59 protein-coding genes, 1 tRNA gene and 3 pseudogenes (1 of these 63 running past the window's edge) are annotated in these 53,840 nt (G+C 62.5%); 36 read left to right on the top strand and 27 right to left on the bottom strand.

What is annotated here, in order from left to right:
• Positions 1-89 precede the first annotated feature (89 nt).
• The 3 genes from AC1Q5P_RS09995 to AC1Q5P_RS10005 are packed head-to-tail and all read right to left on the bottom strand — an operon-like array spanning position 90 to position 2,391.
• Positions 90-1,676, bottom strand: coding sequence for an FAD-binding oxidoreductase (locus AC1Q5P_RS09995; RefSeq protein WP_052242121.1), 1,587 nt, complete (start codon positions 1,674-1,676; stop codon positions 90-92).
• Between the two features lie 17 nt (positions 1,677-1,693).
• On the bottom strand, positions 1,694-2,044 hold the full coding sequence (locus tag AC1Q5P_RS10000; RefSeq protein WP_492518845.1) for a c-type cytochrome: 351 nt from the start codon (positions 2,042-2,044) through the stop codon (positions 1,694-1,696).
• Entirely contained in the window at positions 2,041-2,391 is a 351-nt protein-coding gene (locus AC1Q5P_RS10005) for a hypothetical protein (protein ID WP_492518846.1), read from the bottom strand. The genes AC1Q5P_RS10000 and AC1Q5P_RS10005 overlap by 4 nt, the downstream gene beginning before the upstream one ends.
• Before the next feature lie 245 nt (positions 2,392-2,636).
• Between AC1Q5P_RS10005 and AC1Q5P_RS10010 the strand changes: the two genes are divergently transcribed.
• Positions 2,637-4,274, top strand: coding sequence for a sigma-54-dependent Fis family transcriptional regulator (locus AC1Q5P_RS10010; protein WP_193827750.1), 1,638 nt, complete (start codon positions 2,637-2,639; stop codon positions 4,272-4,274).
• A gap of 97 nt (positions 4,275-4,371) precedes the next feature.
• On the opposite strand, the gene AC1Q5P_RS10015 is transcribed toward AC1Q5P_RS10010, so the two are convergent.
• Genes AC1Q5P_RS10015 through AC1Q5P_RS10025 form a run of 3 tightly spaced genes read right to left on the bottom strand, consistent with a single transcriptional unit; the run spans position 4,372 to position 8,246 of the window.
• A complete protein-coding gene (locus AC1Q5P_RS10015; protein ID WP_492518847.1) occupies positions 4,372-5,241 on the bottom strand; it encodes a tyrosine-protein phosphatase in 870 nt (289 codons plus the stop codon).
• A gap of 11 nt (positions 5,242-5,252) precedes the next feature.
• Positions 5,253-6,032, bottom strand: coding sequence for an SDR family NAD(P)-dependent oxidoreductase (locus tag AC1Q5P_RS10020; protein WP_492518848.1), 780 nt, complete (start codon positions 6,030-6,032; stop codon positions 5,253-5,255).
• A 12-nt stretch (positions 6,033-6,044) separates the two neighbouring features.
• On the bottom strand, positions 6,045-8,246 hold the full coding sequence (locus AC1Q5P_RS10025; RefSeq protein ID WP_492518849.1) for a TonB-dependent receptor: 2,202 nt from the start codon (positions 8,244-8,246) through the stop codon (positions 6,045-6,047).
• Positions 8,247-8,411: 165 nt separating this feature from the next.
• Here AC1Q5P_RS10025 and AC1Q5P_RS10030 point away from each other — a divergent pair, with 165 nt between their 5' ends.
• Together AC1Q5P_RS10030 and AC1Q5P_RS10035 are read left to right on the top strand one after the other, a co-directional pair.
• Positions 8,412-9,041 carry a TetR/AcrR family transcriptional regulator gene (locus AC1Q5P_RS10030; protein ID WP_039332613.1) on the top strand — a complete coding sequence of 210 codons (630 nt, stop codon included), beginning with the start codon at positions 8,412-8,414 and terminating at the stop codon, positions 9,039-9,041.
• A gap of 73 nt (positions 9,042-9,114) precedes the next feature.
• Positions 9,115-9,285 (top strand): annotated as a pseudogene (locus AC1Q5P_RS10035) (transposase); the annotation flags it as partial.
• 191 nt (positions 9,286-9,476) lie between these two features.
• Here AC1Q5P_RS10035 and AC1Q5P_RS10040 read toward each other — a convergent pair.
• Together AC1Q5P_RS10040 and yghU are read right to left on the bottom strand one after the other, a co-directional pair.
• Positions 9,477-9,551, bottom strand: a tRNA-Gln gene (locus AC1Q5P_RS10040).
• 88 nt (positions 9,552-9,639) lie between these two features.
• A complete protein-coding gene (yghU, locus tag AC1Q5P_RS10045; RefSeq protein WP_492518850.1) occupies positions 9,640-10,506 on the bottom strand; it encodes a glutathione-dependent disulfide-bond oxidoreductase in 867 nt (288 codons plus the stop codon).
• A 90-nt stretch (positions 10,507-10,596) separates the two neighbouring features.
• Between yghU and AC1Q5P_RS10050 the strand changes: the two genes are divergently transcribed.
• Entirely contained in the window at positions 10,597-11,616 is a 1,020-nt protein-coding gene (locus AC1Q5P_RS10050; RefSeq protein ID WP_039332617.1) for a DNA topoisomerase IB, read from the top strand.
• A 3-nt stretch (positions 11,617-11,619) separates the two neighbouring features.
• On the opposite strand, the gene AC1Q5P_RS10055 is transcribed toward AC1Q5P_RS10050, so the two are convergent.
• Positions 11,620-12,978 carry a peptidylprolyl isomerase gene (locus AC1Q5P_RS10055; protein ID WP_492518851.1) on the bottom strand — a complete coding sequence of 453 codons (1,359 nt, stop codon included), beginning with the start codon at positions 12,976-12,978 and terminating at the stop codon, positions 11,620-11,622.
• 126 nt (positions 12,979-13,104) lie between these two features.
• Positions 13,105-15,384, bottom strand: coding sequence for an LPS-assembly protein LptD (locus AC1Q5P_RS10060; RefSeq protein WP_039332621.1), 2,280 nt, complete (start codon positions 15,382-15,384; stop codon positions 13,105-13,107).
• A 104-nt stretch (positions 15,385-15,488) separates the two neighbouring features.
• On the opposite strand from AC1Q5P_RS10060, the gene AC1Q5P_RS10065 reads away from it, so the two are divergent.
• From AC1Q5P_RS10065 to AC1Q5P_RS10095, 7 genes and pseudogenes are all read left to right on the top strand, one after another.
• Entirely contained in the window at positions 15,489-16,961 is a 1,473-nt protein-coding gene (locus AC1Q5P_RS10065; protein ID WP_492518852.1) for a leucyl aminopeptidase, read from the top strand.
• Positions 16,962-16,970: 9 nt separating this feature from the next.
• Positions 16,971-17,126: a DUF2256 domain-containing protein gene (locus AC1Q5P_RS10070; protein WP_082013293.1), complete on the top strand. Its 156-nt coding sequence runs from the start codon at positions 16,971-16,973 to the stop codon at positions 17,124-17,126.
• The gene (locus AC1Q5P_RS10075) at positions 17,126-17,557 is read left to right on the top strand and encodes a DNA polymerase III subunit chi (RefSeq protein WP_492518853.1); all 432 of its coding nucleotides are present in this window, start codon (positions 17,126-17,128) and stop codon (positions 17,555-17,557) included. Before AC1Q5P_RS10070 ends, AC1Q5P_RS10075 begins: the two co-directional genes overlap by 1 nt.
• A gap of 78 nt (positions 17,558-17,635) precedes the next feature.
• Positions 17,636-18,058 carry a nucleoside-diphosphate kinase gene (ndk, locus tag AC1Q5P_RS10080; protein ID WP_039332627.1) on the top strand — a complete coding sequence of 141 codons (423 nt, stop codon included), beginning with the start codon at positions 17,636-17,638 and terminating at the stop codon, positions 18,056-18,058.
• A 227-nt stretch (positions 18,059-18,285) separates the two neighbouring features.
• Positions 18,286-18,762, top strand: a pseudogene (locus AC1Q5P_RS10085) (TonB-dependent receptor plug domain-containing protein); the annotation flags it as partial.
• 441 nt (positions 18,763-19,203) lie between these two features.
• A pseudogene (locus AC1Q5P_RS10090) lies at positions 19,204-20,595 on the top strand (TonB-dependent receptor); the annotation flags it as partial.
• Between the two features lie 198 nt (positions 20,596-20,793).
• A complete protein-coding gene (locus tag AC1Q5P_RS10095) occupies positions 20,794-20,925 on the top strand; it encodes a hypothetical protein (RefSeq protein ID WP_369821004.1) in 132 nt (43 codons plus the stop codon).
• Here the strand turns inward: AC1Q5P_RS10095 and AC1Q5P_RS10100 are convergent.
• Genes AC1Q5P_RS10100 through purM form a run of 3 tightly spaced genes read right to left on the bottom strand, consistent with a single transcriptional unit; the run spans position 20,922 to position 24,113 of the window.
• A complete protein-coding gene (locus tag AC1Q5P_RS10100) occupies positions 20,922-22,064 on the bottom strand; it encodes an MFS transporter (RefSeq protein WP_062343706.1) in 1,143 nt (380 codons plus the stop codon). The genes AC1Q5P_RS10095 and AC1Q5P_RS10100 overlap by 4 nt on opposite strands.
• A gap of 8 nt (positions 22,065-22,072) precedes the next feature.
• On the bottom strand, positions 22,073-23,014 hold the full coding sequence (purN, locus tag AC1Q5P_RS10105) for a phosphoribosylglycinamide formyltransferase (RefSeq protein WP_492518854.1): 942 nt from the start codon (positions 23,012-23,014) through the stop codon (positions 22,073-22,075).
• A complete protein-coding gene (purM, locus tag AC1Q5P_RS10110) occupies positions 23,007-24,113 on the bottom strand; it encodes a phosphoribosylformylglycinamidine cyclo-ligase (protein ID WP_492477492.1) in 1,107 nt (368 codons plus the stop codon). Before purM ends, purN begins: the two co-directional genes overlap by 8 nt.
• Positions 24,114-24,225: 112 nt before the next feature.
• Here purM and AC1Q5P_RS10115 point away from each other — a divergent pair, with 112 nt between their 5' ends.
• The 4 genes from AC1Q5P_RS10115 to AC1Q5P_RS10130 are packed head-to-tail and all read left to right on the top strand — an operon-like array spanning position 24,226 to position 27,282.
• Entirely contained in the window at positions 24,226-25,515 is a 1,290-nt protein-coding gene (locus AC1Q5P_RS10115) for a heavy-metal-associated domain-containing protein (protein ID WP_492518855.1), read from the top strand.
• A 32-nt stretch (positions 25,516-25,547) separates the two neighbouring features.
• The gene (locus AC1Q5P_RS10120; protein WP_492477494.1) at positions 25,548-26,162 is read left to right on the top strand and encodes an HdaA/DnaA family protein; all 615 of its coding nucleotides are present in this window, start codon (positions 25,548-25,550) and stop codon (positions 26,160-26,162) included.
• A gap of 26 nt (positions 26,163-26,188) precedes the next feature.
• A complete protein-coding gene (epsC, locus tag AC1Q5P_RS10125) occupies positions 26,189-26,914 on the top strand; it encodes a serine O-acetyltransferase EpsC (RefSeq protein ID WP_039332639.1) in 726 nt (241 codons plus the stop codon).
• A 2-nt stretch (positions 26,915-26,916) separates the two neighbouring features.
• The gene (locus AC1Q5P_RS10130; RefSeq protein ID WP_492518856.1) at positions 26,917-27,282 is read left to right on the top strand and encodes a DUF2794 domain-containing protein; all 366 of its coding nucleotides are present in this window, start codon (positions 26,917-26,919) and stop codon (positions 27,280-27,282) included.
• On the opposite strand, the gene AC1Q5P_RS10135 is transcribed toward AC1Q5P_RS10130, so the two are convergent.
• The 9 genes from AC1Q5P_RS10135 to pyrE are packed head-to-tail and all read right to left on the bottom strand — an operon-like array spanning position 27,279 to position 33,602.
• A complete protein-coding gene (locus tag AC1Q5P_RS10135; protein ID WP_052242158.1) occupies positions 27,279-27,641 on the bottom strand; it encodes a PaaI family thioesterase in 363 nt (120 codons plus the stop codon). The genes AC1Q5P_RS10130 and AC1Q5P_RS10135 overlap by 4 nt on opposite strands.
• A 50-nt stretch (positions 27,642-27,691) precedes the next feature.
• Positions 27,692-28,195: a PaaI family thioesterase gene (locus AC1Q5P_RS10140; protein WP_082013294.1), complete on the bottom strand. Its 504-nt coding sequence runs from the start codon at positions 28,193-28,195 to the stop codon at positions 27,692-27,694.
• 53 nt (positions 28,196-28,248) lie between these two features.
• On the bottom strand, positions 28,249-28,716 hold the full coding sequence (gene ruvX / locus AC1Q5P_RS10145) for a Holliday junction resolvase RuvX (RefSeq protein WP_492518857.1): 468 nt from the start codon (positions 28,714-28,716) through the stop codon (positions 28,249-28,251).
• Entirely contained in the window at positions 28,713-29,819 is a 1,107-nt protein-coding gene (locus tag AC1Q5P_RS10150; protein WP_330217041.1) for a DUF3089 domain-containing protein, read from the bottom strand. The genes ruvX and AC1Q5P_RS10150 overlap by 4 nt, the downstream gene beginning before the upstream one ends.
• A gap of 53 nt (positions 29,820-29,872) precedes the next feature.
• Positions 29,873-30,934 (bottom strand): AI-2E family transporter, encoded by a 1,062-nt coding sequence (locus tag AC1Q5P_RS10155; RefSeq protein ID WP_193827766.1) that lies wholly within the window; start codon positions 30,932-30,934, stop codon positions 29,873-29,875.
• A 5-nt stretch (positions 30,935-30,939) separates the two neighbouring features.
• Positions 30,940-31,851 carry a signal peptidase I gene (gene lepB, locus AC1Q5P_RS10160; RefSeq protein ID WP_492518858.1) on the bottom strand — a complete coding sequence of 304 codons (912 nt, stop codon included), beginning with the start codon at positions 31,849-31,851 and terminating at the stop codon, positions 30,940-30,942.
• Positions 31,848-32,267: a holo-ACP synthase gene (gene acpS / locus AC1Q5P_RS10165; protein ID WP_039332649.1), complete on the bottom strand. Its 420-nt coding sequence runs from the start codon at positions 32,265-32,267 to the stop codon at positions 31,848-31,850. Before acpS ends, lepB begins: the two co-directional genes overlap by 4 nt.
• A gap of 10 nt (positions 32,268-32,277) precedes the next feature.
• Positions 32,278-33,021 carry a pyridoxine 5'-phosphate synthase gene (locus AC1Q5P_RS10170; protein WP_039332650.1) on the bottom strand — a complete coding sequence of 248 codons (744 nt, stop codon included), beginning with the start codon at positions 33,019-33,021 and terminating at the stop codon, positions 32,278-32,280.
• A complete protein-coding gene (pyrE, locus tag AC1Q5P_RS10175) occupies positions 33,018-33,602 on the bottom strand; it encodes an orotate phosphoribosyltransferase (RefSeq protein WP_492518859.1) in 585 nt (194 codons plus the stop codon). The genes AC1Q5P_RS10170 and pyrE overlap by 4 nt, the downstream gene beginning before the upstream one ends.
• A 269-nt stretch (positions 33,603-33,871) precedes the next feature.
• On the opposite strand from pyrE, the gene coxB reads away from it, so the two are divergent.
• The 16 genes from coxB (at position 33,872) to AC1Q5P_RS10255 (ending at position 46,044) form a co-directional block, all read left to right on the top strand.
• Entirely contained in the window at positions 33,872-34,870 is a 999-nt protein-coding gene (gene coxB, locus AC1Q5P_RS10180) for a cytochrome c oxidase subunit II (RefSeq protein WP_492518860.1), read from the top strand.
• A 30-nt stretch (positions 34,871-34,900) separates the two neighbouring features.
• Positions 34,901-36,592, top strand: coding sequence for a cytochrome c oxidase subunit I (ctaD, locus tag AC1Q5P_RS10185; RefSeq protein ID WP_492518861.1), 1,692 nt, complete (start codon positions 34,901-34,903; stop codon positions 36,590-36,592).
• A 154-nt stretch (positions 36,593-36,746) separates the two neighbouring features.
• Positions 36,747-37,673: a heme o synthase gene (locus AC1Q5P_RS10190; protein ID WP_039332654.1), complete on the top strand. Its 927-nt coding sequence runs from the start codon at positions 36,747-36,749 to the stop codon at positions 37,671-37,673.
• Positions 37,673-37,837 carry a cytochrome c oxidase system small membrane protein gene (locus AC1Q5P_RS10195; RefSeq protein WP_169745704.1) on the top strand — a complete coding sequence of 55 codons (165 nt, stop codon included), beginning with the start codon at positions 37,673-37,675 and terminating at the stop codon, positions 37,835-37,837. The genes AC1Q5P_RS10190 and AC1Q5P_RS10195 overlap by 1 nt, the downstream gene beginning before the upstream one ends.
• A 1-nt stretch (position 37,838) precedes the next feature.
• Positions 37,839-38,480: a cytochrome c oxidase assembly protein gene (locus AC1Q5P_RS10200; protein ID WP_492518862.1), complete on the top strand. Its 642-nt coding sequence runs from the start codon at positions 37,839-37,841 to the stop codon at positions 38,478-38,480.
• A gap of 82 nt (positions 38,481-38,562) precedes the next feature.
• Positions 38,563-39,384 carry a cytochrome c oxidase subunit 3 gene (locus AC1Q5P_RS10205; protein ID WP_492518863.1) on the top strand — a complete coding sequence of 274 codons (822 nt, stop codon included), beginning with the start codon at positions 38,563-38,565 and terminating at the stop codon, positions 39,382-39,384.
• Positions 39,384-39,755: a DUF983 domain-containing protein gene (locus AC1Q5P_RS10210; protein ID WP_082013295.1), complete on the top strand. Its 372-nt coding sequence runs from the start codon at positions 39,384-39,386 to the stop codon at positions 39,753-39,755. The genes AC1Q5P_RS10205 and AC1Q5P_RS10210 overlap by 1 nt, the downstream gene beginning before the upstream one ends.
• Complete coding sequence (locus AC1Q5P_RS10215) at positions 39,755-40,348, top strand: SURF1 family protein (RefSeq protein WP_492518864.1); 594 nt, start codon at positions 39,755-39,757, stop codon at positions 40,346-40,348. The genes AC1Q5P_RS10210 and AC1Q5P_RS10215 overlap by 1 nt, the downstream gene beginning before the upstream one ends.
• 59 nt (positions 40,349-40,407) lie before the next feature.
• Positions 40,408-41,814, top strand: coding sequence for a threonine synthase (gene thrC, locus AC1Q5P_RS10220; protein ID WP_492518865.1), 1,407 nt, complete (start codon positions 40,408-40,410; stop codon positions 41,812-41,814).
• Positions 41,807-42,691, top strand: coding sequence for a class I SAM-dependent methyltransferase (locus AC1Q5P_RS10225; RefSeq protein WP_492518866.1), 885 nt, complete (start codon positions 41,807-41,809; stop codon positions 42,689-42,691). The genes thrC and AC1Q5P_RS10225 overlap by 8 nt, the downstream gene beginning before the upstream one ends.
• A gap of 54 nt (positions 42,692-42,745) precedes the next feature.
• Entirely contained in the window at positions 42,746-43,120 is a 375-nt protein-coding gene (locus tag AC1Q5P_RS10230) for a dihydroneopterin aldolase (protein WP_492518867.1), read from the top strand.
• Positions 43,117-43,878 carry an SDR family oxidoreductase gene (locus AC1Q5P_RS10235; RefSeq protein WP_492518868.1) on the top strand — a complete coding sequence of 254 codons (762 nt, stop codon included), beginning with the start codon at positions 43,117-43,119 and terminating at the stop codon, positions 43,876-43,878. Before AC1Q5P_RS10230 ends, AC1Q5P_RS10235 begins: the two co-directional genes overlap by 4 nt.
• On the top strand, positions 43,875-44,879 hold the full coding sequence (gene moaA, locus AC1Q5P_RS10240) for a GTP 3',8-cyclase MoaA (RefSeq protein ID WP_492518869.1): 1,005 nt from the start codon (positions 43,875-43,877) through the stop codon (positions 44,877-44,879). The genes AC1Q5P_RS10235 and moaA overlap by 4 nt, the downstream gene beginning before the upstream one ends.
• 3 nt (positions 44,880-44,882) lie before the next feature.
• On the top strand, positions 44,883-45,119 hold the full coding sequence (locus AC1Q5P_RS10245) for a MoaD/ThiS family protein (RefSeq protein ID WP_039332670.1): 237 nt from the start codon (positions 44,883-44,885) through the stop codon (positions 45,117-45,119).
• Positions 45,112-45,558, top strand: a complete 447-nt coding sequence (locus AC1Q5P_RS10250; RefSeq protein WP_193827778.1) for a molybdenum cofactor biosynthesis protein MoaE — start codon at positions 45,112-45,114, stop codon at positions 45,556-45,558. The genes AC1Q5P_RS10245 and AC1Q5P_RS10250 overlap by 8 nt, the downstream gene beginning before the upstream one ends.
• 63 nt (positions 45,559-45,621) lie before the next feature.
• The gene (locus AC1Q5P_RS10255) at positions 45,622-46,044 is read left to right on the top strand and encodes a hypothetical protein (protein WP_039332672.1); all 423 of its coding nucleotides are present in this window, start codon (positions 45,622-45,624) and stop codon (positions 46,042-46,044) included.
• 51 nt (positions 46,045-46,095) lie between these two features.
• On the opposite strand, the gene AC1Q5P_RS10260 is transcribed toward AC1Q5P_RS10255, so the two are convergent.
• The gene (locus tag AC1Q5P_RS10260; protein ID WP_156135728.1) at positions 46,096-46,668 is read right to left on the bottom strand and encodes a hypothetical protein; all 573 of its coding nucleotides are present in this window, start codon (positions 46,666-46,668) and stop codon (positions 46,096-46,098) included.
• A gap of 269 nt (positions 46,669-46,937) precedes the next feature.
• Between AC1Q5P_RS10260 and rplU the strand changes: the two genes are divergently transcribed.
• The 3 genes from rplU (at position 46,938) to AC1Q5P_RS10275 (ending at position 48,436) form a co-directional block, all read left to right on the top strand.
• On the top strand, positions 46,938-47,234 hold the full coding sequence (rplU, locus tag AC1Q5P_RS10265; protein ID WP_011444588.1) for a 50S ribosomal protein L21: 297 nt from the start codon (positions 46,938-46,940) through the stop codon (positions 47,232-47,234).
• Positions 47,235-47,262: 28 nt separating this feature from the next.
• Positions 47,263-47,532: a 50S ribosomal protein L27 gene (rpmA, locus tag AC1Q5P_RS10270; RefSeq protein WP_492518870.1), complete on the top strand. Its 270-nt coding sequence runs from the start codon at positions 47,263-47,265 to the stop codon at positions 47,530-47,532.
• Positions 47,533-47,764: 232 nt separating this feature from the next.
• The gene (locus AC1Q5P_RS10275) at positions 47,765-48,436 is read left to right on the top strand and encodes a GNAT family N-acetyltransferase (RefSeq protein ID WP_492518871.1); all 672 of its coding nucleotides are present in this window, start codon (positions 47,765-47,767) and stop codon (positions 48,434-48,436) included.
• Positions 48,437-48,489: 53 nt separating this feature from the next.
• Here AC1Q5P_RS10275 and istB read toward each other — a convergent pair whose 3' ends face one another.
• The 3 genes from istB to AC1Q5P_RS10290 all read right to left on the bottom strand — a co-directional run bounded on the left by istB (position 48,490) and on the right by AC1Q5P_RS10290 (position 51,781).
• Entirely contained in the window at positions 48,490-49,218 is a 729-nt protein-coding gene (istB, locus tag AC1Q5P_RS10280; RefSeq protein ID WP_492518930.1) for an IS21-like element helper ATPase IstB, read from the bottom strand.
• Positions 49,205-50,716 (bottom strand): IS21 family transposase, encoded by a 1,512-nt coding sequence (istA, locus tag AC1Q5P_RS10285; protein WP_492518872.1) that lies wholly within the window; start codon positions 50,714-50,716, stop codon positions 49,205-49,207. The genes istB and istA overlap by 14 nt, the downstream gene beginning before the upstream one ends.
• 180 nt (positions 50,717-50,896) lie before the next feature.
• On the bottom strand, positions 50,897-51,781 hold the full coding sequence (locus AC1Q5P_RS10290) for a metal-dependent hydrolase (RefSeq protein WP_492518931.1): 885 nt from the start codon (positions 51,779-51,781) through the stop codon (positions 50,897-50,899).
• 37 nt (positions 51,782-51,818) lie between these two features.
• Between AC1Q5P_RS10290 and AC1Q5P_RS10295 the strand changes: the two genes are divergently transcribed.
• A complete protein-coding gene (locus tag AC1Q5P_RS10295; protein ID WP_039332680.1) occupies positions 51,819-52,406 on the top strand; it encodes a TetR/AcrR family transcriptional regulator in 588 nt (195 codons plus the stop codon).
• Here AC1Q5P_RS10295 and ygfZ read toward each other — a convergent pair.
• Positions 52,390-53,124, bottom strand: coding sequence for a CAF17-like 4Fe-4S cluster assembly/insertion protein YgfZ (ygfZ, locus tag AC1Q5P_RS10300; RefSeq protein WP_193827782.1), 735 nt, complete (start codon positions 53,122-53,124; stop codon positions 52,390-52,392). The genes AC1Q5P_RS10295 and ygfZ overlap by 17 nt on opposite strands.
• 39 nt (positions 53,125-53,163) lie before the next feature.
• On the opposite strand from ygfZ, the gene pyrC reads away from it, so the two are divergent.
• A protein-coding gene (gene pyrC / locus AC1Q5P_RS10305; protein WP_492518873.1) for a dihydroorotase crosses the window boundary here: on the top strand, positions 53,164-53,840 show its 5' portion. 364 nt of this gene lie beyond the right edge of the window; only the first 677 of its 1,041 coding nucleotides appear in the window; the start codon lies at positions 53,164-53,166; its stop codon lies beyond the right edge, outside the window.

Genomic DNA, 53,840 nt, shown 5'->3' on the forward strand with positions numbered 1-53,840 from the left:
GGCTACGCCCGGCCTCCGCTTCCCCCCACACGTCATCTACGATGTCGCTGACCCTTCAACTGCGATGTCGCTGTGCAGCTCGGATCTGCTCAAATCCTGATGCCGGATTTGCCAGGCGCAAGGATTCCGTTAGGATCGAGCGCCCTCTTCAACGTCTGGTCGACCTTGCGCTTGACCGGGCCGAACAGGTCGGCCGCCTGGTCCATGAAGGCCGTGTTGACGCGATAGACCGCATAGCCGCGCTTGCCGAATTCGCTGAGCAGTTTGGCGAAGCATTCATGCGCTCGGGCCATCTCGTCCGGATCCGAGCGGTTGTAGAGCACGTCGATCACATGGTGCATGTCCCGCATCCCGACGATATATTCGGCCACGTAATCAAGCCCGTATTCGCCAAGGATCTGCTTGGCGAGGCGGGTCTGTTCAACAGTTTCACTACCTTTCGCTGCAGTTACGGGGGCAAACCACATCGAGCCGCCGCCGCCGCGCCAACGATACAGGCCGAACTCCTGCAAGGTCATGTCGCCGCGCATCAACTTTGCGCGATAATCGAAGGGCTGGGTGCCGGCGGCCTGCTCTTCCGTGATGATCGTGCCCTTGCCGCTGGCTTTGATTGCGCCAGTGATGATCTGCCAGTTGACCTCGACCTGTTCCTTGGTGCCGTAAAGCGCCGCATAGACGTTCCACGCGCCGAGGCCCTCCTTTGCCTTGATCTCCTCGAGCACGCTGTCGGGCGTCACACCGTCGCCGTCGTAATACTTGCTGCGCGGCATGATCGCGGCGGCTTCCCACATGACATTTGCAAAAACCATCGCATTGGGAATGACGTTGGCGATGCGCAGGGGCCGCAGCGTTTCCACGATATCGTGGATATCCTCGTCCTTGTCGTAGCGGATGCAGAACGGTTTGTAGACCGGAGGCTTTGGCATCAGCCACATGCCCATCTTGGTGACGATACCGTAGTTGGACTGCGTGAAGATGCCGTCGAGGTAGGGGCCGTAACCCCACTTGAAGACCTGCCAGGCGCTTGTGCCCTCGACCCCGCCCATGCCGGTGCGCAGGACGTCGCCGTTGGCCAGAACAACCTCCATTCCGCACTGCATCATGAAGTGTTCGCCATAGGGCGTGTAGCCGACACCGCGGTCAACCGTATTGCCGAGAGGTCCGGCGATCGCGGAGGGAGCCGGGCAAGACAGCCACAAAGGTATGTCGTTTTCCTCGAGGTAATCCTTGAGTTGCTGGTAGGTCACCCCGGGTTCGACCAGCGCAGTGCACAGCACGGGATCCACATCGAGAATGCGGTTCATGTGCTTGAGGTCGAGCACAACCTGGCCGGCGCTTTGGGGCGCGGCCGAACCGTAGCCGAAGTTGCGCCCGGTCGAGATCGTCCAGATCGGCACCTTGAATTCGTTGCAGACCTTAAGGATCTGCTGGATCTCCGAAACTTCGCGGGCATAGAGCACTGCGGACGGACGATGCAGGTCCTCGCTCTCGGCAATCATGACCTTGGTGTAGGGCGCGATGTGGTCGGCATCGGTGATGACATTCTGTGGGCCGAGAATCGCAACGAACTTCGTGATGGCGGCGTGCATGTCGGCGGCACTGACGCCAGCGGGCAGCACGGCGGGATCTGCGGGTGCCGCTGGTTGCGCGACAGGAGCAGGCTTCTTGCTTGGCATCTATCTCTCCTTTGCTCTCAGTGCTTTGCCGCAGGCTTTGGCAGCCTCGAGGTGGAGACAAAGCGCGCGATGTCGCTGAGTGAGGCATCATCTATTGCCGAATGCGGGAATGCCGGCATCGCCAGCATGCCATTGCGCACTACGCTGACGACGTATTCCTGGGGTAGCGCGCGGCCGCGCAGTTCGGGGCCAACCCCCGTTGTGTGGCAGCGGGCGCAGGTTTGCTCCCACAGGACCAGTGGCGATGCCCATTGACCAGACTGTCCGTTGCGGGCGGGCGCTGGAGGAGCGGCATCTGCCGGAAGGGCAAGGGCGACCACGAGTGCCGCGCCGAACGTGGCACATTTGGACAGGATGCTCAGGTTCATGCGACTCCTCCTGCGGGAAGGACGACCGGACGCAGCGTTGCGCGGCGGTCAATTAAGGCGATGTTGAACAGAGCTTCATCCGCACCATCCAGGAAGAGAGCCAACTTGCGCCCTACGCTGGTGGCCAACGCGATGCGGATCTGGCCAAGACGTTGAAAGTAGTCACCAGCTAGTACCGTCGCACTCCCCTGCCAGCCGGCGGGTATGGCAGAACGCTGGGACGCGATAGCTAGGGGGCCGGACCAAGCTATGGTGGAGGCCGCTAACGGTGCTGCTGTTGCGACCCCTGCCAGTGTGCTGACGGAAATAAAGGTTCTGCGGCTTATCGCAGGCAAGGCATCGGACATGCAGTTCTCCTCTCTGTTGCCACGGGGCTGGCATCGCCGTTGAGCGCTTCTGTTGCCTATCCATCGCAATGGCCGTGCCAAGTCTGCGCTCGTCATTTCGACGCGGGCGCATCATGCTGAATTCACGAGTATATCGGTTCTTCGGGACGGCTACTGTCGCCGAGACAGGGCGAAAACTTGATGGGCAAAATGTCTGATTTCGAACAGCGCTTGTGAATCATTGTTTGAAATAATACGGTTGCTGCATGTCCGACGACCTTTTCAACCAGCTACACTTCGATCATGCGCAAGGTCATATCTGGCTCGCCGGGCGGCGAATGATGATGATCCATGCCCGCGCGTTCGGTCTCCTGCGGCACGAAGTCATCGAGGCTGTAGGTCTCGACAAGGCGCGCGGTGTGTTCACGCGGCAGGGGTACAACAGCGGCGCAATGGATGCCGAGATCGCAGCCAAGGTGAGGCCTGATGCCACGATTGAGCAGATGTTCGCCGTCGGGCCGGAACTGCACATGCTTGAAGGCATGGTCCGCACCGATCCGGTCAGCGTGAAGGTGGACACGGCGACGGGCACTTTCGCAGCGGAATACATCTGGCGCGGCTCGACCGAGTGTGAGGCGCACCTCGAACTGTTCGGGCGCGGAGCCTATCCCGCTGGATGGTCTCAGATCGGCTATGCCAGCGGATATGCCAGCGTTTTTCTCGGTCGCCCCATCCTGTTCCGCGAGGTTGAATGCGTGGCCATGGGGCACGAGTGCTGCCGCATTGTCGGCCGTCCTGCTGATGAGTGGCAGGACGGGGACGGCGATGTGCGCTACATGCGGGGGTCGCAATTGGGCGAGGTCTCGCCAGCACACTTGCCGCGCGGGAAACCAATCCTCGGGAGGCAGATTGTTGGCGCCTCCGCGGGATTCAACGTTGCCTTCGACCTGCTGGGCCATGTGGCCGATACCGATGCCGTCGTGCTGTTTTCTGGCGAAAGCGGGGTGGGCAAGGAAATCTTTGCACGTAATCTTCACGCGATGGGACGGCGTGCGGCAGGCCCGTTCATTGCCGTAAACTGCGCAGCTATTCCCGAAAATCTTCTCGAGGCCGAACTGTTCGGGGTTGAGAGGGGTGCATTTACAGGTGCAAACGTATCTAGGCCGGGACGCTTCGAACGGGCTAGTGGCGGCACCCTCTTTCTCGACGAGATCGGGACTCTTTCGCTCGCAGCCCAAGGCAAGCTGTTGCGAGCCATTCAAGAAGGCGAATTCGAACGCGTTGGGGGCACGAAGCTGCAAGAGTCCGACGTGCGTCTGGTCGCCGCGACCAACTCTGATCTGAGAGCCGCGGTGGAGGCAGGGACCTTTCGCGCGGATCTGTTCTATCGCCTTAACGTGTTTCCGATTAGGATTCCGCCACTGCGGGAGCGGCGCGCGGACCTGCCCCTGCTGATGGAACACTTCCTCGCGCTCTATGCTGAGCGGCATGGACGACGGGTAACTGGCTTCGAGGAGTCGGCGATTGCAGCCATGCTCGGCTATGATTGGCCCGGCAACATTCGCGAGTTGGAGAACGTGATCGAGCGAGGGGTGATCATGGCACGCGACGGCGAGCCCCTGCGCCAGCATCATCTGTTCAGCGGCGGAGAAATCCTTGGTCCACCTGTGTGGAGGCCTCAGGGCGGAAGTCTGCAGCCCCCTGGCTCTGACCCAGGAGCGGCTGCTGCGCTCGTCGATGCCGGGCTTGATCTTGCGACTGTCGAGAAGCAGATGATCGAAAGGGCCTTGGCCAACGCTTCAGGCAACAGGACGCGGGCGGCAAGGCAACTAGGCATTACAAGGTCGCAACTCATATACAGGCTATCTGCGGGTCGTGCGCGGGATGAAAGGAATTCGAACTGAGCGAATGTTGACTACGATATTTCTTCCAATATTGCGCCATTGGTTCACGGACTGACCGAACAGGTTTTCACTGGGCCGATTGAGCTCCCTTTTGTGTTCAGGACGAAAGAAATTTCTCTCTTAGTCCTTGGATTTCTTCTTCCGATAATCCAAGGCCATCACGCGCATATTTGTCAAATGATCCATAGGTTCTGTCGACTTCGAAGAATGCTGCCTCGATGTATTTGGCTTTCACTGTCAGTACAGGCTCGAGGTATGCGGGCGGTATATTGCTTTGTGAAGCTGCGACGGCTGACAGGGTTGATGCATTCTTCGCTGCAAGCCGTTCGTTGCTGAGAAGGTAATCCTGCAAAACAGTTTCGCGTGTTGCGCCTAGCAATGTCAGGATGATGGCAGTCGCCCACCCTGTGCGGTCCTTCCCGGCGGTGCAGTGAAAGATCACAGGCCTTTTCGATGATAGGATGAGCCGTATCAGGCCGGCGTAGGACTGCCGCGCGCTGGGGAGGGTAACGAACTCACGGTTTGCTGCCACAAGGAGCGCCTCTCCTTGTCCTTGCGCGATTTGCGTCATGGCAAGGCGCATGTCTCCGCCCAGTGATTCCGTGCTGTCGGCCGCGACATCGAGGACAACGTAGTCGACGCCCGGCGGCACTCGATCCGGTTCCCTTTGCCTCTCGGTCGCAGTCCTGAGGTCAACCACCGCAGCGGGATGCAAGGCGTCAAGTGCTGCAAGATCGGCATCACCAAGGAGATTGATCTGATCCGAACGATAGGCAATGCCTGTCCTGACTTTACCGCCGTTCTCCGTTTCGTAGCCTCCTATGTCGCGAAAGTTGGGCGCGCCGGCCAGTCGCAGCGAGGGGGCCGCCTGCTTGGCATGGGCCTGCAATGCCGGCGGCATTGGCGCGGGCGAACAACCAGAAATGAAGAGCCCGAGGGCGAATGCATTTGCCAGTCGCATTGTCATCTCCCTCTCCCTCATCCGCGTTGGGACGAGATATTGCCACCATCCACGACGAGTTCTGTCGCCGTGATGTAACTAGCCTCGGACGAAAGCAGAAAGCGTATGGCTCTTGCAACCTCTGCGGGCTGGCCAAGCCTCTCAAGCAGGACGCGCTTTTCGAAAAACCCTTGAGGCAGCGCGTCGATGACCGGCTTCGTCATTGGTGTCACGATCTGGCCCGGCGAAACCGCGTTGATGCGGATACCGTCGCGCGCGAGACGATCAGCCAGCGACCGTACCAGCGAAAGCATTCCTCCCTTTGCGGCTGTGTAGACCGGGTTGACCGCGTTTCCCAAGGTTGCATTGATCGAGCTGACGGCGACCACTGCCGAACCGGCCTGTCCAGCCATGTCCTCGCGCAGCTCCTTCACCAGAAACGCTAGGGCTCGAAGGTGAATCGCGATACCGCTATCCCAGCTTTGCGGGGTAAGTCCATCGATCGAATCCGTGTCGACGGTTCCTGCGGAATGGACCAGAGCTCCGATTGGTCCGAGTGCCTCGCGTGTGGCCGTGAGAGCAGGACCGAACGCTGCGAGCTCACGCAGGTCGACGGCAAAACCCAGAGTCCTCACTCCGAATACCAAAGCAATTCGTTCGGCTGCGCGGATTGCGGCGTCGCCATTGATGTCCCACAGCGCCACGGGCCGTCCGACAGCAGCCAGCGCCTCGGCAGTCGCAAGACCGATCCCAGATGCGCCGCCGGTAACGATCACCGGTGTGGAAAGGTAAGCGACAGCTGGCTCAAGGTTCTTCATCAGGGTCATCCGTCAGTACTCAAAGCGAAGTTCGAGGCCGTAGCTGCGTGGATCGCCAAAGAAGGCTGCGGGAAGTCCAGCGGAAAAATGGGCGACATAGTACTTGGTGTCAGTGAGATTGCGCCCGAAGGCAGCCAGCTGCCACTTGCCCACCCCGATCGGAATGTCACTGAGGGCAACCCTCGCGCTAAGCAGGCCGTAATCCCCGATGATGTAGCGAGAGTCGGTGGTCGAGGAAAACTTGTCGCTCTGCATGTAGTAGTCGACGCTGGCGCTTGGTACGCCAAGGGGTGTTGATGAAAGCACCCACTCCGCGCCCACTGTGAGGGTGTGGCGCGGGGCCTCCACGAAATTGAAGCGGCCTGCGATATTGGCGCCGGTGATCTGATCCCTGACCTCGCGATAACCTGCATCGAGATATGCATAGTTGGCACTTAAGGTGAATGCGCTCGCGGGTTTCGCCGTAAGGTCCAGCTCCAATCCCTGGATGCGCGCCCGCCCGGCATTGAAGATGTCGGTCACAGCCGGATTGGCCGGGTCCGATTGGATGTTGACCTGGATATCGCGGTAGTTTGCACGGAACAGCGCGATGTTGGCGCGCAGGCGATTGTCGAGCCAACTCGACTTCACGCCGAACTCGAAGCTGTCCAACCTTTCCGGTCCATATCCCACCGCAAAACGGCTAATCGTGCTCGCGCGCAAGTTGTACCCGCCGGATTTGTATCCGCGAGACCACTTGGCATAAAGATTGAGATCCGTGTTGGCCTGGTAGCCGAGGATGACGCTTGGACTGTAGTCGCTGAAAGTGTTGCTACCCCGGCCTTGAGGACGAGTAACGATAGTGCCGTTCAGTGCTACGCTGCGCTGGTCCAAGGTTGCTTCGCGTTCGTCCTGCGACCAACGCAGCCCTCCCGTAAGATAGAGCCCCTCGATAGCGGCTGGACGCCAGGTCGCCTGGCCGTAGAGCGCCCAGGCGCGGTTGTGAACTGTCGCGGTGCGCAGGGAAGTCGGACGACCGGTCGGCACAGTGCTGTCAAAGCTAAATGCCTTCTCGTCGAAGAAGTATGCGCCAAGCGTGTATTCGAGCTGGTTGTCTAGCGCTGATCCCACCGCCTGCAGTTCCTCGCTCCACTGCCGCTGTTTTTGGTCGAATGCGGTGACGAAGACCGGGAAAGGGCCGAGTGCTCCGGTCAGGTAATTCTGGTTGGTGGAGTTGGCGAGCTTGCGATAACCAGTGATGGACTTCAACGTCAGCGCTTCCGACACCGCCCAGCTTGCCGTGAGGCCATGGCCCTGTGCGGACACGTCGTTTGCCAGCAATCCCCGGACTGCGGATGACCCATAGGTTGGTCTGGTCGCAAGCGCGGGATGAAAGGGTGCCAGGACCATGTAGGCCGGCGTATCGGCGATGTCCGACCGGTCGTAGGCATAGCGCAGCTCGATGTCTGGGCTCGGTTGCCACAGCGCCGTTGCGCGATAGGCCTGGCGCATCTGATCGCCGAAGCGGGAGACTCCCGTGCCGAGGTTCCGCACGAACCCGTCCTTCTCGCTGTACAGGTAGGCAAGCTCAACTGCGATGCTGTCGCCCAGTGGCACATTAACACTCGTGCGCGAACGGAACTGGTCATAGTTCCCGAGCGCAAGCGTCTGGCGCGCATGGAACTCGCCGAGTGCCGGCTTGCGGGTGATGTAGTTGATTGCCCCACCTGTAGCATTGCGCCCGTAAAGTGAGCCCTGCGGCCCGCGCAGCACTTCTATACGCTCGACCTCGGCGATTTCCGCCGCGAGCCCCTGTCCGCGCGCAACATAGATTCCGTCGAGATAAACCGCGACGCTGGGGTCAACCGTGATCTGGTCATCGTTGTTACCCACACCTCTCACGAACACGCGGGCCGTCGTGGCGCTGTTGGGATGGGGCGTGACTTGAAGCGCTGGCACCTGCGAACGTAGATCGGTCAGATCCAGGATACCCTTTCGCTCAAGATCGGCCGACGTGAGCGCAACGATCGACAAAGGCGTCTTTTGCAAGGACTCGGCGCGCTTCTGCGCAGTCACCACTATTTCGGCGATGCCGCCATCTGTGGCGGATTCACTCGCTTGTCCGGCCGCGTCTTGCGCGAGTGACGGCGACGACCCGAGCGTCATCGACAATGCGACGGCACTCGCCAAGTTTTCCAATCCCTTCATGATTCTCTCCCGCACTTCCACGGCCATGCCCGCGGTTATCTACATCACGGTAGATTTTCTACCTACCAGACGGTAGAATAGCAAGGTGCTTTATGCGATGGAGCACTGCGTGGCTTGGGCTTGGCTATGAGAGCGACTATGACAGCTCTCAGGTCGGGCGGTTTGGCCGGCCATTCAATTGAGGGGATACGATTGTCCAACGCCTCCAGACCCGTTGCCCGGCAGGCACGCGGAGACGCAACGCGCAGTGCGATACTGAGCGCTGCCGAGCAGGTGTTTGCGGAGGTTGGATATGCGGCCGCCCGCCTAGAAGATGTCGCGCAAGTCGTCGGCATTCGTCGGCCATCAATCGTCTACTACTTCCCTGGCAAGCAGCAGCTCTATGATGAGGTCGAGGCGGACATCTTCACTGCCATGCACCAATTCGTGACCGAGCGGATGCAGGGTGCGAACACGCCGCTGGATCGCTTGCTTGGGCTGTTCGACGCCTGGCTCGACTTCCTTGTCCACCGCCCGACGGCAGCGCGTATCATCCAACGCGTGGTGGCCGATCCCACGCCACGAGGCGAGGATCCGGTGCAGTTCTCCGACACCGCCCTGCGAGACTTGGAAGGGATCCTCGCATCAGGCGTGGCGGAAGGCAGTTTTCGTGAAGTCCCGGCGGTGCACATCCTAAACAGCGTTGCGGCTGGGGCGCTGTTCTATGTTTGCAATGCCAATCAGTTGGGCACCGGGAGACGCTACGACCCAGCGGACCCTGCAACTCTGGCTTCATTCCGCGCGGTTGTTCACCAGCAAGCCGTTGCGGTCGTCCTCAAGTAGCGGTCGAAACGGACTTGGGATTTCATTGAGCAAGAGATTGTTGCGCAAATCCATGTAATGGAAGCCTTTGGCTGCCCACGAGGGGCGCAAGGCCTCGATCGCCCGCGTGCACGGCACAACCTGACAGCGGTGCCGCGCCCACATCATGAAGAACGCGTTGGCTTACGTGCCCAAGGGCCAAAATACTGTCGTTGCTGCCATACCTCAGGTCTTCCTCCAGCCCCATCAAAGCTGCGCTGCAGAAAGAATGCAGCGCTTCCGAAGTGGATCGCTATCGGCAATGCGGATCTGCCGTCAAAAATGTGGACGGCGCAGCGCGGGGAAAGAGCTGGGACCAGGGTGCACGGGAAAGTTCTCCCCTGAATGGCAACACTTCATGGAAACCCCATGTTTCCAGCGCTTGCCGCACACCAATTTCAAATATTTGGGCACTGCTGGCTGGGGCGGCAGGATTCGAACCTGCGAATGCCGGTACCAAAAACCGGTGCCTTACCACTTGGCGACGCCCCATCAGGAGGCGCGCTTATAGCGTGGTCAGGGCATATGCCAAGAGGGCTTGAAAGGGGTGGCGGAGGTCCGTCCACCCATTTCGATTTCATCAGAAGCCCTTGACGATGCTCTGCAACTTTTCAGGGGGGAGGGCGTCGAAGTCGCTCGCGTCGTGGCGTTCCGCAAGGCCTTTCTGCGAGTTTACAAGCCGGCCCCGCAGTACGCCAGGGCGCGCGTCGATTTCCGCGACCCAGCGTCCGACGTGCTCATATTCGTGCATCGAAAGGAAAGTTGCAGCTTCGCCATAGGCCTCGCCCCGGTAGATGTTGCCAAACCAGGTGTAAGTCGCAAGGTCGGCGATGGTGTAATCGTCACCTGCGAGATAGCGGGTTTTGGCAAGCTGGCGATTGGCGACGTCGAACAGGCGTTTGGTTTCCATCGCATAGCGGTCGATGGCGTACTCTATCTTGATCGGCGCGTAGTTGTAGAAATGGCCGAAGCCTCCCCCGATGAAGGGTGCCGAACCGACCTGCCAGAACAGCCAGGACAAGCATTCGGCACGCGCCTGACCGGATGTCGGCAAGAGGACGCCAAATTTCTCAGCCAGATGCATGAGAATTGCGCCTGATTCGAAAACCCGGAACGGTTCCGGTCCGGACCGGTCGACCATCGCAGGGATCTTGGAGTTCGGGTTGATGTCGACGAAGCCCGTCGTAAACTGATCACCATCGAAGATCTTGATCAGCCAAGCGTCGTATTCCGCTTCGGAGAAGCCCATCTGGAGCAGCTCTTCCAGCAAGATCGTCGCCTTCTGACCGTTAGGCGTGCCCAGCGAATAGACCTGGAACGGATGCTTGCCGACGGGCAGCTCGCGCTCGCTTGTGGGGCCGGCGATGGGGCGGTTGACGCTGGCGAAGGCGCCGCCATTGGCCTTGTCCCAAGTCCAGACCTTGGGTGGAACGTACTCTTCTGACATCAAGGGGCTCCTTCTAAATTTGTTAGTGTTACATACTATATCGCGGCTGGTCACGGGAACTGCAAGTGCTCTGCAGCCGTTCGCCAACTCATGGAGAGCAAAGCCGCAAAACTCGTGCATGTCGATGACAACCTTCCCGGCGTGACACGCAGGCGATGCGGCAGAGGCTGGGCCTATTTCGATGCAAAAGGCCGACGCATCGCCGACCGTGCCGAGATTGCCCGTCTGAATGCGATTGCCTTGCCTCCGGCTTATGTGGACACTTGGTACTGTCCCGCTCCTAACGGTCATATTCTGGCGACAGGGACCGATGCGAAGGGACGCAAGCAATATCGTTATCATCCCGACTTCCGAGCCGAACGGGAAAGCGAGAAGTTCGATCGCTGTGCCGCATTCGGGCATCTCCTACCACTGGTCAGAGCGCGCGTGTCGGATGAACTGGAGCGTAGCAAGCTCTCGCGCGACCGCTGCATTGCCAGCGTCGTGCGGTTACTGGACACCGGCGGGATACGCATCGGCAACGAAGCCTATGTGCGAGCCAACAGCAGTTTCGGCGCGACGACGCTGAGAATGCGGCACGCCGAAGTGAAGGGACAGGTGCTCCGTCTGCGCTTCCGGGCCAAATCGGGCAAGGATCGGGAAATGCAGGTAACTGATCGGGGACTCGTCCGCTTCGTGAAAAAGATGCAGGATCTGCCGGGGCAGCACCTCTTTCAGTACCTAGACGAAGATGGCTGCCCCTGCCCGGTGGGCTCGGCGGACGTCAACGACTGGCTGCGCGAGGTGATGGGCGAAGACTTCACTGCCAAGCACTTCAGAACCTGGCGAGCAAGCGTGCTTGGTTTTGCAACATTGGCGCAAGCCCCTGATCAGGTTTCGCTCAAGACGCTGTTGGCGGAAGTCTCGGACCACCTCGGCAACACGCCAGCAATCGCCCGGAAGAGTTATATCCATCCTGCGGTGCTTGGCTTGCTCGATGAGCAAGATCACTGGCGGCAGCAGCTCCGGCTACCTCGCGCGACGCGATGGTTGTCGCGGCACGAGCGAGGGCTGTTGGAGCTGCTAGAAAGTGGCCCGACAGCTGCCGAACTGATCAGAGCCGCCGGTTGATGATCAATTGTATTCGATGACAGCGTCGCGTCGCAAGTCGCGAAGGTAGGTCTGGGCGCGTTTGTTCACGCGATCGTCCTCCATCTGCGCCATCATCTCCTCAAAGTTGGGGCCGCTGGCGACCTGCGGATCATCGCGACCGCAGAGCATCAGTACGCGAACACCCTCGTCGATCGAGCCGAATGGAGGGGTTGTTTGCCCGACCTGAAGGTTCAGCAACGTGTCCTGTAGCTGGGCCGGCAGATCACGGGCCTTGATCTGATCGTTGGCGACAACAGTGGCGCCGATCTTCGTGGCTTGCGCTTCGGCATCGCCACAGCCCTTGATCGCTTTCACGGTCGCAGCAAACTCGGCTGCGCGCTTGGTCGCCTGCTCATTGGTGGTGCCTTTGGCAAACTCGATGGAGATCTGCTTGAGGCTGAGCAAGGCATCACGCGGATCGGCGGTAAGTACCTGGCGCTTGTCGATGAGGTACAGGATGGAGAATCCACCACGGATTTCTACCGGGCCTGCAAGCTGCCCGGGAGCCATCGATCCCGCAGCTGACGCCAGCTCGGTCGGTAGCTGCCCAAGACGGATCCAGCCCAGATCACCGCCTACTGAAGCCGTCGACGCTTCCGAGTACTGCCGGGCGTAGGCGACGAAACTGCCTCCCTGCTTCAGCTGCTCGACGATTTTCTCTGCGTTCGCAAAGACCTGAGCCTTGTTCTCATCGGTTGCGGCGAGGAAGATTTCGCCGATGCGGTATTCATCGGTGCCCTTCGAGGCCTGCAGTCGCTGAATGGCTTCCTGCACTTCGCCTTCCGAGATGTTGACGAAAGGCTGTACGTTGCGTCGCAGCAGGTTCTGCCACGCAATTTCACCGCGGATCTGACGCTTGAGCGAAGCTGCTGAAGAGCCGATGCGTGCGAGATACTTTTCCATCGCCTCGGGCGACTGGCCGAAGTTCTGCGTGGCCACGCGCTCATAGGTCGATTCCACCTGAGCGTCGTCGGCCGGGACGTCAGCTGCCTTGGCTTCCTGGATCTGCAGCGTCTCGTCGATCAGATTGCGCAACACCTGCATGCGCAGGCGTTCGGTTTCTTCTGCGCTGATCTTTCCACCGTTGGCCGACACGATCAGGGCTAGACGCTGTTCCACGTCGGTGCCCGTCACGATCTCGCCATTGATGATGGCGGTCGCGCGACGAACGTTCGGATCGTTCGTTCCGAACATGGTTGGATTGGCTGGAATGTTGAGAGGCGCATTTGCTCCCTGCGCCAGAACCGGCGAGGCGGCGATCGAAAGCGCGCCGAGCGCCATGGCGGTGGAACCCAGCGTGCGCGAAACCGCTTTGCGGGTGATCTTCAGCTTGGACGTCATGGTCTTGGAATTTGTCCTGTCGAACTGGCGCTCGTAAGGCGGCCTTCTGCTATGATCTCTCTCTGGCCGCGTACGGCTTAACCCAAGCTGAGTGGCGCATCAGACGCAAAAGGGCAATAGAAGAGGCTATTTCACCCCGAGGTTCTTGAGCGAGAGGGATATCTGGAACGAGTTGCCGCGCACCGCGTCACCGATGTTCACATAGTCACGCCGCCAAGTGAACGACAGGTCGAGGCAATCGTCGGTGTAGGCCACGCCTAGGCGGTGCCGCAACATCTGGAATCCATCCGACGTGCGCGTCGGGTCTTCATTCCGGTCCGTCAGGTTTACGATTGCCGAACCAAACACCGAAAACGCATTGGTGATTGGCGTGCGCGCGGCAATGCGCAGCTCCTCACGGTCCTGAAGATCCTCGAACGCGGTCGCAATATTGCGGTTGAGCTTGAGGTAGCCTGCTTCGATGTAGCGCCGATGGTTGCCAATCGTCGCGTCGAACTCGTTGCGGCGCAGCGCAAAGCTGTCTTTGTCGAGCCGGAAGCGATGCGTGAACTTGATGACGTCGCCGAAACGGACGGTCGTGCGACCGACGTAGTCCGAGGCGCGATTGGTCAACCCGGTGCCGTCAGGCAGGATCGTCGCCTGGCTTGATAGACGATAGCTCTGCCCGATGGTTGTCATGACCCGGAGGCCCGGACGCTGGAACGTCCAGTCAAAGCCATATGTGAAACGTACCCCATCTTCGATACGGTCGTGACCCGGAAAGCGGTTCAGCGCGAAGAGGTTGGTGTCCTCCAGATCGACCGAGCGCGAATCCTCGTTCGGGATTTCGAAATTGCGAACGCCCGGAGTCGCGACGACTTGCAGGCGAGGCGTCAGCACTTGCGTGCCGCCGAACGCATCGCCCACAAAAGGCCACTTCACATCGATGGCTGCGGTGGCAATTCCACGAGTCTGCCAACCGGGCAGGCCCCGATAGATGGCCGTTGTAGTAAGGTCGTTGTCCGAACTGTGATAGGCATCGCCGCGCAAAAGGCCGGTCAGGGTTACTTCCTGACCCATCCCAGTTATCGTGCGCAGATCCCATTGCGCCCGCGCGAAGGCGCGCTGGCTGTCCTGCCCCGCAGTGCGGACGATGGCCAGGCTGTTGGCCTCCAGTTCGAACCGTCCTGGAACACCGTCGAACGCCATCCTCTTGCGATAGTCGATCGCTGGCAGGGCGAGCGGCACCATGCCCTGTGGATCGTTGACGCGGACCGTCTGCGTCACCCAGCCGGCAATCGAGAGATAGCTGTCGTCGTCGATGCGCTCGAGGTTCAGCGAAGACCGCAGGCGGTCGTCACGGCTGATGTCGTAGCGGCGCAGGAAGGTGCGGTCGGAGGCAAAACGTGCGTTGCCGGTCAGGCTCCAGTGCGGCGAGAACTGGAGCTTCCCGTTGGCGTCGAGATACCCGCGCCATGATTGCTGGCTGGCGTTGGCTGCGCCCGTCGAGGTGCTGCCAAGCGGAATGCGCGCGCTTCGCGTCGCATAGCCGGTAACCTGGAACGCACCGAGGTTGGTGAGATGCCGGTACTTGGCCGTCAGCATCGGTAGCGAGCCGGTATAGAAAGTGCCGGTCAACGCAAGGTCGCGGTTGTCGGCGATGCGCCAGTACCAGGTCTCGCTGATTTCCGCGCCGTTGGCTGCACCAAGGCGGAAGTCGGGAATCAACAGGCCTGTTTCGGCACGGAAGTCCGAGGTGTGTCCCAGGCCGGGCAGTGGCAGGATCGGCACGCCGAACATGTGGAGCGTGGCGCCCTTGTACTTCACGCGCTTCTGATTGGCGTCGAAATAGACGCGGGCTGCCGTCACTTCCCAACTCGGCCTTTTAGGACAGCCCTTGTCATCTTCGACTGCACAGCCCGAATAGGCCGCGTTCTCGAGCGTCATGTTGCCGGATTCGTCGCGCGTGCCGCGTTCGGCGGCAAGGCGGCCCCCGGTACGCAACACCACCAGCAGGTCCTCGATAGCGCCAGCCTTGAATTCGTCCGTCAGCTCGACCTGATCGGTGTAGACGATGTTGCCGTCTTCATCCACGAATCGGATGTTGCCTGTCGCAAGGATCTGCCCTGTGTTGCGGTCCCAGGTGACATTGTCTGCACGCACTGTCTGAACATCGTGGCGCAGAACGACATTGCCCTCGGCAAAGACCTTTTCGGCGTTGCTGTCGTAGCGGACCTTGTCGGCTTCAAAGCGGACCTGATCGTCTACGCTCGATTCGTCGCCGGCGGGCGAGGCCATCGGCGCTTCCTGCGCAAGGGCCTGCGATGCGGCGAGCGGGAACAATGCCGCGGCAGAGGCAGCGGCAATACGCGCAAGGCGCAAGCGACGATCAAGGGCTTGCGGCTGCGGCCGCCGGGCGGGTTGCATGCGCTTGCCTATCGCACCAGTGCACCCTAACTGCAATTCCACAATTTCCGCTTCCCGCCCAGCTTGCGTCGAAGTGTGACGTCCATTCCGTTCAGGAGTTCCCCATGAAGGTCGTTTTCCGCACCAGCGATGCCCCGCTTCCCCGTCTGGTCGCCCGTCTCGTGGCGCAGGATGCGCTGCCGTCCGATCTTGACGCAGTGGTGCGCGAAGGTGCTGCGGCCGCCCGGTTTGCCGGAAAGGTGGGCCAGGTATTCGAAGCTTTCGTTGCGCACGATGCAGGCGTGAAGCGGCTCGCGTTGGCCGGTTTGGGCAAGGCAGACGCCACCGAGCGCAGCGCCAGTCTTGAGAAGGCCGGCGCGGCACTGACCGCAAAGTACCTGACATCGGGCGAGACTTCTTTGGCGATCGACTTCAGCGGCTCGGGCCTGTCCGGTGCCGAGGCAGCGTCCGTTCTCTTCGGTGCACGCCTGCGCGGCTGGCGCCATGATGTCTATCGCACCAAGCTGAGCGATGAGCAGAAGCCGTCGCTGACTGAAATCGTGGCGGTCAATGCCCCGGAAGGCGCTGCGGCAGCTTGGGAAATAGAATCGGCGCTTGCCGAAGGCATCGAGTTCACGCGTGAACTCGTCGCTGAACCCGCCAACATCATTTACCCCGAAAGCTTCGTCGAGCGCGTCAAGGCGCGGCTCGAGGGCACCGGCGTCGAGATCCTCGTGCTGGGCCTCAAGGAGATGACCGAGCTGGGCATGGGCGCACTGCTTGGCGTGGCCCAAGGTTCGGTTCGTGAGCCGAAGCTGCTCGCCATGCGCTGGAAGGGGGCAGAGGCCGGAGCCTCAAGTTCTTCTGGCCCGACCGCCTTTGTCGGCAAGGGTGTCACCTTCGATACCGGCGGCATCTCGATCAAGCCTGCCGCCGGCATGGAAGACATGAAGTGGGACATGGGCGGCGCTGGCGCTGTTGCCGGGACAATGCTCGCGCTGGCCAAGCGCAAGGCCAAGGCAGACGTCATCGGCGTGTGCGGCCTTGTCGAAAACATGCCCGACGGTAACGCTCAGCGCCCTGGTGACGTGGTGACCTCGATGTCCGGCCAGACGGTCGAGGTGATCAACACCGATGCCGAGGGCCGCCTTGTGCTTTGTGATGCGCTGACTTGGGTGCAGAAGGAGTATTCCCCCAAGACGATCGTCGATCTCGCTACCCTGACAGGCGCCATGATCATTTCGCTCGGCCATGAATACGGCGGCATGTTTGCCAATGACGATGACCTTGCCGCCAAGCTCGATGCAGCCGGCAAGGCTTCGGGCGACAAGCTGTGGCGCTTCCCGCTCGGCCCTTCATACGACAAGCTGATCGACAGTCCGATCGCCGACATGAAGAATGTTGGCCCGCGTTACGGCGGATCGATCACCGCGGCGCAATTCCTCCAGCGCTACATCGACAAGGGCGTGGCCTGGGCGCACCTCGACATTGCCGGCATGGTCTGGGCTGACAAGCCCGGCCAGACCTGGGACAAGGGCGCCACCGGCTTCGGTGTGCGCGTGCTCGACCGCTACGTCCGCGACGTGCTGGAGGCTTGAGGCTTTCCCATGCCCAAGATGCGGCGCAAATCTGACCTTCCTACCAAGATTTGCGCCGCTTGCGGGCTGCCGTTCACTTGGCGCAAGAAGTGGGAGCGGGATTGGGATAACGTGAAGTTCTGTTCCGACCGCTGCCGTAGCGGCAAGGGCAAGGTTGCAGGCTGATGCGCGTCGATTTCTACCAGCTTACCAGTGATCCGGCCGAACAGGTCCTGCCGCTGATTGCGCGCAATACGCTTGGCGCAAGAGAACGGCTGTTGGTCGTGTCGGAAGACGAGGCGCAGCTTCGCAGTGTCAGTGAGGCACTTTGGACACGCTTGCCCGAGACATTTCTCGCCAACGGCCGTGCCGGGACCGATCAGGACGAGCGCCAGCCGGTCCTGCTGTCCGATGCGCCAGAGCCCGCCAATCGCGCAAGGTACATGGCGCTCGCCGACGGTATCTGGCGCGAGGGTGAGTTTGAACGGGTGTTCCTGCTGTTCCCGCCCGCGCGGATTGACGATGCACGGGGATGCTGGCGCATGCTCGGCAGCCGCGAAGGCGTCGAGCGCCGCTATTGGCGGCAAGAGGGCGGCAAGTGGAAGGAAGGGCCCTGAGCGCCATCCTTGCACCGCAGCACAAACATCGCTAGGGGCGCGCGCAATCAGATTCCCCCTATCGCAAGGAACGCTCCCATGGCGGTTACCCGCACTTTCTCGATCATCAAGCCCGACGCCACGCGTCGCAACCTGACCGGCGCGGTCACCAAGATGCTGGAAGAAGCAGGCCTTCGCGTCGTCGCTTCGAAGCGTATCCACATGACGCGCGAGCAGGCAGAAGGCTTCTACGCCGTTCACAAGGAACGCCCCTTCTTCAACGACCTCGTCGAGTTCATGATCTCGGGTCCGGTCGTCGTGCAGGTTCTCGAAGGCGAGAACGCCATGCAGCGTAACCGCGACATCATGGGTGCGACCAACCCTGCCAACGCCGAGCCCGGCACGATCCGCAAGGAATTGGCTGAATCGATCGAAGCCAACACGGTCCACGGCTCGGACTCGGACGAGAACGCGGCGATCGAAATCGCCTACTTCTTCAAGCCCGAAGAAATCGTCGGCTGATCGGCGAAAGCCGCCGCTGATTGAAGGGCCGGGGCAGAGATGCTCCGGCCTTTTTCGTGGGCGCGAGACGGACCTTCGGTCAATGTTGCGCAGATGCAACGCTTCGTTGCAAATCACATGTTATCCCACATAACCATAATTGTAAGCGGAGCATACAAGGCGTAGGTAGCCGGTTGTTCCAACACGAGAACGCTGAGGCCTTCCAGCCTCTTCAGGGAGGATACCTGATGTTCACAACCCGCGCTTCCGCGCGCCTGCTGGCGCGCACCAGTCTGTTTGCCGCTGCAGCTTTCGCTCTTTCGCAGCCTGTTCTGGCGCAGGACGCCGCTCAGGACGCAGCGTCCTCAGAGGACGGCGGCGAAATCATCGTGACCGCGCAGAAGCGTGCGCAGTCGCTGTCCGACGTCTCGCTTTCGGTTGCTGCTGTCGGCACCGAGCAGCTTGCCGCCAACAACACTGTCAATCTTGAAGGCCTGCAGGCGCTGGTTCCATCGATCAGCTTCGGCAACGACTTCAACTTCGCAAAGCTGTTCATCCGCGGCATCGGCTTGTCGAGCTCGCTCCCGGGCGTTGACCCGTCAGTTGCGCTCCATGTCGATGGCGTCGTCGTCAGCCTCGCGCAGGCCCAGCTTGGCTCGATGTTCGATCTCGAGCGCGTCGAAGTGCTGCGTGGACCACAGGGCACGCTCTACGGCCGCAACGCCACCGGCGGCGCGGTCAACCTGATCACCGCCAAGCCGACCGACAAGCTCGATGGCTACGTCCGCCAGACCCTCGGTGGCGATGCGTTCCTGGTGCAGACCGATGCCGCGATCGGCGGTCCGATCACCGAAGGCGTACGCGCTCGCCTCGCGGTCCAGCGCATCAAGCGCGATGGCTTTGGCATCAACGAATTCACGGGCAACGAGATCGACAACGCCAACCAGTGGTCGGTGCGCGGTCATCTGCAGTTCCTGCCGACCGACAAGCTGTCCATCCTGCTGACGGGTGAACTTCACACCGAGAACGATCGTTCGCTCGCTGTGAAGTTCCGCGAAGTTTCGTTCCCCGGCACGACGGTTCCGAGCCTGACTGCCTTGGGCCAGCGCACCAACGCCGACGGCAGCGCAGCATCGTTCGCCAAGAACGTGCGCAATCTCAACACCAACTATGACCCGATCAACGATCGCAAGCAGTATGCCTTCACCGGCATCATGGACTATGCGGCCTCCGATACGGTCGCGCTCAAGTCTCTGACAAGCTACCGCAACTTCCGCGCGATCTTCTTCCATGACTTCGACATGTCGTCCTACGCCGGTTATCCGCTGGCGCAGACCAACGCCGTGCGTACCAGCGCCAACCACTGGCAGCCGGTATTCGAGAACCAGTTCAGCCAGGAACTGCAGCTCAACGTCGATACAGACAAACTGCATGCCGTTTTCGCCGGCTTCTACCTGAAGGACCACATCCGCGTCGAAAACCACATCGGCTTTGACGTGCTGACCAACACCGACCCCTATCGCGTCCAGTTCGACGGCAAGCTTGATGTCGAGACCTGGGCCGTGTTCGGCAACGTGACCTACGACCTGACCGAGCAGTTCTCGATCAAGGCCGGTGGGCGCTATTCGTGGGAAAAGCGCAAGATCAAGAACAACAGCGGCATCGGCACCGCCGCGACCGGCTTCGTGCTTGATCCCTTGCAGTGGGACACATCGAAGACCTGGGACGACTTCTCGCCCTCGCTCGGCGTCGAGTTCCGTCCGAATGACGATGTGATGGCGTATTTCAACTGGTCGCGCGGGTTCAAGTCCGGCACCGCCGAAATCGGTTCGCGCCGTTCGGCCACTGCGGTCACGCCGTTCGTGAACCCCGAGAAGGTCGAGGCCTTCGAAGGCGGCATCAAGTACAGCGCCGGCTCGCTGCAGACGAACCTTGCCGTGTTCTACCAGAAGCTCAAGAACGGCCAGTTCCAGCGGACCTTCCCGATCCCCAACCCGCCGTTCTTTGCCAGCGCTCTGGAAAACGCAGCGGAGTCGCGGGCCTATGGTGCGGAGTTCGAGCTGCGCTGGCGCCCGATCGATGGTCTCGCCATTGACGCTTCGGCAGCCTACCTGAACTCCAAGTTCACCAAGTTCTTCTCGAAGAACCCGCTGAACGCGGCGCTGTTCGGCCCTGGCGGCGCTTCGCTGCCTGACGAAGACCTGTCCGGGAACGCTACCCGCATGAGCCCGAAGTGGACGCTGAACTTCAACCCGACCTACACGGCTGACCTTTCGAGCGGGGCCAGCGTGTTGTTCGGCACGAACGTGTCCTACCGTTCAAAGCAGTACCACACCGAGTTCAACGACGATCGCATGGCCGCTGACGGTTATGTGATGGTTGATGCGAACGTGAAGTACCGCCATTCGGACGACCGGACTTCGGTAAATCTCTGGGTGCGCAACCTGACCAACGAACTGGTCTGGGCGGGCAGCTACGCGGTTGCCACCAGCCGCACCATCGGTGGCACGCTGATGCCGCCGCGGACCTACGGCGTGACGCTTGGCTACGAATTCTGAGCCATCGCCCAGATCAAATGACAAGAGGCCGCCGGTTCACCCCGGCGGCCTTTCTGTTTAGGTCATTCACAAGAGGAGACCTGAAATGCAGGGCATGGGTGCTGGCGACTGTCCGTTCGAGTTCAACTTCGATGCTTCGACGTTCAAGGTCGGTGACACTGTAGCTATCGTATCGTCGGCAGTCCGATGTTCGAGGACATGCCTTTCGCCGGCGAACTGCTGGAAGTGCACGAAGATCATGTGGTGATTGCAGGCGATCCCAGCGACAGGTCCGTTCGCTATCGTGGGACGCGCGAGAACCGTCCCAATGTGCAGGCCAGCGAGATCTAGGCAGTGAGGGCGCGTTCGCCGCGATACCATTGCGTGAGGCCCCACCCGATCCCGGCTATGGCGAGCAGGCCAAGCAGGATCGGCATAGTGTAGCCGAAATCCGTGGCAAGCAGTGCTGCGGCAACCAGTGCGGCAGAAGAGCAACCGAGGTCCCACCCGCCCTCGGTGGCCATGTTGAAGCGCAGCGTGCATTGCGAGCGCTGGGCCATGGCATAAAGCGGCGAAAGCATGGCAGTTGCCAGCATGGGCGCGGCCAGCGCACCGAGCGCAGTTGCGATCAGCGCGGGCAGGGGTGAGGCCCACGCAAGGGCCTTGAGCACCAGAACCGCAGCGCCAAGACCATAAGCCAGCGCTAGAGAATACGTCCCGCGCCCGCCGTCGATCAGCCGGCCGATGATCAGGCTGCCTGCCGCTGCGCCCAACCCGGCAAGCGCAAGCGCGCCGCCAAAGCTCTCGAAGCTCTGCCCCAGGGTGACGAACAGCGCGAGGTTCCAGACCACGACCGAGCAGCCCGACTGGAGCCCTTCGGCAAAATAGATTCTACGCCCCGCGCTGACGATCGCAGGGTCTGCACGGCTTTCGCGCGGGACCGCCGGATTGGGCGCGCCCGTCAACGGCAGGCCCGCGAGCAGCTGCATCGCCGCAATCACGGCAAAGCCGATGACTGGCCCGGCGCCCGAAAGCAGAAAGCCCCCCGCAACTGGGGCAACGATTCCCACTGCGGCGGTGGTCGCCTGCTGGATCGACACCTGTCGCCCCAACGCAGCGTTATCGCCTGCAGCGGAGACGTAGGCGTGATAGCCGGTCCAATAGAGCACGCTGCCAAGCCCGGAGACCAGGATATACGCCACCAGCAGCAGTCCCATGCCCTCGACGAACGGCAGCATAAGGAACGAAGCTGCGCGCACTCCGCAGCCCAGCAACAGCACGGTGCGCAGTCCGTGCGCATGGGCAATGGGCAGTACCGCCGCTCGCAGGGCGAAGCGCGAAAGTAGCACTAGAGCAAAACTGGCCAGCGCAAGTGCCGGGCTCAGCCCCTGCTTGACCAGAAAACCGACCACGAAAAGCCCGCCGCTTGTCTCAACAAACGATTGCAGGCCCGTGTGTGCGTAAATGCGGCGGATGGCCGTGAGCTGCATGGCGCTCTTTAGAACTCCAGCATTGCGGCGAGCCGCTTGGGCGCCACGGCGGCCCAGCTGCGGCGAAGCCAGTCGGCTGCGTGCTCCCAGTCGACATCGGGACGGTTGAGAATCAGTCCTGCCCAGCCGCTTGCGCCATAGTAGGCTGGCCGGAACCAGGTGTCCTCGTCCTGCTCGATCAGGGCGGCCAGTTCGTCCTGACCGCTCGTCTTCACCAGCAGTGCTATGTGCGGGGTGCCGTGGTGCTGATCGTTGAAATAGGCGAAGTACTTGCCGCCCACGCGCCAGCCGGGAGCACCGTGGCTTTCACGCTCTTCGACATCAGGAAGGGCGGCAGCGAGGCCGCGCACCTTCTCGAGCAACCATCCAGCGCTGTTCTCGCGAGCAACATAGCTGGCGAGGGTTCGCGAATAGAGCTGGTGCTCGGCGAACAGGACGCGAGCGGCAAGACTGTCGCCGGTATCGCCCGGAATGATTGCTACCGGCGTCTGGCCGAGGATCGGGCCATCGTCGAGTTCTGCGGTCACGAGATGCACTGTGCACCCACCGTGGCTGTCCCCAGCCTCGATCGCGCGATCGTGGGTGTGCAGGCCCTTGTACTTGGGCAGCAGCGAAGGGTGGATGTTGAGCATCCGACCTTCCCAGCGTCCGACAAATTCGGGGCTCAGAATGCGCATGTAGCCGGCAAGGGCGATATAGCGCGCCCCGGCCCGGACCACCTCGGCCTCCATCATCGCGTCGTGCTCTGGCCGGGGAATGCCCTTGTGCGGTAGGCAGAACGTCGCCACCCCCTCAGCCTCGGCAAGTTTCAGACCCGAAGCATCCGGGTTGTTCGAGAGAACGAGTACGATCTCATAAGGACAGTCCGCCGCACGGCTTGCATAGAGCAGCGCGGCCATGTTGGTGCCGCTGCCCGAAATGAAGACGGCGACGGGGACGCGGTCAGCCAATGTGGGTGGCTTCCCATGCCTCGCGGGCGGACCAAGTCTCGGCGCTGCCGGTGACGGTGCAGCCCTTTTCGCCCGCGACGATCGTCCCGACGCGATAGACCGTTTCACCAGCCGCGGCGAGGTCGGCGGCAAGCGATTCGGCCTCGGCCGCTTCCACCGCCAGGATCATGCCGATGCCGCAGTTGAAGGTGCGGGCCATTTCCTCGGGTTCGATATTTCCCTGCGCCTGCAGGAACGCCATCAAGCGGCTCTGCTCCCAGCTGTCGGCATCGATGCGCGCATGAAGGCCTTGCGGCAAGACGCGGGGCACGTTCTCGAGCAGGCCACCGCCGGTGATGTGGGCCAGCGCGTTGATGCGGCCCGAGCGGATGAAGGGCAGCAGGCTCTTCACGTAGATGCGGGTCGGCTCGATGAGGTAATCAATCAGCAGGCGCTCGTTGTCGAACAGGGCAGGGCGGTCAAGCTTCCAGCCCTTGTCTGCAGCGAGACGACGCACCAGCGAGTAACCGTTCGAGTGAACGCCAGACGAGGCGAGGCCGAGCAGCACGTTGCCTTCCGCCACGCGGCCGCCGGTCAGTTGCTCACCGCGCTCAACGGCACCAACGCAGAAGCCAGCGAGATCGTAGTCTCCGTCGGCATACATGCCGGGCATTTCCGCGGTTTCGCCACCGATCAGGGCGCATCCGGCCTGCTTGCAGCCCTCCGCAATTCCGGCGACCACGCGCTCGGCCACGCCATTGTCCAGACGGCCAGTGGCGAAATAATCGAGGAAGAAGAGCGGTTCGGCCCCCTGCACAATCAGGTCGTTCACACACATCGCGACAAGATCGATGCCGATCGTGTCATGCCGGTCGTGATCGATCGCCAGCTTGACCTTGGTGCCAACGCCATCGTTGCCAGCGACAAGAAGCGGGTCCTTGTAGCCCGCCGCCTTGAGGTCAAAGAAGCCGCCGAAGCCGCCGAGCTCCGCATCCGCGCCGGGCCGGGCGGTTGACTTCGCCAACGGGCCAATGGCCTTCACCAGCGCATTGCCAGCGGCGATGTTCACGCCAGCCTTGGCGTAGCTATAGCTCTCGGGCTTTTCCTGCTTGTCGCTCATGGTGCGCGCGCCTAGCGCTTTCCTGCTTGGATTTCCACTTTCGTTTCGGCAAAAGCGGGCATCCAGTTGCGGAATTCGAATTCCGTGTGCTTTACCGGCCGGACCTTCGGCCATGACTGGTTTCGGAGTTCCCTTGGTCGCCCTGCATCTGCCAATCGAAAAAGCGAAGAACCGCAAGGCGCTGATGCTGGGCATTGCCCTCGTCGCGGGACTGGGCGGGGCTGCTCTTGTCGCGCAGATCGAGGGTGATCGCGGCATCCCGCCGATCGCCAGCAATGGCGACTACGAAGTGCGTGGGATCGAGGTGAACGTCGGCGGCGGCAATGCCGAGGACGCACGCAACAAGGGCTGGCGCGAAGCGCAGCGCAAGGCGTGGACCAAGCTCTGGGAAAGCAACGGTAGTGGCGGGGCCGCTCCAGGGCTCGATGATTCGACGATCGAATCGATGGTTTCGGCTGTGGTTGTCGAGCACGAACAGATCGGTCCGCGCCGTTACATCGCGCGTCTCGGCGTGATCTTCGACCGCGCCCGCACCGGTGAACGACTCGGCATGACCGGCGCGAAGGCCCGCTCGGCGCCGCTGCTGGTCGTGCCGGTCCTCTACCAGGGCGGCGTGGCGACGGTTTACGAAACCCGCACTCCATGGCAAAAGGCGTGGGCGGAGTATCGCACAGGCAGCAGCGCGATCGACTACGTGCGACCAGCTGGCGCAGGCTCCGATTCGCTCCTGTTGACGGCGGGGCAGCTTGATAGGCGCAGTCGCAACTGGTGGCGGCTGATCCTGGACGAATTCGGAGCGTCCGACGTGATCATGCCAATCGCGCGCCTGGACCGGCAATTCCCCGGGGGCCCTGTGAGCGGCACGTTCACCGCGCGCTACGGTCCGGACAATCGCTTCCTCGGCAGCTTCACCCTGACCGCCAAGAGCGAAGCTGATCTGCCCAGGATGCTGGAAGATGCGATCGGCCGGCTGGACGGCATCTACACCCAGGCTCTCGTTGCAGGGGTCCTGAAGCCCGATCCGACGCTCAACATGGTGGCCGAAATCGATCCGAAGCTGATCGAGCAGACGCTGGCAAGCGCAGGGCCGGTCGCCACGCCTGCCTTGGCGACCGCTCCCGAAGCCACGCCAAGCGCCGCTGCCACGCCGACGGCGGCTGCGGCCGGAGCAACCATAACCATCCAGTTCGCCACTGCGGACGGCCCGGCGGTCGACGCCGGCATCGCCGCAGTGCGTGGCATCCCCGGGGTGAAGAGCGCGGTCTCGAGTTCGATCGCGATTGGCGGCACGTCGGTCATGCGCGTCACCTACGCGGGCGAAATAGATACGTTGGCCGCAGCATTGCGGGCGCAGGGCTGGCGGGTGACGGTCGGCGCGGGCGCGCTTTCGATTCGCAAGTAACCCGAACCGCGATTCGAGCGTATATTCGGCAGATGTCTTCGCAGATCGCCCTTCCGCTCGTGACAGCGCGCGGTGCCGAAACCGTGGTCATGGGGCCCTGCCTGGTGCCTGTGATCGAAGCGCTGCAGTCGGCTGCCACCTGGCCCTTCCGCACCGCAATTCTCGTCGGCCCACCACGCTCGGGCAAAAGCCTGCTGGCCCGCTGGTTTGCGGAGAGTGGGGCAGGGGAGGTGTTGGACAGCGCCGATTCGCTGCCTGAGGACGAGATCTTCCATAAATGGAACCGCGCACAAGCTTCGGGACGTCCCCTTTTGCTGGTCAGCGATCGCGCTCCGGGTGACTGGACGATCACTCTGCCCGATCTCGCCTCGCGCTTGGGTTCGGCCCTGCTGATAGAGCTTGGCGCACCAGACGATGAGCTCGTAGCTGGGTTGATCGTGGAACATTCCGCGCGGCGGGGGCTCGTTTTGGGCGAACAGGCAATCGCCTACCTCCTGCCCAGAGTGGAACGCACGCACGCAGAAATCGAGTTGCTGATTGAAACTCTTGACCGTCTGTCTCTTGAGCGTAAATCACCCGTCACCATATCACTGGTCCGCGACGCGCTTGCCGAGCGGACAGGGGAATTCCAGCCGCGCTTGCTTTAAGCGCCTGAAAGAGAGAGAATCAGGGCATGTTCAACGGCCTGATCGCCTATCTGGACTCGATCCGCTCGCGCGATCCCGCGCCCCGTTCTCGTTGGGAGATCCTGCTCTACCCGGGCCTTTGGGCCGTCGGCTTCCACCGAGTCGCGCATTGGCTGTTCGAGGCCAAGCTGTTCTTCCTGGCTCGTCTGGTGAACCATTTTTCCCGTTTTTTGACTGCGATCGACATCCATCCGGGCGCCAGGATCGGCAAACACCTGTTTATCGACCACGGTTTCACCGTCATTGGCGAGACGGCCGAGATTGGCGACAATGTCACCATCTACCAGTGCGTCACGCTAGGCGGGACGAACCCTGCAAATGGTATCCCCGGAAAGCGTCACCCGACGTTGAGCGACAATGCGATCATCGGCTCGGGTGCCCAGATCCTGGGGCCGATCACTGTTGGTCCTCGCGCTCGAGTAGGGGCAAATGCCGTTGTGACCGACGATGTGCCTGAAGGCGCTACGATGGTCGGGCTGAAAGCTCGCTCCACGCTGGTGCCTGCAGAAACGTGGCTTAAGGAATTCATTCCCTACGGCACTCCGTGCAAGGAGCCGTGCGAGCCGAACGGCGGCTCGCGGGTTGATGAGCTTGAGGCCGAAGTCGCAGCGCTGAAGGCACAGGTTGCGGCACTCGTCGCTGCTCAGACGGGTGGCGACGATACCTCGCCTGCGCCGACTCCGACCACGGTCGGCAGAAGGAACCGCAGCTGAGCGTGACCGGCCCTGATGCCAGGACGTCCGGCACCGTCGTCCCATTCCCGAACGCGCGTGCGATCCAGCAGGTCGGCTTCGAACGGCCAGAGCTGCTGAAGATCCTCGATCTCTACGGTCGCATGGTCGCAGCCGGCTTGTGGCGCGATTATGCAATGGACTTTGGCAAGGATGCCGCTGTCTTCGCAGCGTTCAAGCGAACCGCTGAACGCCCCACGGCAAGGATTGAAAAACGGCCCTCGCTGCGCAGCAAGCAGGGCATGTGGGCACTGTTCGGAGAAGCCGGGCAAGTCCTGAAGCGCGGCCATGACTTGGCGGGTGTTCTGTCGCCGCTCGAGCGCCGTTTGATGAAGGTCGTGGAGGATTAGCTCTTCGGCTTGATCAGGAAATTCATCCAGCAGCTTGCCAGCGGTTTGTCGCGATCAGACTGCCAAGCTTCTGCGCGCACGTTGGCAATGCGCCTTCCTGCGCGGATTACCTCGCCGCGCGCGAAGGTTTCCACCGTCACGCCGCCTCGCAGGTATTCGACGGAGATGTTCACTGGCTTGATTCGCATCCTCGCGTCCTCCTCGCCGAGATGGGCGTGAAGGGCCATGATCGCGGCGATTTCCATCATGCCTGCGATAGCGCCGCCGTGAAGGAATCCAGGCCGACCCATGGCTCGATCGGAAAAATCCATTGCCAGAAGCGGGGCGTCGTCCAGCATGCCAGCGATTCGCATGCCCATTGATCGCGCATAGGGCGGCAACTTTTCCGACAAGAGAACGCCAGCTTCGCTCACTTCGCTTCTCCTGGTGAACGCGCCCAGCCGTCTGCTTGGACCTGAATGAAGATGCCGGCGGCGTGCGCTACGGGATCAGTGATGTCGCCGTCGTGGGCAATGCCCCGGACGAACGCCATCGACTTCTTCAACTGGTAGCACTCTGCCCAGGCAATAATCGTTTTGCCTGGCGTTGCGGCGCGAACATAGTCGACACGCAGGTCCAACGTCACTTGCGGGCGAAAGCCGCCGCGCAGTGCCCAGACGGACATCGACGTGGCATTGTCCAGCAAACTGATTATCGGGCCGGAAGCGAGTACGCCCGTCTCGCGATCGCCGACCAAGTCCTCGCGCCAAGGCAGACCAAGCTCGACCCAGTTATCGCCATGAGTGCGATACTGCATGCCTATGAAGCCGGTATGCCCGTGGCGCATCATGAATTTGCCGAACTGCTTCGGATTGAAATCCATGCCCGGCGGAATCGCGGGCCTTCCTCCGGCGGGTTCGGGCGTTGTATCCATGACTGTTTCCCTGCCGCAGCTATGGTGCGATTACAAGCGTATTAAGCGGGCGATTAAAATGCGCTTCCGGCCAGTGCGTCGATGGCGCCTTGCAGGATCAGGGCAGCGGCGTGTGAATCGATGCGTTCTGCCCGCTTGGCCCGGCTGAAGTCCTGCTCGATCATCGCCCGTTCGGCGGCCTGCGTAGTCCACCGCTCGTCCCAAAGGAGGATCGGCAGCCCAAGATCCTCGAGGTTGCGAGCGATAGCCCTGGCGCCCTGCGACCTCGGGCTTTCCGATCCGTCCATATTGAGCGGCAGACCAATCACGAGCCCTACGACACCGCGTTCCTCGATCAGCGCCTGCAGCTTTGCCTTGTCGGCGGTGAATTTGCCGCGCTGAAGTGTCTTGCCTGCCGTGGCGAAGCGCCAGTCTCGGTCGCACAGGGCAATGCCGATGGTCTTGGTGCCAGTATCCAGCCCCATCAGCACCCCGCCTTCGGGCAACTCGTCGCGCATGCAAAGGGCCGACTGGGTGATCACTTGGCCGCACGCCCGTGCAGCTTTTCCCATGCCGCCGCCCGCCGAGCTACATCGGCGCGCAGGTTCGCCCAGAACAACGGTATGTCGTAAACGTGATAGTTGTTTCCCGGAAGAACGAAGGGCCCGAGATCGGGCGCATCCCCGATCATCAACAAGCCGGTCTTGGCATCGCAACGCGCAGGCACGGCCTTCGGGATCAGTTCTCCGGAATCGAGATGCTCACTCGGCTTCAACGTGCCCAGATTGGCGGCAGCCGGGGCGGAGCCGCCCACGCTACCGGTCAGCGGGTTCGTGCATAGTACGGGGCGCGCGTCCTTCTGCTTGCCATCCAGGGCAGGCCGCGTGCGGTAGGCTTCCAGTACTAGCTCGGGATCGGCAGGCTCGGCAAAACTGGCCCAGGTCATCACGCATCCTGCCGCCTCGGCCGAAGCGCAGGCCGGAAGTCCCATCTGTGGCAGATCATGCTCAACCGATATCGGCCAGCCGATCGGATAGGCCGCGACTATCCGCGACGCGAGCGTTGTGTCCGCAACCCGATCCTTGAGCAGGTGCAAGAGGTGAAGGGCGCCCTGGCTGTGACCCGCCAGCACGATCGGCTTGTCGGCGGGCACGTTCGCCAGGAACGCATCGAAAGCCTGGCGCACATCGGCGTACGCAGATTCAAGCGCCATCTCCCCTTCGGCCTTGTCGGTGAGAAAAGCGCCGAAAGCGGCCTGACGGTAGCGTGGAGCCCAGACTTGTGACTGCTGGTTGAAGGCCGATGCCATGCCTTGCACGAAAAAGGTTGCGCGCCGATTGCTGTCAGCGTCGTCCAGGGGTCCATTCCAGTTCTCGCGAGCAAGATAGCTCGTAGGGTGAATGAAGAAAACCGCAGCAGGCCCCTTTGCTCCGCTATTGTCCACGCCTGTCGGGACCCACTGCGCCGGGTCGTTCTGCATCCCCGGCCGCGCGAACCACATCTTGTTTCCGGAATAGGCATCGGCCGGAAGAGGCTCGAGCCTGCCGTACGATACGCGCGGAACAAATGCGAAGCGGGTCAGCTCGTTCTGCCAGATGCTCAGCGCGAAGACCGCAGCAATCACCATCACGATGAGGAGAGCCATGAGATACAGGAACTTGCGGACCATTCTTCGTCTCAAATCTCGAGGGGCCAGATTCAGCTATCGACCCGGTTTGCAGAGTTGCGTTCAGCCTGGCGTTCGAGCATGATCTTCATCATGGCGACGATTGGATCCGCCAGCATAAGGCCGAGAATTCCGAACAGCAGCCCGAACATCAACTGTGCGCCGAGCACGAGCGCGGGTGCAAGATCGACTGTCCTCCTGGCAACCATTGGCACGATCACATTCCCGTCCACCGTCTGCACCACGATGTAGACCGCGATGCAGAATAGTCCCATTTCGGTGCCGCCGGAAAAGCCGACCATGATCATCAGGGCTCCGGAAATTGGCGCGCCGATGTTGGGCAGAAATGCTAACAGCCCGGTCAGCAGACCAAGCAATGCAGCCATCGGCACACCCCACCACGCGAGCAGGGCCCAGGTGGCCACGCCTTCCACTGTCATTCCGAGGAGGCGGCCGAACAGCAGCATGCGCAGCGATTTGCCCATGCGCAGAGCGGTCGTTTCCCAATGCTCGCGGCTGTCTTCCGGCAGCATCCAGGCAACGCCCCGGCGGTAGAGGTCCGGCTCGAGAACGAAGTAGATCGAAAGAATGAGGATCAGAAAGGCGGTGGTGAATCCGTTCAGTACGCCTCCAAGCGCCCGCGTGACCTGTCCGACGCTGCCTAGAACCTGACCCGCGATGTTCTGGAGATCCAGATTCTGCACGTTCACGCCGTGCCCTTCCGCCCAGGCGCTCAACCTGGTGAGCTGCGTCTGGATGACCTGGGGCAGTTCGGCTGCCTGCGCTGCGATCTGCCCGCCAGCAAAGATCACCACCCACACCAGGAATGCCAGCGTGCCAACCAGGACGATGACGATCCTCAAGCTGCGGGGAATCTGCGGCAGGACCCTCGCGATGAGCCGCTGGCCGCCATCGATCATGGCCGCAAAGACAATGCCGCCGATGATGACCATGATTGGCTGCGCCAGCAGCACCGCCAGCGCGAACAACCCGGCGATTCCCAACCAGACTGCGGCCTTCTTTGCCTCTCTGCGCACCAGATTGTCGGTTATATCGGTCGGACCGGCCGTTGCGGTGGGTTCGCATTCATCCATTTGCTTCACCGCTTGTCTGGACCGTCCGTCACCAAGGATTGCTGGCGGATTTCCGGGCGCAGTCTGGTCCAGGCGCGATCTTTGCGCAAGGCGGTCCACCAGGTCCACGGGTTCCAGCTTTCGCTGCCATCGAGCGAAAAAGTGACGAACTCGGCCCGGCCGCCAACGTTGGCCAGTGGCACCGGTCCACCAAGGCCACGTTCCTCGATCAAAGCCCGACTATCGGCCGAATGGTCGCGGTTGTCCCCCATCAGGAAGACATGTCCCGGCGGAACCAGCGTTTCCTGGTAGTTATCCAGCACCTGGTCCATGTGGTCGATGATCACATAGCTGGCCCCGTTGGGGAGTGTCTCCCTGAAGGCCGGCAGCTCGAAGACTTCTCGGCCATCATCCAGACGGGTCCGGTATCGCTCGAACATGTCGTAACAGGGGGCACCGTCGCACGAAAGCTGAGGGTCGGCAGGGATCTGCACTGGCGGCTCGGCTTGTTGCGGGACGAGTTTTCCGTTCAGGATGATCTGTCCGTGGATGACCGCGATCCGGTCCCCGGGAAGAGCGACGACCCGCTTGATGTAGTCCTCATCCCTGTCCGGCGGCACGGCAATCACGATGTCGCCATATTCCGGGGTCTTGGGCAGCAAGCGCTCCGACCCGCGAGGCAGGATGTGGAAGGATGCCGAAACCCAGGACCAGCCGTAGGGGTATTTGGCAACGATCAACCGGTCGCCCACCAGGAGGTTCGGCATCATCGAGATCGAGGGAATGTAGAAGGGTTTGGCAATCAGGCTGTGAAACGTCACGACCGCCAGCAGCATCAGGAAAAGACCGCGGATCTCTGCCCACCAATCCACGCCACCGGGCGGTGGCGGGGGAGGTGAAAGCTCTTGCTGCGGCTGGGCTGGGGTTTCGACGGTCAAACTGCGGACTTTTCTGCCAGGGGGCGGGCCTCGATGACAACGAAGGCCTGAGCCCACGGGTGGTCGTCGGTCAAGGTCAGGTGAACAATCGCCTCGTAACCATCGGGGGTTATCGCGGCAAGGCGAGCTGCAGCCCCCCCTGTCAAGGCAAGCGTCGGCGCTCCCGACTTCGCGTTGACGACTCCGATGTCCTTCATGAACACACCGGCCTTGAATCCGGTCCCGACGGCCTTGGAAAACGCCTCCTTGGCGGCAAAGCGCTTGGCCAGCGTGCCAGCTATGGTGAGAGGGCGGCGTGCGGCCTTGGCCTTCTCGACTTCGGTGAACACGCGATCAATGAAGCGGTCGCCGAAACGATCGATCGAGTTCCGGATCCGCTCGATGTTACAGAGGTCCGAGCCCATGCCGATGATCATGCTTCGGCCGTTACCGTGCTTCGTCCATCAGGTCGCGCATGCGGCGCACCGCTGCCTCGAGTCCGACAAAGATGGCTTCCCCTATGAGGTAGTGGCCGATGTTCAGTTCGGCCAGCTGCGGAATCGCTGCGATCGGCTGGACGTTCTCGTAAGTCAGGCCATGTCCCGCATGCGGCTCGATCCCGTTCCGTGCTGCGAGCGCAGCCATATCGGCAATACGCTTCAATTCGATTGCGCGCGCGTCGCCTTCAGCATGCGCGTATTCACCGGTATGCAGTTCAACCACCGGTGCGCCGAGCTTCATTGCCGCCTCGATCTGGCGGGCCTCGGGTGCGATGAACAGGCTTACCCTGATTCCGGCATCCGAAAGGCGTGCCACGATCGGGGCAAGCCGGTTGTGCTGGCCGGCGGCATCAAGCCCGCCCTCGGTCGTCCGCTCCTCGCGCCGCTCCGGGACGATGCAGGCAGCGTGCGGCTTATGGCGCAGCGCGATCTCGAGCATCTCGTCGGTCGCGGCCATCTCGAGGTTGAGCGGCAGGTTGGTGGCTGCCTGAATGCGGGCGAGGTCCTCGTCGCGGATGTGCCGGCGATCTTCGCGCAAGTGTGCAGTGATCCCATCGCCGCCTACGCTGGCAACGATCTCGGCTGCGCGAACCGGATCCGGATGGTCTCCGCCTCGGGCATTGCGGATCGTTGCGACGTGATCGATGTTCACGCCCAGGCGGAGGCGGCCCGGTGTCAGAACGCTGCTCACGGCTTGGCCCGGCTGCCCGGCTTGACCGCTTCGGTCGCGGCCAGTTCGGGCGGCAGTTCATCGGGCGCATAAGTCGGAAAGTTCAGCGCGACGAGCGGGAAGAACGGAACGCCGAGATCGACGCTGCCGGCCGATCGGTCGACGAGCGCCGACGCCGCGATGACTTGGCCGCCGGCTTCCTCGATGGCCTTGATGGCCTCGCGGCTAGAAAGGCCGGTCGTCACCACGTCCTCGACCATCAGCACCTTCTCACCCTGATTGAGCGAGAAGCCACGGCGCAACTCGAACGTCCCGGTCGGACGCTCGACGAACATAGCCTCGACACCCAGTGCGCGTCCCATTTCATGGCCGATGATTACGCCGCCCATGGCCGGCGACACCACCTTCTGGATCTGCTGGCGCAATTCGCGCGGAATCTTCTGAGCGGTTGCTGCAGCTAGACGCGAGGCGCGCATCGGGTCCATCAGGACTCGGGCGCATTGCAGGTAGTGCGCGCTGTGACGCCCTGAGGAGAGCAGGAAGTGCCCCTCGAGCAACGCCTGGCTGGCACGGAATTCGGAAAGGATGTCGTCTTCGAGCATCGGTCTGCCTGGAATATTGCCGCAACGCCCCGCAAATGGCCCCTGCCTGCGCCGGGAGCAACCCTTTTCGAACAGCGTTGTGACGGACTGTTTCGGCATTGCCCGAATGGCCATGAGAGCCCCATGAAAAATATGCGTTCTGCCGCTTGAGGCTTGGGACAGCTACGCGTATAGGCCGCTCCAATCGAGGGACTTAGAGGAGGTGCGCAAGTGCCTCCTTGATGCAGCGCAACAAGCGCGCAAACAGGGAAAAAGCGGAAACTTTGACGATGAGTCTTGCCGATACCGCCCGTTCCATGGGCAAAGCTTTCCGGACCTTTGGCGTCGCTGCCGCGCTGACTTTCGGGACCCAGGCCATGGCTGCAGCACCTGCTGCGCCGGTTGCAGCCGAAGCTGCAGCTCCGGTTGCCGCTGCGCCGGCTGCGGCCGCCAGCGACTCGGCTGCGCCTGCAGTTGCCGCCGAAGCCGCACCGGTTGACAAGGGCTACTACACTCCCATGAAGCCGACTGCCGGCAAGGGCCAGCCGGTCGACAAGGGATGGACCTTCCAGGACCAGTATTCGCCGATCGGCGAGGAAGGCCTCTGGATGCACGACGTGATCCTCATGCCGATCATCGTTGCTATCTCTATCCTCGTGCTGGTGCTGTTGCTGGTCGTCATGGCCAAGTTCAACAAGCGCGCCAACCCGGTCGCTTCGAAGACCAGCCACAACACGCTGATCGAAGTGATCTGGACGCTGGTTCCGGTTCTCATCCTGGTCGTGATCGCGGTTCCGTCGATCCGCCTTCTTGCTCACCAGTACGATCCCGCCCCTAAGGGTGCGCTGACCGTCAAGGTCACCGGCTATCAGTGGTACTGGGGCTACACTTATCCTGACAACGGAGGTTTCGAAGTCATTTCGAACATGCTGTCGGAAGAAGATGCTCTCAAGGCGGGCGAGCCTGCGCACCTGGCGGTGGATAACCGCATGGTCGTTCCGGCGGGTGAGCCGATCCGCATCCAGACCATCGGTTCGGACGTGATCCACGCCTTTGCCGTACCGTCGCTGTGGTTCAAGCTCGACGCCGTGCCGGGCCGCATCAACGAGAAGGTACTCTTCATCAAGGAGCCGGGCGTTTATTACGGCCAGTGCTCCGAGCTGTGCGGCGCCCGCCACGGCTATATGCCGATCGCGGTGGAAGCCCTGCCGCGCGACAAGTTCGAGGCTTGGGTGAAGACCCAGCCCGGCGGCACCGTTGGGGCGGCTCCAGCCGCTCCTGCCGCCTGACGCGATGTTCATGCACAAGGTTTGACCGAGATGGCCACCATTCCAGCAAACGAAGGTTTCGATGCGCATCACGATGCGCACGACCACGATCATGACCACAAGCCTGGGTTTTTCGCCCGCTGGTTCATGTCTACCAATCACAAGGACATCGGCACGCTCTACCTGATCTTCGCAATCTTCGCGGGGGTCATCGGTGGTGCCGTATCCGGCATCATGCGTGCCGAACTCGCTGCGCCTGGTATTCAGTACCTTGGGTGGTGGACCGAGTTCCTTGGAGGCAACGCGGCTGATTTCAACGCCACGCTCCACATGTGGAACGTGCTGATCACCGCCCACGGTCTGATCATGGTGTTCTTCATGGTCATGCCGGCAATCATCGGCGGCTTTGGCAACTGGTTCGTTCCGATCATGATCGGTGCGCCGGACATGGCCTTCCCGCGCATGAACAACGTGTCGTTCTGGCTGACTTTCGTTGGTTTCTGCTCGCTCATGCTCTCGGCATTCATGCCGGGCGGCACGGGCATCGGTGCCGGCACGGGCTGGACGGTCTATGCACCGCTGTCCACCTCGGGTTCGGTCGGACCGGCCGTCGATTTCGCGATCTTCTCGCTGCACCTTTCGGGCGCGGGTTCGATCCTCGGCGCGATCAATTTCATCACCACGATCTTCAACATGCGTGCGCCGGGCATGACCCTGCACAAGATGCCGCTGTTCGTGTGGTCCGTGCTCGTCACCGCGTTCCTGTTGCTGCTGGCGCTGCCGGTTCTGGCCGCCGCCATCACCATGCTGCTGACCGATCGCAACTTCGGCACGACCTTCTTCGATCCTGCCGGCGGTGGTGATCCGGTTCTCTACCAGCACCTGTTCTGGTTCTTCGGCCACCCCGAAGTGTACATCATGATTCTGCCGGGCTTCGGCATCATCAGCCAGATCATCTCGACCTTCTCGAAGAAGCCGGTGTTCGGCTACCTGGGCATGGCCTACGCCATGGTTGCGATCGGCGTCGTCGGCTTCATCGTGTGGGCGCACCACATGTACACCACCGGCCTCGACGTGAACACGAAGATGTACTTCACCGCCGCGACCATGGTCATTGCAGTGCCGACCGGCATCAAGATCTTCTCGTGGATCGCGACGATGTGGGGCGGCAGCCTCGAGTTCAAGTCCCCGATGGTCTGGGCGCTGGGCTTCATCTTCCTGTTCACCGTGGGTGGTGTCACCGGCGTGGTGCTGGCCAACGGCGGCGTGGACGACAATCTGCACGACACTTACTACGTGGTCGCACACTTCCACTACGTGCTGTCGCTGGGTGCCGTGACCTCGCTCTTCGCCGGGTTCTACTACTGGTTCCCGAAGATGAGCGGCCGCATGCACTCCGAGTTCCTGAGCCACCTTCAGTTCTGGGTGTTCTTCGTCGGCGTGAACCTGATCTTCTTCCCGATGCACTTCCTCGGGGTTCAGGGCATGCCGCGTCGTTATCCGGACTACGCTCTGGCCTACTCATACTGGAACAAGATCGCTTCGATCGGGTACGTCATCATGGCCGTCTCCATCGTGATCTTCTTCATCAACATCCTCTACGCATTCCTTGCCGGCAAGAAGGCTGAAGCCAACTACTGGGGTGAAGGTGCGACGACGCTGGAGTGGACTCTGTCCTCGCCCCCGCCGTTCCACCAGTTCGAAACCCTGCCGGTGATCGACGACGCCGCTCACGCACACTGAGCTTATCGTCGGCCCAAGGGCTGAAACAGAAAGGGCCTCCGGAGCGATCCGGGGGCCCTTCTCCTGTCCGGACCAAGCACAACAAACCTGCCCGAACGCCTCGTCCCGTTTCGCTTTCCATGAACGTCAGGTGCGCGTATAGGCGCGGCCAATCATGGATTCTGCAACACCCCTCGGCTCGACCGTAGCCCTGCCCGCGGAGTGGCGCGATTTCTTCGCGCTGACCAAGCCGCGCGTGATGACGCTGGTCATCTTCAGCGGCCTGTGCGGCCTTCTAGCCGCGCCCGGCCAGATTCACCCGATCCTCGCCTTCACTGCCATCCTGTGCATCGCCGTCGGTGCTGGCGGCGCTGCGGCGCTCAACATGTGGTGGGAAGCCGATATCGACGCAGGCATGAAGCGCACGTCAAAGCGGCCGCTGCCGTCAGGCCGCATGGACCCGACCTCGGCGCGTGACTTCGGTTTTGCGCTGTCGGGAGCGTCCGTGGTGATCATGGGGCTGGGCGTGAACTGGCTTGCGGCAGCCATCCTCGCCTTCTCGATCTTCTACTACGCCTGGATCTACACCGTCTGGCTCAAGCCTCGGACGCCGCAGAACATCGTGATCGGTGGCGGGGCAGGGGCGTTCCCGCCGTTGATCGGCTGGGTAGCGGTGACGGGCAACATCACGCTGATGCCTGTTCTGCTGTTCCTGATCATCTTCATGTGGACGCCGCCTCACTTTTGGGCGCTCGCCCTGTTCGTGCAGATCGATTACGCCAAGGTCGGTATTCCGATGATGCCGGTCGTTGCAGGCGAGAAGTCAACGCGCCGTCAGATTCTGATCTACGCATTGCTGCTTCTGCCCGTCACGCTCGCGCCGTGGTGGATCGGCGGAACCGGCTGGGTCTACGGTGTTTCCGCGCTGGTGCTGGGGGTGATCTTCGTGGCGCTCTCGATTCAAGTGGGACTGCGCAGTTCGGAGCCCGATGACAAGATGAAGCCTGAAAAGCGCCTCTTCGCCTATTCGGTACTCTATCTCTTCGTCCTTTTCGGCATGCTGGCGGGGGACCGGCTTGCCACAGTGCAAGGCTGGCAATGATGAACGACCCCAAGCAGAATACGCACCTCGGCAAGGAAGAGACCACGCTCTATCGCGCGCGTCAGCGCAGCCGCAACAAGGTCCTCGGCATCGTGCTCGGTTCGCTTGCCGTGCTGTTCTTCGCGATCTCGATCGTGAAGATCGCTGCACAAGTGAACCACTGACATGGCCGGCGCAGTCCTGCCCGACCCGCGCAAGAACCGCAACGTCGGCCTGATGGCTGCGGGTGCAGCCCTTGCCATGCTTGGATTGGGGTATGCTTCGGTTCCGCTTTACCGCCTGTTCTGTCAGGTGACCGGTTACGGTGGCACCACGCAGCGCGCGGATTCAGAGAAATTGGCCGGCGTAAAGGTCGCCGCAAGGATGATCCGCGTCCGTTTCGATGCCAACACCGCGCCAGGCATGCCGTGGATGTTCAAGCCGCAGCAGGTGACGCAGGATCTCCGCATCGGTGAACGCAAGATCGCAACGTTCGAGGCCAAGAACCTCTCGGGCCGCCCGATCACTGGAACCGCGATCTTCAACGTCTCGCCCGAGCAGGCTGGCAAGTTCTTCAACAAGATCCAGTGCTTCTGCTTCACCGAACAGAAGCTGATGCCCGGCCAGGATGTGCGCATGCCGGTGATCTACTATGTCGATCCCGCGATTCTCGACGATCCCGGCGCCAGCAACATCGAGGAGATCACGTTGAGCTACACGTTCAACGAGACTCCCGAAAGTGCGGCGCAGGCGGGCAATTCCGCTGCGAACAAGCCACTTGCCTCATTGACAGAAAAGCCTCTGGACCGCGCGCAAGCACGGCGATAAAGGCCCAGATGAACTGCTCCTGTAGCGTCCTGCTGCGGGCAAGCCATTACGACCAGATTTGACTGGGGGAATTGAGGCGATCATGGCCGGCGCAAAGAACCACGATTATCATATCCTTCCGCCCGACGTGTGGCCCTTTGTCGGTGCCATCTCGGCCCTGACCATGACCAGCGGTGGCGTGCTCTATATGCACAAGATAGCTGGCGGCACTGCCGTCATGCTGCTTGGCCTGCTGGGCGTCATCATCACGTTCTTCTCGTGGTTCGGCAAGATCATCAAGGAAGCGCATGCGGGCGACCATACTCCGGTCGTTCAGCTCCATCAGCGCTACGGCATGATCCTGTTCATCGCTTCCGAAGTGATGTTCTTCGTCGGCTGGTTCTGGGCGTTCTTCGACTTTTCGCTGTTCCCGTCGGAACTGGCCGAAGTGGTTGGTGGCCAGTGGCCACCCAAGGCGATCGAAGCGGTGATGGATCCCTTTGACCTGCCGTTGCTCAACACCCTGATCCTGCTCTGCTCGGGCACCACGCTTACCTGGGCGCACCACGCTCTGATCCATGGTGATCGCGAAGGTCTCAAGAAGGGCCTTTGGGCGACGATCCTGCTCGGTCTGCTTTTCTCGGGCATCCAGGCTTATGAATACGCTGGTGCACCGTTCGCCTTCGGCACCAACACTTTCGGTTCGTCGTTCTACATGGCGACCGGGTTCCACGGCTTCCACGTGATCGTTGGCACGATCTTCCTGATCGTGTGCCTCATTCGTGCGTACAAGGGCCATTTCACCCCGCGCCAGCACTTCGGCTTCGAAGCGGCTGCGTGGTATTGGCACTTCGTTGACGTGGTTTGGCTGTTCCTGTTCGTGGCGATCTACGTGTGGGGCAGCTGGGGTTATCCCACCCATTGATGCCCGAAGGCAAAAGCCAGAACACGAAGGGGCAGCCGGGGATCACCCAGGCTGCCCTTTTCGGTTTATGCCCACGCTGTGGCGCGAAAGGGCTATGGGCTGGGCTCGGGGCTCTGGCGGAACGGTGCGCTTCATGCGGGCTGGAATTCGAACGCCATGAGCCGCGAGGGCGGGGAATGTATCTCGTGGTCCTCCCCATCACGATCCTGCTGGTCCTTGCTGCGCTCAAGCTGGACGATATTGTCCAGTTGCCGATCTGGGCGCTGATTGGCCTGTGGGGAACGCTCGTCCCGGCCGTCGTGACCGTCGCCCTGCGCTATGCCAAGGCAACCGTGCTGATGGCGCGACTCGAAAAGGAAGGTCTTCTTTGATGCGGCGCGTGCCGATTGTCTCTACCGTGATCGTGGTCGCTGCTATCCTGACCATGATCGGGCTCGGGGTCTGGCAGCTTGAGCGGCTGAAGTGGAAGCAGAACCTCATGGCACATTACGTGGCGGCCATGGCAAATCCGGCGGCAGTGCCGTTCCCTTCGGCCGATCCGCAGCAGACTGAAGCCGTTCTGTTCCGCCAGTCGAGCGTGAATTGCCGCTTCACCTCGGATTGGAACTCCATCGCCGGGCGAAACGGCAAAGATCAGGCAGGTTACGTCCATGTCGTGCTCTGCGGGATTGATGGGAACAAGACAGCGTATGTCCAGGTAGGCTGGACCCAAGGCCCCCAGCATCCGGAGTGGGAAGGCGGAGAGGTCAGTGGTTTGATTGTGCCCTACATGGATGGAAACGCCCGCCTGTTAGCCGACCCCGCGGTTTCCGGCTTCGAGGCCAGTGCGAAGCCAAACCCCAGCGACATTCCCAACAACCATCTTGCCTATGCGGTGCAATGGTTCTTCTTCGCCGGTGTGGCAGTGATCATTTATGCCCTCGCCCTGCGCAAGCGTTGGCGGGAGCGGGGCTCACCGTCCTGAAAGCAAGGGGCGCCTCAATCCTTGCCCTTTGCGCCCTTGGCCGCTAACCGCGCAAACCCATGAAGTACGTCAGCACCCGGGGGCAGGCACCCTCGCTCGATTTCCAGGGCGTCACGCTCGCAGGCCTCGCCTCAGATGGCGGCCTCTACGTGCCCGAGACATGGCCGCAGTTCAGCGCGGACGAGATCGCCGCCATGGCCGGTTTGCCCTACGCGAAGCTGGCGCAGACGATCATGCAGCCCTTTGTCGGCGACTGTCTGACGCCGGACCGCCTGCTTGAACTGTGCGAACAGGCATATGGCCGTTTCGCCCACGCCGCTGTCGTCCCGCTCAAGCAGCTCGACGAGACGCAGTGGGTGCTCGAACTGTTCCACGGCCCCACGCTCGCGTTCAAGGACGTCGCGCTGCAGCTGCTCGGCCTGCTGTTCGAGGAGTTCCTTGCGCGCGGCGATGATCACATCACTATCGTCGGCGCGACCTCGGGCGATACCGGCTCGGCCGCGATCGACGCTGTTGCCGGCCGTGCCAAGGTGGACATTTTCATGCTCCATCCACATGGCCGCGTGTCCGACGTGCAGCGTCGCCAGATGACCACGGTCATCGCGCCCAACGTCCACAACATCGCCATCGACGGCAGCTTCGACGACGCTCAGGCGATGGTGAAGCGCATGTTCAACGATGCCGCAATGACCAGCCGCTTCGGCATCGCAGCGGTGAACTCGATCAACTGGGCACGGTTGATGGCGCAGGTGGTCTACTACTTCTACGCCGCGCTCCAGCTTGGCGCACCACAGCGCAAGGTTGCGTTCTCGGTTCCGACGGGCAACTTCGGCGATGTCTTTGCAGGATACGTCGCGGCCAAGATGGGCCTGCCGATCGAGCGCCTCATCGTTGCAACCAACGTCAACGACATCCTCCACCGCGCGCTGTCCAGCGGCGACTATTCCGCCAGCACCGTCACGCCAACCGCTGCGCCATCGATGGACATCCAGGTGTCCTCGAACTTCGAACGCCTGCTGTTCGACGGCTGCGGCCGAGACGGCTCTGCGCTTGCCGCGCAGATGAAGCACTTCGAGGCGACCAGGGCGATGCAGCTGACCAACGCGCAGCGCGAATCGGCAGCTGAATTGTTCACCTCCGAGCGCGCCGATGCCGGTCAGATGGCCAATGCCATGCGCTGGGCCTATGAGGCTTGCGGCGAAGTGCTCGATCCCCACACGGCAATCGGCCTCCACGCCGCTCGCGTTGCAGAAGGTATCCCCGCGGGCGTGCCGATCGTCACGCTCGCCACCGCCCATCCCGCCAAGTTCGTCGACGCGGTAGAGCGCGCCACCGGCGTCCGCCCGGGCCTGCCTTCGCGCGTAGGTGACCTGTTCGAGCGCGAGGAGCGCTATGATCGCCTTCCCGGCGAGTATGATGCTGTCGCCGCCTACGTCGCCGAGCGCGCCACGCTCAAGCATGGCTGATCTCGATCTCCAGCCGAAGCTGATGGTCGGCGAGGGCTGGGCGGACTTCGCCCTGCTCGATTCCGGCCACGGTCGGAAGCTGGAGCAATACGGCCCGCACCGGTTCATCCGCCCTGAACCGCAGGCGATGTGGACACCGCGCACTTCGGACTGGAGCGCCGACGCCGAGTTCGTCCCAGGTTCCGACGAGGACGGTGGCGGTCGCTGGCAGTTCGATCGCCCGGTCCCGCGCGAGGGCTGGGAGCTTGGCTGGAACGACGTCCGCTTCACCGCCTCCTGCACCCCGTTCCGGCACCTCGGCTTCTTCCCCGATATGGCTCCGGTATGGGACTGGATGGGCGAACGGCTTGCCGACAAGCCTGATGCCCAGACGCTCAACCTGTTCGGCTACACCGGCGTCGGCACGCTGGCGCTGTCAGAATATGGCCCCGTCACCCACGTAGACGCCTCGAAGAAGTCCGTCGCCCAGGCCCGCGCAAATGCCCAGCTTTCGGGCATGTCAGAGCGACCCGTGCGCTGGATCGTGGACGATGCTGCCAAGTTCACTGCCCGCGAAGTCCGCCGTGGCCGCCGCTACGATGGCATCATCCTCGATCCGCCCAAGTTCGGCCGCGGTCCCGATGGCGAAGTTTGGCGCCTCGAGGAAAGCCTCCCCGGTCTCATCAAGGACTGCGCAAAGCTGCTCGATGCCGACAGCCGCTTCCTGTTCCTCACCGTCTATGCTGTCCGTATGTCCTCCCTCGCCATTGCCGGGCTTCTGGCAGAGGCCCTGAAGGACCTGCCCGGCACGATCGAGCACGGCGACCTCTGCATCCGCGAACAGGGTGGGGGCGGACGTCACTTGCCCACGGCCATCTTCGCCCGCTGGAAAAGCTGAATCCCACCCGGTGCGATGGACTTGAGGTCGCGCCGGTGCCAAAGAGCTCATCCCATGTCAGACAGCCTGATCCTCGAAGTTGCCAATCTCGAAACCGATGTCCTGACCGGGATCTATTCGGAAGAGACCGGCCGTCCGCAGCCCCTGCGCATCACGATGCGAGTCGGGCTCAGGCATCAGGATCGCTACACCGCCGATTGCCCGCTTGCGGCCAGCAAGAACTACATGGACCTCAAGTTTGCGGCCACCGACGGCTTGCCCAAGCGGGTGCATTTCAAGCTGATCGAGGCCGTGGCAGACCACATCATCGAAACGCTGATGTTGCAGGATGATCGGGTTCAGTGGGTGGAAGTGAAGATCGTGAAGCTGGCGATCAGCGAGAACGGCGAGGAAATCGGGATCACCCTGAAGCGCGAGCGCAAGGCTTGAGCCAGCGCCCACTCGCGCTGGTCACCGGCGGTTGGCGCCGGATCGGCGGCGCGATTGCCCGCAAGCTTGCGGGTGAGGGCTGGGACCTGGCCCTCCACGCGCACCGCGCCTCGACATTCGACAATGAATTCAAGGCCCAGCTCGAATGGCTCGGTGCAGCGGTCCATCCCGTATCGGGCGACCTCGAAGATCCCGCCTATCCGCCCAACCTGCTCTCCGAAGTGACCGCGCTTGCCGGTCGCTCGCCCGACCTGCTGGTGAACTGCGCCTCGCTGTTCCATGATGATCGCGCCGAGACGATCACCTCCGAAGCGCTCGAACAGCACTTCCGTGTGAACCTGTTCGCCCCGCTGCTGCTGACCCGCGCCTTCGCCGAGGCCTTGGGCGAGCGGGGCGGTTCCGTGGTCAACATCCTCGACCAGCGCGTGCTCAATCCCGTGCCGGACCAGATCAGCTACACGCTTTCGAAGCAGGCGCTTCATGCCTCGGTGCGAACGATGGCCCGCGCCATGGCGCCCAAGGTGCGCGTCAACGGGGTCGCGCCGGGCCTGATCCTGCCGACTGCTGATTACGACGCCGAACAATGGCGGCGGCTCGAGGACATCATGCCGCTCAAGCGCCTCCCTGGCGCCGACGAAATCGCCGACGCCGTGCACTACCTTGCGAGCGCCAAATCGGTCACCGGGCAGACTTTGTTCGTCGATGCCGGCGCGGCTCTTGAATCTTACGCGCGCGACTTCGTATATCTCGAGAAGTGAGCAGCCAAGCGCCTCTGATTGATCGGTTCGCCCGCCGGATCACCTACCTCCGCCTTTCGGTGACCGACCGCTGCGACTTGCGCTGCGCCTACTGCATGCCCGAGCGCATGGAGTTCCTGCCCAAGGCTGAAGTCCTTACTCTCGAAGAGCTGCACCGCCTCTCGCTCCACTTCATTGCCCGCGGCGTTCGCAAGATTCGTCTGACCGGGGGCGAGCCGCTGGTCCGCCGCGACATGATGGATCTGGTCCGCGCGCTGGGCCGCAAACTGGGCGATGGGCTAGACGAACTGACGCTGACGACCAACGGTACGCGGCTGACCGAATTCGCCGATGACCTCGCGGCCGCGGGCGTCAAGCGGATCAACGTCTCGCTCGACACGCTGGACCGTGGGGCATTTGCCAAGCTCTCCCGGCGCGACATGCTGCCGCAGGTGCTTGAAGGCATCGCCGCTGCCAAAGCCGCGGGCCTCAGGGTCAAGATCAACGCCGTCGCGCTCAAGGACATCAATGAGGCCGAAATTCCCGGGCTGATCGAATGGGCGCATGGTGCAGGGCACGACATGACTCTTATCGAGGTCATGCCGCTCGGCGAGATCGAAGGCGACCGCTTCGATCACTACCTCCCGCTCGATGCCGTCCGCAGCGATCTCGAGACGCGCTGGACCCTGACCGACAGCGATGCACGCTCCGGCGGCCCGGCGCGCTACGTCGACATTGCCGAAACCGGCGGTCGCCTCGGCTTCATAACTCCGCTTACCGGCAATTTCTGCGCCGGTTGCAACCGCGTGCGCGTCACGGCCACCGGCCAACTCTACATGTGCCTCGGTGGCGAAGGGCGCGTCGACCTGCGTGCCGCGCTGCGCTCCGATAATCCGGACAGTGCCCTGTCCGAATGTTTCGCTCGCGCCATGGGCGAAAAGCAGGAACGTCATTCCTTCGTGATCGACAGGCCTGGCAGCGCGCCGGCCGTGTCGCGCCACATGTCCACGACGGGCGGCTGAACCATGGCAAAGCTGGTGTTCTTGGGGAGGCTGGAAGACGTGGCCGGCCTGCCCGAAATGGCAGTCCAGCCCGGACCGGTCGAACAGGTCCTTGCGACGCTCGATCCTGGACTCGCCGTCCAGTTGCTGGGCGAGAAGGTCCGTATGGCGCTCAATGGCCGCCTCCTCACTGACGTCGGCGGCATTGTCCTTGGCCAAGGTGACGAACTCGCCTTCCTTCCCCCGGTGAGCGGTGGCTGACGTCCGTCTTTCGCTCGAGGCGTTCGATCCTGCCGCCGAGATCGCGTCGTTCAATGCGCGTCACCCCAACGCGGGCGGCATCGTCACCTTTCTCGGCCAGGTTCGCGATTCGGGCGGCGTCGAAGCGCTCGAACTGCAGCACTATGAACCGATGACCCTCCCCGGAATGCAAGAGCTGGCCCGGGTGACCGAAAAGCGGTGGCCCGTCGAAGGCCTGCTCATCCTCCATCGCAGCGGCGTGATGCATCCCGGTGACGCGATCGTCCTCGTCTGTGCCGCCGCCCGCCATCGTCGTGACGCTTTCGCCGCCGCCGATTTCGCCATGGACCACCTCAAGAGCGAATCGTGGTTCTGGAAGCGTGAGAAGACCGCAGCGGGTTGGCGCTGGATCGAACCCAGGCCAGAGGATCACGAAGACATTTCCCGCTGGCGCATTTGATTCGCGTCAAGGAATAGCCTCCGCGACAGGCGCATGAAGGCTCCAGCAAAAGGAGCCCAGTCCATGAGCATGCACATCGCCGCCGACCGGATCGAGCATGTCGCCGAAATCGTCGAGCAGCCGCACCACACCACTGTCGATCGCAACTTTGGCCTGCCCGGCGGGCTCTATGCCGTGTCGGCTGGCGGCTATCTCGCCTTCATTGCCATGATGGCCTCGATCTTCGGCAATGGCGAACTTGCCATCCCGATGACGATATTCGTGCTCTTCGTCGCCTGCGCTTTCGGTATCCCGGCGGTCTGGACCAAGCTCGGCGCGGACCGGCACCCCGATGCGCTCGGCTGGTACGATTTCCGCCGCAAGGGCATCCAGACCCTTTCGGGCAAGCTTGATGCCGGCTCGGCCATGGCGCAGGTGCTGATCCTGCCAGTGCTGATCGCGGTGTGGGGCCTTGCCATCGCCGTGATTGTCGCGACGGTCCGCTGACCTATCGATTACCCCCCGAAGGGCGCTGCGCTTGGGCGCGGCGCCCTTTTCCTATCCGGCAAGTTGCGAAAGCAGCGAATCGATTACCGAAGTCTCACTTGCGACCAGCGCCTCGACCTGCCCGCGCGCCTCGCGCACGGCCTTGAGATCTGCATCGGACCCGTCGACCGCACGATTGCTTGCCTCTGCCTCCAGCCGGTCAAGATCGGCAAGCGGCAGTCCGGCCCGCGCCCGCGCCGATTCCAGTTGCGCCACCGCCAGCGATGCCACTGACCAGTTCTCCGTGCCCTTCGGTGCGCCGCGTGCGGCGCTGACGGCGCGGGTGGCCGAGGCTCGAGCGCCCTCGAATGCAGAATGTGCGTCGCGCGCTCGCTCGGTCAGGTCAGCCAACCGCTTGGCCATGCCTTCGGACATGAGGGCCGGAGCGGGCGGAGCAGGAGGCGCCGCCTGCGCTGTGCGATAGGCGTCTTCTGCGGGCCTCCGGGCGAGGGAGGGGAACCTGTCGCGGTCGGCGCAGCCGCCCAGCAGGGTAGCAGCGGCGAGAGCGGCCACGATGGCAGCACGATGGGCGGCAACACGCGGAGCGGCTGTGCGCAGGGCGATCAAAGTCTTGTGGCGAGCCATGAACGTCGCCATAGCATGCGCACGCGCGCTCGCCAGCCTTGCTTGGTGGCCGGGCGTCACGAAGCCGGATTTCGGGCGCGAAGCTGCCAAGTTCCCTTGATTGCGGGCATTGACAGCGGGGCCGTGTTTGACTATCCGCGCCACTCTTTCCGGGACCCTGCAGCAGCGGGGTATCGGTATGTTGCCCTCAGTCAGCGATTCGCAGGCGTTGGGCGCCTCATTTGGAATCGCCCAGGGCAACCGGGCTTTTGGAACGGATACACAGAACGATGTTCGCAATCGTGCGCACGGGCGGCAAGCAGTATCGGGTCGCCGCCGGAGACAAGATCGCGGTCGAGAAGCTGGCAGGCGAAGCCGGCGACAAGATCACGCTGGGTGAAGTCCTCCTCGCTGGTGAAGGCGATTCGCTGGCTGACGCCGCGAAGGTCACTGTTTCGGCAGAGATCATCGCCCAGGCGAAGTCGGAGAAGGTGATCGTGTTCAAGAAGCGCCGTCGCCACAACTATCGTCGCCGCAACGGTCACCGCCAGCAGATGACCCTGCTGCGCATCGTCTCGGTCGCCTGAGCGCAAACGGAATTCGGAGTAATCTGAGATGGCACACAAGAAAGCAGGCGGCTCTTCGCGCAACGGTCGCGACTCAGCCGGTCGTCGCCTCGGCGTGAAGAAGTTCGGCGGCCAGGAAGTGGTCGGCGGCAACATCATCATCCGCCAGCGCGGTACCAAGGTGTACCCGGGCGCCAACGTCGGCATGGGCAAGGATCACACCCTGTTCGCGCTTGGCGAAGGCCGCGTACGCTTCCACGCTGGCAAGCTTGGCCGGAAGTACGTGTCGGTCGACATTATGGCCGAAGCGGCTGAATAACCGGATGGTCATTCAAAGGGCCATCCCGATGGGGTGGCCCCGCCAGCACTTCGTAGCTGGCCGATAGAGGGAGAGGGCCCCGCCCATCTCCCTCTTTTCATGTCTCCCTCGGACGCAAACCGCTCCCCTCGCAATCGGATGCAAAGACTGTCCGATCCGGCGAAGGGCGCAATACCTCTGTCACGTCAGCGTTTTAGGCGCGCTTGCAGAGGGGCCGATGAAGGAGAATCTGATGTTCATTCGCAGCGAACGGCTGTTCCTGCGGCCTGCCTGGCCGGAGGACTGGGCCGAACTCCATGCCCTGATTGACGATGAGGCCGTCGTGCGCAATCTCTCGCGCGCGCCATGGCCCTATGGCCCCGACGACGCCAAGCGTTTCGTCGCGGCTCCCCAAGGTGACAATCACCCGCACTTCCTTGCAACGCTTCCAGGTGCCCATGGATCGCGGCTGATCGGCTGCGTCGGCCTCATCGAGGATGCGGGCGAGACCGAACTTGGCTACTGGGTCGCACAGGCGCACTGGGGCCGCGGCTTTGCTACCGAAGCCGTGCGCAGCCTCCTGTCGTTGGCGCGCACGCTCGGCCATCGCCGCGTCAATGCGCGCCATTTCGCCGACAATCCGGCCTCGGCAAGGGTTCTGGAGAAGGCAGGCTTCCGGCCGACCGGCGAAATCCGCCTCGGCCATAGTCCGGCGCGGGCCAGGCCTGCGCCCACTATCCACCACGTCATTGATCTGGTTGCCCCGGTCGATTGTGACGGCCCGGAAGATGGCGGATTCGAGCCTGTCAATCGGCGTCCAAAAAGGACCCCCTATCGGCGTCCAAAAGGGACCCCGTTTGTCGAGCGGTGTGACGGGTATGGCGGGCGTGCCGTTCGCGCTGGTTGCGGCGTAGGGCGGGCGTAGCCCGACCGGAGGCGCAACCAGCGCGAAGCATCTTCTGCCGGTGGTCCCGCGCGTCAGCTGCGGTGCTTGAATCGCCAGCTGTCGTTGCCGGTCTCGACGATGTCGCAGTGGTGGGTAATACGGTCGAGCAGTGCGGTGGTCATCTTGGGGTCGCCAAAGACGGTCGGCCACTCGCCAAAGGCGAGGTTCGTGGTGACGATGACGGAGGTCTGCTCGTAGAGCTTGCTGACGAGGTGGAAGAGCATTTGACCGCCCGAGCGTGCAAACGGCAGGTAGCCAAGCTCGTCGAGCACCACGAGGTCGAGGCGCGAGAGCTGGGCCGCCAACGTGCCGGGCTTGCCAAGGCGCGTTTCCTCCTCGAGCCGGTTCACCAGGTCCACCGTGTTGAAGTAGCGCCCGCGGGCGCCGGCTCGTACCACATTGGCAGTGATGGCGGTGGCGAGATGCGTCTTGCCGGTACCCGTTCCACCGACCAGCACGACGTTGCGTCGGCCCGGAAGAAACGAGCCGCTGTACAGCGAGCGCACCAGTCCCTCGTTGATGGGAGTGTCGCCGAAGACGAAGGCGTCGAGGTCCTTCACCGCCGGTAACCTGGCGGCCGACATCCGGTAACGGACCGAGGCTGCATGGCGGTGCGTCGCCTCGGCACGCAGCAGGTCGGTCAGGACCTCCATGGTCGTGCGCTTGCGCTGGAGACCGGTAGTGACCGCCTCGTCGAAGGCGCCAGCCATGCCCTTCAGCCCCAACTCGGCCATGGCCGTCATCATCTCATGCCGCTGCATGGAAACCTCGCAGGCTGTCATAGCGGTTGCAGTCGGCACGAGGCGGATGGCGCAGCGCCAGATCTTCTGGCGTGACAATAGTCAGCGGTCGCGGCGGTTCGCGCCGGCGGGCCAGGATGTTGACGATGACGTCGTCGCTGGCGGTGCCGGCCAGCAGCGCCTCTCGCACGGCCGCTTCCACCGCCTCCAGCCCGTCGTCGAGCACCGCTGCCAGCACCCGCACGAACCGCCGGTCGGCATCGTCGCCGGTGCCAAGCTTGCGCCGCAGTCGTGCCAGCGCAGGCGGCAACTCCCAACCCTGGAACGGTGCGCCGTTGCGCAGGGCACCCGGCTTGGTCACCAGCACCGGCAGATAGTGCCAAGGGTCGTAGATGGTCCGGTCGCGGCCGAAGAACCGGGGATGGTCGGCGACTACTTCACCATCGCAGCGCACGACGATGCGGTCGGCATAGGCGCGAACCTGCACCGCGCGTCGCGCCACCCTGGCAGAAACGGAGTAGCGGTTGCGGTCGAAGCTGATGAGGCACGTGCCGCTCACCGCGTGCTCGCTCTCGTGGAAGCCGTCGAAGGGGGCGACAACCGGCTGGAGCACACCGCGTTCGTCAGCCCATGCCTGCGCGACCGTCAGTTCCTTCTGCTCGGGATGCTGGTGCATGTCGGCCCAGCGCCGACACTCGGCCTCCAACCAGCCGTTCAGCTCCGCGAGGCTGGTAAAGCGCAGGCGTGGCTGGAAGAAGCGGCCGCGCGCGGTCTGCACCTGGTTCTCGACCTGCCCCTTCTCCCAGCCCGACGCCGGCGAGCAGGCCGTCGGCTCGACCATGTAGTGGTTCGCCATGACCAGGAAGCGCCGGTTGAAAACCCGCTCCTTGCCGGTGAACACGCTCGTCACCGCCGTCTTCATGTTGTCGTAGATGCCGCGCGTCGGCACGCCTCCGAAGAAAGCGAATGCCCGCGCATGCGCGTCGAACAGCATCTCCTGTGTCTCGCGGGGATAGGCGCGCACATACATCACCCGTGATGCGCACAGCCGCACATGCGCGACCTTCACCCGCATCGGCTTGCCCGAGATCTCGACGTCCTCATGGCTCCAGTCGAACTGGTAAGCCTCGCCCGGCCGGAACAGCAGCGGGATGAACGCCGGCGCATTCATCACGTCGCGACGCTGCGCCTGCCGCCAGCGCGCCGCATAACGGCGAACCGCGTCGTACGAGCCGTCGAACCCCTCGCGTAGCAGCAGATCGTGGATGCGCGTGAGCCGCAGCTTCTCGCGCCGCGGCCGTGCCTCGTCCTCCTCCAGCAACGCGTCCAGTCGCGCCTGAAACGGACCCAGCTTCGGCAGCGGCTGCACTGCCCGCCGGTAGCCCATGTCCGCCTCCGGTGCCCGGATCGCCTTGCGCACCACCTTGCGCGACAGGTGCAGGTCCCGCGCTATCGCCTTGATGGCCTTCCCCGACGCGTGCTCGCGCCGGATCCTCAACACCGTCTCCAATACCAGCATCCCGCTCTCGCCGCCTGACACACCGCCAAGCGAACAGCCTAGACCACCGGGATGAGGGGTCCCTTTTCGACGCCGATCACCCCGCTACCGGGGTCCTTTTTCCACGCCGATCCACATTCGAGCCGATGCGACGCGCCGCCTGATGTAAAAAAGGGCTCCCAACCGGGAGCCCTTCGATCTTCAGCGCGGCATCACCGCATCGGGAAACTCGCTGTCGGCCTTGCCGATCAGCGCGCGGTCGTCGTGCTGCCACGGGTGGAACCCCGGCAGGAAGTAGCTGAGCCAGGCCGGGAAGATGCGGCGGATCACGCCGGGCTTCCACAGCAGGTAGGCGGCCAGCTTCCACTTCCACTTGGCGCCCGTCAGCCCGTCCTGCGCCAGCAGGTCCATCGTGTCCTCGACGCGGTGGGCGATGAAGTTCTTCGTCACCACCACCATCATCAGGCTCTTGACCTTCCAGCGTTTCCACCGGCTCCAGTTGCGCGTGGCATGGAGCCAGGTGTCATAGGCAACGCCCTTGTGCTCGATTTCCTCGATCGCGTGCCAGCGCCACATGTCGGCGGCTTCCTGCTCTGCCCCGGCAAAGTGTGCAGGGTTGGCAAGGAATTCGTGCGCCATCATCGCGGTGTAGTGCTCCAGCGCCATGGTGGCCGCCAGGTTGAGAATGACCGGGCGGTCCTTGGTCAGCGCCAGCAGTTCCTCGACGCGCTTGTCGATCCGCGCCATGTCGTAACCGGCGTTTTCGGCCTGACGGTTGAACGCGATGTGCTCGCGCGTGTGGTTGATCTCCTGCTTCACGAAAGCCCGGATCTCGGCCTCGAGCTTTGACGGCACGCCATCGCGGTGCGCCTTGACCGCTTCGATGAAGAACGCCTCGCCGCGAGGAAACGTGCCCGACAGTGCATTGTGCCACGCTGTTGCCACCGGATCGCCAGCCAGCCACCAGCGGCCCGCAGGCTCATTGCGGCCAAAGCGACGGTCGCGTATCGTGATCGTCAGGTCCGATGGGGTGGGCACGGCCTTGCCGGAGGCGGCGGTGCGCTCTAGGGCGATCGTGGGGGTCATGGCAGTCATGAGCCGTAATCTAGGCGTGCTTACACCAATGTCAATAAGGAAGCGTCTTCCGCCTGAAGAAAGCCGCATGGCTGCGCTCGAAGCCGCGCGCGCGCTGCTGGTGGAAGCGGGCCCTCAGGCTGTCACGCTCAAGGCTGTTGCCGGGCGAATCGGTCGTACGCACGCCAACCTGCTGCATCACTTCGGCTCCGCGTCCGGTCTCCAGAAGGCACTGGCCAAGCATCTTGCCGAGACGATCTGCGCCACTATCCGCGATGCGGTGATCGCCAGCCGCTCGGGCATCGGCAAACCCCGCGATGTCGTGGACCTGACATTTGATGCCTTTGACCGTGAAGGCGCGGGCGCGCTGGCCTCGTGGATGTTGCTTTCCGGCAACGAGGATGCGCTCGACCCCATCGTTGACACCATTCACGATCTCGTCGTCGATCTTGAGGAATACAGTTCCGACGCGCAGCGCAGCACCACCCTTGCGCTCACGCTCATGGCCTTGGGCGATGCCTTGATGGGCGGCCCGCTTGCCAAGGGTCTGGAACTGCCACGCACCGCAGCGCGCGATCGCGCCGAACAGATGCTGATCGAAGGAATTGCCGCCGGGCAGGTTACTCAGGCGGATTGAGGTCCATCCAGTCCGGGGCAAGGTCGGCTGGAATGTCATCCACCCGGCGATGGTCAACCGCAAGGCCAAGGTCCGCATAGGCCACGCGCTGCCGCGCCGGGTCTGACTTGTCCAGCGGCACCACCACCAGCCGACGATTGACCTTCTGTCGCCAGTTCATCCGCGCCGTATTCTCCTGACCCACATAGCAGCCCTTGGTGAAGCTCACGCCATTGAGGTCCACGGCGTTGCACTCAAGCCAGAGCACTTCGCCGTTGCCCAATTCAGCCTGGCCTTCGGCCACGCCCAACTTGAGTCGATGCGCGCGCCATGCATCGTCTCCCGCTTCGTCAGCATCGGACACCGGCGCAATCCACCGCTGCCCCAGCGCGCGCAGACGGGGATCGTCCGCGCCTCCATCGCCGGGGTGATCCTCCCAGAACACGCCGAGCGAATCGGCCCGTTCAATCCCGATCTTGCGCCGCAGCCGGTAGAGCATGAGGCGCTTGGCCAGGGCATCGGCACTGGCCGCCTCGCAATCGATCAGCAGGCCATCCACGCCATCGGGCCAGACGAGGAAGTCAAACAGCACCTTGCCCTGCGGGCTCAGCAGCGCCGTCCACACCGGCAGCACACCTTTGACATCGTGGGTCACAAGCCCCTGCAGGAAACCGGCAACATCCTCGCCGGGCTCAAGCGGAGAAAGGCGGATCAGGGCGCGTTCGAAGAGGCGGGTCATGACTGGTAGATAGGAAGCGTCACCGCTAAGGGGAACCCCATGACGACAACGACGACTCTGACGATCCGCCGCCCCGATGACTGGCACACCCACTTGCGCGACAAGGACGTGCTCGTTGGTGTCGCACCTTATACCGCGCGCCAGTTTGCCAGGGCGATCGTCATGCCCAACCTTTCGCCGCCGATGACCGATGTTGCGGGCGTTGCCGCCTATCGCGACCGCATCCTTGCCGCGCTCCCGGCGGGCAGCGATTTCACCCCGCTGATGACGCTTTACCTGACCGATTCGACCGACACTGCCGAAGTTGAGCGCGGTTTTGCCGAAGGTGTGTTCATCGCGGCCAAGCTTTACCCCGCCCATGCCACCACCGGATCTGCCCACGGTGTCACCGACATCCGCAATATCTATCCGGTGCTGGAGGTCATGCAGCGTATCGGCATGCCGCTGCTGATCCATGGCGAAGTCACCGACAGCCACGTCGACATCTTCGATCGCGAAGCCGTTTTCATCGACCGCACACTGACGCGCCTTGTTGCCGACATGCCCGAGCTCAGGATTGTTTTCGAACATATCACCACCGAGGAAGCCGCGCAGTTCGTGCAAGGGGCGGGGCCGAACGTCGCGGCCACGATCACGCCGCAGCACCTCCACATCAACCGCAACGCCATGCTGGTCGGCGGCATCCGGCCACATGCCTTTTGCCTGCCGGTGGCCAA

The sequence above is a fragment of the Novosphingobium sp. GW835-FHT14H07 genome, assembly GCF_058793515.1.

Coding starts and splice junctions, on each gene's coding strand:
- AC1Q5P_RS09995 (WP_052242121.1), bottom strand. CDS start 1,676: ATGCCAAGCAAGAAGCCTGCTCCTGTCGCGCAACCAGCGGCACCCGCA.
- AC1Q5P_RS10000 (WP_492518845.1), bottom strand. CDS start 2,044: ATGAACCTGAGCATCCTGTCCAAATGTGCCACGTTCGGCGCGGCACTC.
- AC1Q5P_RS10005 (WP_492518846.1), bottom strand. CDS start 2,391: ATGTCCGATGCCTTGCCTGCGATAAGCCGCAGAACCTTTATTTCCGTC.
- AC1Q5P_RS10010 (WP_193827750.1), top strand. CDS start 2,637: ATGTCCGACGACCTTTTCAACCAGCTACACTTCGATCATGCGCAAGGT.
- AC1Q5P_RS10015 (WP_492518847.1), bottom strand. CDS start 5,241: ATGACAATGCGACTGGCAAATGCATTCGCCCTCGGGCTCTTCATTTCT.
- AC1Q5P_RS10020 (WP_492518848.1), bottom strand. CDS start 6,032: ATGAAGAACCTTGAGCCAGCTGTCGCTTACCTTTCCACACCGGTGATC.
- AC1Q5P_RS10025 (WP_492518849.1), bottom strand. CDS start 8,246: ATGGCCGTGGAAGTGCGGGAGAGAATCATGAAGGGATTGGAAAACTTG.
- yghU (WP_492518850.1), bottom strand. CDS start 10,506: ATGTCAGAAGAGTACGTTCCACCCAAGGTCTGGACTTGGGACAAGGCC.
- AC1Q5P_RS10050 (WP_039332617.1), top strand. CDS start 10,597: ATGGAGAGCAAAGCCGCAAAACTCGTGCATGTCGATGACAACCTTCCC.
- AC1Q5P_RS10055 (WP_492518851.1), bottom strand. CDS start 12,978: ATGACGTCCAAGCTGAAGATCACCCGCAAAGCGGTTTCGCGCACGCTG.
- AC1Q5P_RS10060 (WP_039332621.1), bottom strand. CDS start 15,384: ATGCAACCCGCCCGGCGGCCGCAGCCGCAAGCCCTTGATCGTCGCTTG.
- AC1Q5P_RS10065 (WP_492518852.1), top strand. CDS start 15,489: ATGAAGGTCGTTTTCCGCACCAGCGATGCCCCGCTTCCCCGTCTGGTC.
- AC1Q5P_RS10070 (WP_082013293.1), top strand. CDS start 16,971: ATGCCCAAGATGCGGCGCAAATCTGACCTTCCTACCAAGATTTGCGCC.
- AC1Q5P_RS10075 (WP_492518853.1), top strand. CDS start 17,126: ATGCGCGTCGATTTCTACCAGCTTACCAGTGATCCGGCCGAACAGGTC.
- ndk (WP_039332627.1), top strand. CDS start 17,636: ATGGCGGTTACCCGCACTTTCTCGATCATCAAGCCCGACGCCACGCGT.
- AC1Q5P_RS10095 (WP_369821004.1), top strand. CDS start 20,794: ATGCCTTTCGCCGGCGAACTGCTGGAAGTGCACGAAGATCATGTGGTG.
- AC1Q5P_RS10100 (WP_062343706.1), bottom strand. CDS start 22,064: ATGCAGCTCACGGCCATCCGCCGCATTTACGCACACACGGGCCTGCAA.
- purM (WP_492477492.1), bottom strand. CDS start 24,113: ATGAGCGACAAGCAGGAAAAGCCCGAGAGCTATAGCTACGCCAAGGCT.
- AC1Q5P_RS10115 (WP_492518855.1), top strand. CDS start 24,226: ATGACTGGTTTCGGAGTTCCCTTGGTCGCCCTGCATCTGCCAATCGAA.
- AC1Q5P_RS10120 (WP_492477494.1), top strand. CDS start 25,548: ATGTCTTCGCAGATCGCCCTTCCGCTCGTGACAGCGCGCGGTGCCGAA.
- epsC (WP_039332639.1), top strand. CDS start 26,189: ATGTTCAACGGCCTGATCGCCTATCTGGACTCGATCCGCTCGCGCGAT.
- AC1Q5P_RS10135 (WP_052242158.1), bottom strand. CDS start 27,641: ATGGGCATGCGAATCGCTGGCATGCTGGACGACGCCCCGCTTCTGGCA.
- AC1Q5P_RS10140 (WP_082013294.1), bottom strand. CDS start 28,195: ATGGATACAACGCCCGAACCCGCCGGAGGAAGGCCCGCGATTCCGCCG.
- AC1Q5P_RS10150 (WP_330217041.1), bottom strand. CDS start 29,819: ATGGCTCTCCTCATCGTGATGGTGATTGCTGCGGTCTTCGCGCTGAGC.
- AC1Q5P_RS10155 (WP_193827766.1), bottom strand. CDS start 30,934: ATGGATGAATGCGAACCCACCGCAACGGCCGGTCCGACCGATATAACC.
- acpS (WP_039332649.1), bottom strand. CDS start 32,267: ATGATCATCGGCATGGGCTCGGACCTCTGTAACATCGAGCGGATCCGG.
- pyrE (WP_492518859.1), bottom strand. CDS start 33,602: ATGCTCGAAGACGACATCCTTTCCGAATTCCGTGCCAGCCAGGCGTTG.
- coxB (WP_492518860.1), top strand. CDS start 33,872: ATGAGTCTTGCCGATACCGCCCGTTCCATGGGCAAAGCTTTCCGGACC.
- ctaD (WP_492518861.1), top strand. CDS start 34,901: ATGGCCACCATTCCAGCAAACGAAGGTTTCGATGCGCATCACGATGCG.
- AC1Q5P_RS10190 (WP_039332654.1), top strand. CDS start 36,747: ATGGATTCTGCAACACCCCTCGGCTCGACCGTAGCCCTGCCCGCGGAG.
- AC1Q5P_RS10195 (WP_169745704.1), top strand. CDS start 37,673: ATGAACGACCCCAAGCAGAATACGCACCTCGGCAAGGAAGAGACCACG.
- AC1Q5P_RS10200 (WP_492518862.1), top strand. CDS start 37,839: ATGGCCGGCGCAGTCCTGCCCGACCCGCGCAAGAACCGCAACGTCGGC.
- AC1Q5P_RS10205 (WP_492518863.1), top strand. CDS start 38,563: ATGGCCGGCGCAAAGAACCACGATTATCATATCCTTCCGCCCGACGTG.
- AC1Q5P_RS10210 (WP_082013295.1), top strand. CDS start 39,384: ATGCCCGAAGGCAAAAGCCAGAACACGAAGGGGCAGCCGGGGATCACC.
- AC1Q5P_RS10215 (WP_492518864.1), top strand. CDS start 39,755: ATGCGGCGCGTGCCGATTGTCTCTACCGTGATCGTGGTCGCTGCTATC.
- thrC (WP_492518865.1), top strand. CDS start 40,408: ATGAAGTACGTCAGCACCCGGGGGCAGGCACCCTCGCTCGATTTCCAG.
- AC1Q5P_RS10225 (WP_492518866.1), top strand. CDS start 41,807: ATGGCTGATCTCGATCTCCAGCCGAAGCTGATGGTCGGCGAGGGCTGG.
- AC1Q5P_RS10230 (WP_492518867.1), top strand. CDS start 42,746: ATGTCAGACAGCCTGATCCTCGAAGTTGCCAATCTCGAAACCGATGTC.
- AC1Q5P_RS10245 (WP_039332670.1), top strand. CDS start 44,883: ATGGCAAAGCTGGTGTTCTTGGGGAGGCTGGAAGACGTGGCCGGCCTG.
- AC1Q5P_RS10255 (WP_039332672.1), top strand. CDS start 45,622: ATGAGCATGCACATCGCCGCCGACCGGATCGAGCATGTCGCCGAAATC.
- AC1Q5P_RS10260 (WP_156135728.1), bottom strand. CDS start 46,668: ATGGCTCGCCACAAGACTTTGATCGCCCTGCGCACAGCCGCTCCGCGT.
- rplU (WP_011444588.1), top strand. CDS start 46,938: ATGTTCGCAATCGTGCGCACGGGCGGCAAGCAGTATCGGGTCGCCGCC.
- rpmA (WP_492518870.1), top strand. CDS start 47,263: ATGGCACACAAGAAAGCAGGCGGCTCTTCGCGCAACGGTCGCGACTCA.
- AC1Q5P_RS10275 (WP_492518871.1), top strand. CDS start 47,765: ATGTTCATTCGCAGCGAACGGCTGTTCCTGCGGCCTGCCTGGCCGGAG.
- istB (WP_492518930.1), bottom strand. CDS start 49,218: ATGCAGCGGCATGAGATGATGACGGCCATGGCCGAGTTGGGGCTGAAG.
- istA (WP_492518872.1), bottom strand. CDS start 50,716: ATGCTGGTATTGGAGACGGTGTTGAGGATCCGGCGCGAGCACGCGTCG.
- AC1Q5P_RS10290 (WP_492518931.1), bottom strand. CDS start 51,781: ATGACCCCCACGATCGCCCTAGAGCGCACCGCCGCCTCCGGCAAGGCC.
- AC1Q5P_RS10295 (WP_039332680.1), top strand. CDS start 51,819: ATGTCAATAAGGAAGCGTCTTCCGCCTGAAGAAAGCCGCATGGCTGCG.
- ygfZ (WP_193827782.1), bottom strand. CDS start 53,124: ATGACCCGCCTCTTCGAACGCGCCCTGATCCGCCTTTCTCCGCTTGAG.